Source organism: Haloarcula terrestris (assembly GCF_031624315.1).
GTDB lineage: Archaea > Halobacteriota > Halobacteria > Halobacteriales > Haloarculaceae > Haloarcula > Haloarcula terrestris.
In genome coordinates this window covers 1-42,425 of sequence record NZ_JAMQOM010000016.1, presented here as the reverse complement: position 1 = coordinate 42,425, position 42,425 = coordinate 1, and the positions used below count along the sequence as shown (strand labels likewise).

The following is a 42,425-nucleotide window of genomic DNA, read 5'->3' as shown; positions in this document are numbered from 1 at the left end:
CTGATTTAGACTTAGCGACCGTAACACGGGTGAAGAGGCGGATTTCGGATGTCAAACCAATCTGTCTCTTCGCTTTCTACCAAGATAACGCAGTCGTAGCTGTCGCGGCTAGCGAAACTACAGAGCCCTAAATTCAGTTTCTTAAAGATGTTGTTACAGTGTTTATCCGATCTAACTGGAACGTGTGCAGGTTCACTGAGCAATAGATTCAGCAACGGCTATAAAAGGTTCTATCAGTATCTGCTGTACTCAGCCTCTGCATGTTTCACCGGTCTTCTGATGAATCTCATATAGGTCGCCACTCTCGCGATACGTGTACTCTCTGTACTGCTCATTAGCGGAGCAGACCCACCGGTTTGGTGGAACTACCGTCGGCTATCCAGTCCACCCGCCGAGCTCAACCTGTTCACTGTCTGCCGGAGCATCGCCTGCTGTCTTCCCAATTGAGTCAAACGGGGGCTCGACGAGATGGGGCACCTCGTTGTCGTATGTCCGATCGGGACGTTTCACACAGTCAACCGTCACGATAGGACTACACTCACTACAAGAGTGCGTTACCCCGTCGAAGCCGTTGATACTCACCGACCAGGAGATGATGCTCGCGAGCCGATACGTGTCCGCTGCTGGACGGCGAGTACTGGCAGACTGGCTACCAACGGCTCCACAGGTATCGCAGGTAAGGAGATAGTCCCGATCTGCCTCGTGGAAGAGCGAAGCGGCCTGCTCAACGTTGTCACGGTCTTGAAGAGCACACTCCCGACAAATCGTGAACCGGAACACGCCGTCTTCTCGGTCGACCTCGTCGGGCCACCGGACATACGTGTACGCCTCGCCGGAGATATCAGCCCTATTTCCACAGAACTGACAGCACTCAGCCGTTGCCTCGAGCTGGACGTCGGTCACTGAGACCACCGTGCAAGTGTTGACTGCTCGCGAGCAGTGTCCACAGGACAGAGAAAGCGCCACTTGTATCGCTCACGAATCGGCTTGTCCTCGCGGTTGCTTGCCTGCCCTGGTTCTCGGTAGCCCGTACAGGTCCAGCCCTTGTCTTTCAGCGCCCGAACCATCGCCCCTTCGTAGTCCGAGCGTACCCACGTCAAGAGAAACCGGGTGTCACGGTCGTCAGCCTGCAAGAATCGCTCCTGTGAGCGGGCCAGCGCTGCCGAAGCGAGGTTCGGCATCCGAACGCCCATGCAGATCCGCGCGGCCTCAACGAGCGAGTCGCCAGAAACCACTTCGCTGTCAACGACCTGTGTGTCCGTCGACGGAAGCACCTGGCGGGCGGTTGCTCGAATTTCTGCTGGAAGGCTCGCGATGCTGACTGGCTCGGGACAGAGCTGGCCGTCGACGCCGTACCGGATCCGCTTCTTCGAGATCAGTGGATACCGGTAGGTGATAGCCCCGACTAGCGAGTCTTGAAAGTACAGCCCGTGGTGAGCGAGGTTGACCGACGGCAGTGACCCCATGTATGAGTGGTGGGCTTCGTAGACGGCGGCCGCAGTCTCTCTGTCGATTGGTTCGACGGCGACATGATCAGCAAACCGAATCCCGAGGGGTGCCGTGAACGGCTCGCCATCGGCGTGTATCGGACAGGAACACTCCCCCGTGTCTGCTGGCGGGCGATGCTGGAACGACTTCGACGCTGAGTGTGTGGACATCCTCTCACCCGCCAGAGGAACAGAAAATCGCTATCGAGTTACCAGGGAGCTATCACAATGCCGGCGTCTGGACCTTCGATATACACTGGTTCGCACCCTCGGTAGAAGATCGTGAACCGCTCAGGCTGGTACGCAGGATGCTTCGCAAGCGTTGCGATTGCACGGCTCACGTCGGCTGGCGGGAACTGGGGGTCGCCTGATCGGAGGGCAAGGCGACCAGACTGGAGTACGTCCCACGACTGGAACTGGTAGTCAGCTGGGGGAGTGAACGTTTCTCGGGCTGTTGCCACAAGATACTCAGCACCGTCGACAACCTGTGCGGCTATCGGATAGCGGGCAGACTCCGGACGCACGGTGATAGCCCCATCGAGCGCGGGGACCACTTCATCTTGCCAGACAAACGCCGATGGTGGCTTGACGACTGGAATTGGTTGCTCGTCGACGGGCGATTCGCTGCTGTTCGTGGCTGATCCATCACGGGCTTTGGAGGCTGGTTCTGTCATCCTCGCACCCGCCAGAGGAACAGAAAACCGCCGTCTCAGTCGAGGCCGGGGAGTCGTTCAGCAATGATGATGCCGCCCCTCGGCCCCTCCAAGTACAGTGCTGTGTGCCCACGAAAGTAGATGGTGTAGCGGTCTGGAACGTACTGATGTCCGGTCGAAAGCGTCGCGGTGGCCTTCGACAAGATCCGCGCCGAGAACAGTGGGTCGCCGCGATGATTCGCCAAGCGGCCAGATTGCAGTGGGTCCCAACTGTCGAACTCGTGGTCCGCTGGCGGTGTCAGCGTTGTCCGAGCCGTCGCAATCAGGTAGTCAGCCCCGTCGACAACTTTGCCGGCGGTGTTCGCTACATCTGGAATATATTGGACACTATCCTCGAAGCCGGTCACCGTCTCGTTTTCCCAACTCAATTCTTCTGGGTGTCCAGCGACCGGCACAGGCGGGCCTTGGAACCCCTCGCTTCGGATATGGGATTTTGCTTTGCTCTCGCAACCGAATGTCTCCCCGCAGGTACACTCGAACGATTCATCATTGCGATAGTAACCGTCGGTATCCTGTGAGCGGACGAGTTCGCCGTCGTCGTCCATGTAGATAGTGTCGACATAGCCCCACGAGTACGACACCTCGATCTCATGCTCTTGACTGGGCTTGCTGAAGTCGAACCCGGCTTGCTGGTCTGGCTGTCCATTCTGTGTCTGAGTCGGATCAGTTGTAGTCATCCTCTCACCCGCTAGAGGAACAGAAATCGTCCGACACAGCGCGTTACCCAACAGAAGCGACTGGAGCAGAGAGACCGCAGTTACACCTTCGTTTTGTTTCCGACCGGCTCTTTCAGCTCGAACTCCTGCGACTGTGCTTCTACAACCTCGATGATGGCGACCTGTAGTGAGAACACGACCCCAGCGAAGAGGACGACGAATGCGATCGTCAGCAAGGCGGCCAGCGCAAGTAGGGTGACGGTGAGCAGTCCCATCGCCAATGCTGGCGTAGGATGATGAACCAGCCAGCCGAGGCCGAAGCGGGCTGCATCAATCACGCCGTCGCCCCGGGCCAGCCTGTCAAAGGTCGGCATCAGCGCTAATGCGCTGTACGTCGCAACGTATGCGGCGATCAGTGCGATGATCTCTCCGGGGATTGACCCCCGCTGTAGGGAGGTGACACCATATGTGACCGCGACGGCTCCGAAGACGACTGGCACACCACTGAACAGGAGGCTGGCGACACCGTTGCAATGTAATATGTGCAATACATGTTCACGATTGATCTGGTTTCGATCGCTCCGCAGGTCCTGGATCGCAACATAGGCACCAAGGGTTGCCGGCCCGATCGTCACGAGCGGCAGCGATGCCAGGAACCAGGCGACGCTCACAAGGACGAGCGAGAGGCCGTTTCGGTAGACGAATCCCGGAACGCCAGCCACTGCGTGTCGAAACGCCTTCTGATCCCCGGTCATGGGTTATCCCGTTCCCGCCTGCATCTGGACGCTGGAGATGAGTTTGTCCTGGAACAGCAGGAAGACGATGAACAGCGGCAGCGACGCCAGCGCCAGTGAGGTCATAATGACGTTGGGGGCCAGCGCGTTCACGTCCCGTAGCGTTACGACCCCGATCGGAAGGGTGTACAGGGCGTCGTCGTTCAGGACGATCAGCGGCCATAGGAATTGGTTCCAACTCCAGATAAATACGAACAGACCCAGTGCCGTCAGGATCGGCGTCGACAGCGGCAGGATGATTCGTGAGTAGATTCGGAGCGTAGAGAACCCGTCGAGGCGGGCTGCTTCCTCAAGCTCCTCTGGGATGTCTCGGAAGAACTGGATGAGCAGGAATACGCCCAATGGCCCAGCAGCGAACGGGAGTATGATCGCCCAGTAGGAGTTCATCAGCCCGAGGTTGTTAACCAGCGTGTACAGCGGGATGATGTTCACATAGCCGGGGATCATGAAGCTCGCCATGATGATGCCCAGGACGGCCGACTGGCCCGGCCACTTGAGTCGCGTGAGAGAAAAAGCAATCATCGAGTCCACAACGAGCACGATGAGCGTCGTAATGGTCGCGATCATGAACGTGTTGAACGTCCACTGGTAGATGATCGGTTCCTCGAAAAGATATCGCTGCCAGACGGCAAACGTGACCTCCGGCGGGATCCAGTGAAATCCTCCCTCGGCAATGACGCTCATCGGCGTCACTGAGAGCTGGAACATTCGCCAGTACGGGACGAAAAACGCGATTGCGATCCCGTACATGACAATGTAGAGACCTATCTGATACAGTGTGTCGCGATCGAAATAGCGATTCTTCCCCGACACCGAGTTCGAGCTTGTGTTACTCATCGCTGGTCCCCACGATCTTGTAGTTGACGAGCGACACAAGCACAAGGATCACTAAGAGAGTGTATCCGACTGCAGCGCCGAAACCCAGTTCGCGGGTCTCGAAGCCGAGCTGGTACAGATACATCACGAGTGTCTCTGTGCTCCCAACCGGTCCGCCCTTGGTCATCAGGTACGGTTGCCCGAACACCTGAAACTGAAAGATGGTCGATGCAATGACGACGAACAGCAGGGCGTTTTTCATGTGTGGGAGAGTGATGTCCCGGAACATACGCCATGGACTGGCGCCATCGAGGCGCGCGGCCTGATAGAGTCTCTCTGGGACGTTCTGGCGCGCAGCTAGCAGTACTGCGAAGTAGAAGCCGGCCTGCCACCAAACGGTCGCGATGACGATAGCCGGCATTGCCCACAGCTCCGAGTTCAACGGAGACCCCTCGAACAACCAACCCAGGAACTGCGTCCCGACGCCCGCCTGTGCGAACATCCGCGACCAGACAAGCGCGATGACGGAGACCGTCAGCACGTACGGGCTGAAATAGAGGAACTGGAGGACTCGCGATCCCATCAGTTCCTTGTTCAGACCGAGTGCGAGTACGAGGCTGACGACGACGATCAGCGGAACCGTCAAAACCACGAACTCGAGCGTGTTCCACAGTGCATCCCAGAAGGCCGGATCGCTCAGAAGTCGAGCGTAGTTGTCCAGTCCTACGTACGTGGATTCCGCGGGATTCAGGAAGTTCCACTCGAAGAGGCTCATGTACAGTCCCTTCAGGAGTGGGTACAGCAGGAAGACCGTGAACAGCGCAAGGTACGGGCCCGCAAACAAGATTCCGGTGAGTAACTCTCGCGTCGACCGCTGGTGGAACCACTCTCGAATCGCTCCGATCTGCCCTCCAATCGAAGACTGTTCTACGTTGCTCATGGCTAATTACTGTCGAGGGCGCGCTGAAGCGCGGAGGCACTTTGCTCGATGGCGCTCTTGGGGTCTGTGTTGTGCTGATACAGGTCCATGAGCGGACTCCAGTACTGGTTACTGTTGAGGTTAATCGGCGTTTGTGGCTGGTAGCGAACTTGCCCCTCCTTGACCATCTCGTACATGCTGGAGATGGTGCCGTGTTCTTCCCAGAGTGGAGTGCTCTGGACCTCCTCTGAAGTTGCGACTGACTCAGCTGCTGGCAGGTGTCCTCCTGCGGATGCCCACAGTGTATTATTCTGGGTAACGTATTCGGCGAACTCGACAGCAGCCTGCTTCTCGGTCTCCGTGTGGTTCTCATTGGTCGGGAAGTATAGCGAGTTGGACTCCGCCCAGGCAACCTCCTTGCCGTCGCCTGGGAACATGAACGGCTTCTCGAAGCTAAAGTCGAGGGACTCCGGGATTTCGCCGTCCTCGTTCTCGAAATTGTTGATCGACCAGGTGCCAGCGATGAACATAGCGAGGTCCCCGCCGATGAAGTCCTCGACGCGGGCAGATTCGCTCTGGAACTGGGGCACGTCCCAGCCGAAATCACCGGTGATATCAGCCATCAGCTGTCCCGTCTCCAAGCCGATATCATCGTCGAAGGTTACCTCGTAGTTGCCCGGTTCGCCGGTCAGGAACTCACCGCCAGCCTGTGTCAGAGCGATGCTGTAGGTACGGAACGCGGCTTGGGGCGAGTCCCAGTTGAGGAAGGAAAACGCCCGAGAGTCGGTTTCCGAGACGATAGTGTCGCAAGTGTTCGAGAATCCTTCCCAGTCAGTGAAGTCGGGTTCGACGCCGGCGGACTCGAGGACGCTGTCGTTGGTATACAACGCCTTTCCGTGGACATCGATAGGAAGCGCGTATGGGCGCCCATCGACCTGCATGTTTTCCCACGCGATGTCGAAGTATTCGTTTGCGGCCCCCTCGGAGAGATAGTCGTCGATGGGATCTGTGATTGGCTTGAGGTGTCGCCCGAAGGAACCGTAGTAACTGGCGACGTGTGGAGCTTCGCCGGCGTTGACTGACGTGAACAGCTTGTTCAGGAACTCGCCAAAGGGGACGCTCTGGGTGTTGACGTGGATCCCGTTGTCTTGGCTGTTGAACTCCTCAACGAGCGTCATCATCTCTTCGTTCTCCTGTGCGCCAAAATACAGCCAGTAGTTAATTTCGACATCCCCACTGGATCCACTTCCGCTGCTGCTGTTGTCGTTACTGCTGCTGTCGCCAGCGCCACCACCGGTCAGCCCTGCACAGCCAGCGATACCGGTCGCAAAGGTGGCCCCACCCGCTCCAAGGAGGTGTCGACGGCTAATTTGCGTATTATTCGACTCGGCAGTTGTGTCGTTATCGTGTGTCATGATATTCTTGTAGTTTGTATTATATTTGTTCCGTTACTCGAAGCTATGCTGTGACAGACGAATCGTCAGTCTCCGTCGATGCGGCTTCATCGAGGACCAGATTCTCCCCCGTTTCGGCGTCGAATATGTGGAGATGGTCGGCCGGAAGTGTGAACTCGACTGACTCGCCCGGCTCGAAGCGGGTGTTGCCATCCACCCGGACAGTCCATTCTGTCTCGCTCTTCGAGAGGTAGAGGTAGTTGTCGCTTCCCTCGTGTTCGAGGACCTCAAGTGTCGCCTCTATGGTGTCCTTGCCCTCGGTATCAACACTGATGTGCTCCGGTCTAATGCCGAGCACTAGGTCGTTACTCTGGCGATTTTCTCGGACTGTGGTGGCCAGTTCTGGTGGGATTTCATACTCGAAGTCCTCGCCGTGAAGGACACCATGTTCCAGCCGCACGTCGAAGAAATTCATCGAAGGCGATCCAATGAAGTCCGCGACGAACTGGTTAGTCGGCTGTGCGTACACCTCTGCCGGTGTCCCAACCTGCTGGATGGACCCATCAGAAAGGATAACAATGCGGTCGGACATCGTCATCGCCTCCGTCTGATCGTGGGTGACGTACACTGACGTTGTCTCTAAGTCCTCCTGAATACGCTGGAGTTCGGTGCGCATGTGCAGGCGAAGTTTGGCATCTAAGTTGCTGAGTGGTTCATCGAAAAGGAACACATCCGGTTGCCGGACGATGGCACGGCCGGTGGCTACTCGCTGTTGTTGTCCGCCTGAGAGGTTATTTGGCTTCTTATCAAGTAAGTCGCCAATGCCCATCATCTCCGCCGTGTCCTCAACCCGCCGACTGATCTCTTCCTTACCGAGGTCCGTCGTTAGTTTCAGTCCATAGGACATGTTCTGACGGACGCTCATGTGCGGATACAGCGCATAATTCTGGAATACCATCGCAACCCCACGGTTCTGCGGCGCGATGTTGTTAATGATCGTGTCACCGATCTTGATTTCGCCGCCTGTGATGTCTTCCAGTCCGGCTATCATCCGCAGGAGCGTCGACTTTCCCGACCCCGACGGTCCAACGATGGTGAGGAACTCACCATCAGCAACGTTGAGACTCACATCTTCGACAGCGCATATCGTCCCAGCATCGGAGTCGTACTCCTTTCGTACATTGTTGATTGTGATACGACCCATCGATACAAACACTCGACCCCACCTATTTCAACTTTTCCCCACTAGAGTGGTTAATCTTTAATCCGACGAGAGATCCCACACATCGAGCGATTTGACGGTCACGTCACAGTCCTTGGCATACAGCGAAATTCCTGTGCTGTCCCGTCGCGTGGGATAAATTCGGGTTGTAAGTGCCTGTGCGTCGTTAGTGAACAGCTCGATGACAGAGCGATCCAGAAACAAATGGAGCGAGAACGTCCCGTCTTTCTCCAGGGCTATCGGCATGGACTCTGGACTATCGGCTACCGCGTCGCTGGTAGAGGATTGAGAGCGGTCAACGATTAAGGATCGATGACGAATTGAACAGCGGACGACGGTGCGTTCTTCGCTGTCAGGCGTCTCCCGCAGGACGAGGCCGAATTCCCCCACGTCCTCGGCATCGACTGTCATCTTTACCTCCAATGTATCACCCGCTACATCGGGGAGCGGGTTCGACCCATCCGACGAAATAGTGAAATCACGGAACGAGTGGTGAGTCTCACGCAGCGTCTCTAATTCCGTCGGGAGCGATAACTGAGGTGTCCCATCGTCGGTTAGCGAAACCACTCTCGGGAGTGACATTGCGCCGGACCAGCCAGCGTCCCACTGTGCCTCTTGGTCCCGGTCCTCTTTTAGCCATCCGAACATCACTGTGCGGCCGGCATCGTCCTCAAAGGACTGAGGCGCGTAGAACACTCCGTGGTCAAGTACGCCGTCGTCGTTCGGTCGAAGACGATGTGCTTCCTCATCATACTCGCCGGTGAAGTACGCCACCTTCGAGTAATCGGAGACATGCAACAACGCCCCTTCCTCGAACTGTAGAAGTTCAGGACATTCCCATATCGGCCCGGTTTTACGCCAATTACCGGTGAGCAGCGGATGGCAGTATTCCCACTCTACGAGGTCCGAAGACTCGAATAAGAGGGCTGCCCCGCCTTGGCCGTTCAGTCCCGAGCCGATGACCTGGTACCACTTTTCGCCCTCCTGCCAGACACAGTGGTCGCGGAACTCACCGTGCCAGTCGATACTGTGGAGGACGTCAATCTCTTCGGGAATCGACTCTAAGAGTGGATTCTCGTCCGATTTCCGCCAGTTTCGAAGCGAGTCGTCGGTCGCTCGAGCCAGACACGGGAGTTGGTTGGTGCCTGCTCCGCCTGTGTACATTACTGTCGGTGTCCCACCATCATCGACGAAACACCCGGACCAGACACCGACGGAATCGGGGCCGTCCGGATCAGGGGCGATCGCTATTGGCTCATCGGTCCAATTTACGAGGTCCTCGGAAACGGCATGGCCCCAGTGTATAGTGTCGTGGAACGGTCCAGCCGGGTTATACTGATAGAACAGGTGATACATACCATCCCACTGAACGAGGCCGTTCGGATCGTTAAGCCAGTTCGCGGGCGGCGTGAAATGGTACGCGGGGCGGTGGTTCGCGTCGGGGACAGCTTCACGGAAGGCTTCAAACTCTGCCCGTCCCTTCGGTCGGCCGACCGTCTGTGGGTCCTCACCGTTGCCAGCAGCATAGGCCAGGCAGTTATCGAGCAGCGTTTGCTGGACATCGGTTGCGATGGTATCGAGGCCATGGCCGACTCCGACGACGTGGCCGTCGTCAACAGACCAGCAGAGCACCGACTTCCGTGCTGGTTCGTCCTCGCCATCCGTGCGACAAGCCGCAAGCACATCCGCATCGTGGGGATAGTGCGACTCGTAGTGGACAGTAATGGCGTCGCCAGTGGGCGCACTCTCGGGGCGGAGCGTCTCGAAACCGTCAAACACCGGATGATCAACATACGGTCGTCGGAGGAGGAAGCCAGTTTCTTCCCCAGCAATGGTTTCAACGGCGTCTGGTTCGTGTGATTCGATACCCAGAGCGGACGCGGCTGCGACGGCCCCGTGGGAAAGGAGGAGACCACCACCATCGGCTACGTAGTCGAGTAGGGCGTCAGCAACGTCATCGAGAGTTGCTCGAGTAGATTCATCCAGCGCTGACTGTTGATGCCACCACACAACCTCATACTCTCTGAGTTTGTCAGCGTCGAGGTGCGCAAGCGGTAGTGTTTCACAGCTGGAATCGGTAATCTTCGTGTTTTCGGTCGTCAGACGCCCAACCTCAGGGCATGCGTCATTCAATACAGGGATATCTTGGCTATCCATTTTCACAACTATCGTGATGAAAATCTACAGTCTTATGTGTATCGGTCATGTTAGTATCTAACATGAAGCCAATCACGGGGTTGTTCAGCAAACGGCTTATTTCAGAAGCACAATGACCGCACAATGACCGCCGAGGACGACGCGAAACTCGCACTCCTGCGTGAGACACTCGAGGAAAACGTCGATTTTACGACCTACGAAACGGAGGTATACCTCGCACTTGTTCGAGGAGGAACGCAATCAATGACGGATATCGCCGAAACGAGTGAGGTCCCCAAACAGCGGGTCTACGATATCGTCGACGACTTGCAGAGCCGGGGGTTTGTCGAACTCATTGATGACTACCCACAGAAGGCGTACGCTGTCGACCCGTCCGAAGCACTATCTTCGATCCGGGACCGCCTCTCAGAAGCCGAAGAGTTCCTCGAAGAACTACATGACACCGTCGAGACGGTCGAAAGTGGTGTCGCATTGTTCAAAAGCGAGAGTACTATTCGTAGATACGTTCGTGATCTCCTTCAGACCGCAGAACGCGATGTCCTACTGTTGCTCCCCGTCGATAAATTTCCGTCCGTTGTCGACGATCTTAAGCAATGTGAAGACCAGCAAGTCCGAGTTGTCCTTTCGAATGTCTCGCCCGACTCAACAGATATAGAGGAGATGGATATAGCCGTACCCGACACTGTTGACGAACTCAGAGTCGTCTCGACAAAGGAAGATTTCGCACTCACTACTGATCGTCGTCGGGGACTCTACTGGGCACAGGCAGGCTACGAATTTGTCGATAGTGAGGAACACGGGTACTACGTAACAAATCCCAGCCTCGCGATGGTGCTTGATCGATTTATCTCCGAGTCAATATGGCCACTCGCAAAACAGATTATGAACGAGCCACGAAGCCCGACCCTCCCCAAAGAATACATGCGGATTCGGGATTGTCTGGCCGATCTCGCGTCGCTGACTGACAGCCAGACAGTCGACTCGTTCGATATCACGTTCCAAGGGTACGACACGGAGACGGGTAATAAGGTCACGAAAGAAGGGACGCTGACTGGCTACTACTACACCGAGTATGACATCCGCGCTTCGCTCACACTTGACATCAACGGGGAGACTGGAGGTGTCGAATCATCTCTGGTAACCATTGGTGGCGTGGGAATGCGGAATGCCGATTACGTGGCATATTATATCACACTCCGGGAGAGCGATACGATCCACTCCAATCAACTTGATGAGGAAACGAGGCGACATCTCAAGGCTTGTCATACAGAACTTCCAGCGGAGTTCGGGAACAGATCGGTCGTCACTGGGTTCGATGCATATATCGACCGTATGCGTGAAATCGTCAAACCAAAATCGGGTGGAGACTACGAACGGGTCCGGAAGTTCGAGGCGTTCCGCGAAGCACTCATCAGGTTCGAAGCTAGTGAATCTGCTCCAAGAGTACAGTGGCGACAGATCAGAACAGAGCCTGGCGGTAATGTCGCCCACACTGGGCGGGTCTTTGACGAACTTGGATACGACCTGACACTTGTCGGTCAAATGGGCGATCCAATCCGGTCAGAATTCGTCCGCGAGTTTCCTGACCAGAAATTGGTAAGTGTCGGCCAAACGACAGTCACTGACTTCGTCTGGTTTGAAGGTCGGAAGCTCCTCCTAACCGAGCCGAACCTCGAGCGGTTGGATTGGGAACGGCTCAAAGAACGAATCGAACTCTCCGTGCTAGCCGAGTACATCGACGGGACTGCCGTTCTATCTCTCGGTAGTTGGTTTACGAACTCAACTCTCCCAGACATTCTTGACGGACTTCGAACGGAACTCTGGCCTCTTCTAAATTCGCCGCCGCCACATATTCACCTCACATTAGGAGAGATCACGCAGTACTCGCAGGCAGAAATCGAGGCGGGAGTACAGTCGATATCGTCGCTCGACGATACTGTTCCAGTGACGGTGGTTATGAACCGTAGCCAAACTCGACAGCTTCGCGAAACCCTCGTCACAACCGACATCCAAAACACTGAGTCCACGATCGAATGGATCCGCGACCAAATCGGTGTTACGCGATATGTAATGCACTCCCAGTGGGGTGCGACGATGGCTACGCCTGAAGAAACTCTCTCTGCAAGAGCGCCACAGGTTGTCAATCCACGCCAGATTCGAAACGTGGACGAACACTTCACCAGTGGGATGGCACTTGCCCTCTCTGAGGGGCTGTCTGACGGTGCAGCGTTAGTGCTGGCTAATTCGGTAGCAAGCTACTTCATGCGTCACAAGAAGGCACCTGACCCCGAGGAACTTCGCTCATTTGTTACGGAGTACGGCGAGTTCTTCGCCGAGTCATAGCCTCGGTTCATCAGTAACAAAATATTTCAATTTATAACCAATAATCATACGACGATATCGAATATGGGTACTGGGCTTGTTTAAACGTCTGGTCTCACGGGATTAAATCCTCGATAGCGCGTTCGATGTTGTGGATGGAGGATTTCATGACATGCCCACAGGATTTTCCAAATTAGGTTCGTGCCCAGAGCGTATTCGACGAACCGGTACTGATGCCGACGGTGCCGATCCGCGAGAGTCGCCAGTCGACCGCTGTCGTTGCCCGAAGGTCGCTTGCTGGCGAGAAGAAAAAGTACACTCCTCGGTCGGGCCAGTCCAACCGGCCGTTGACATCCCCGAGGTAGTACGGCCCTCCGATCTGGTCACGCAAGTCAGCTAAGACACTCAGAAACTGTCCGACAAGACTGCCACCTGACGCTGCTGTGGAACGCATATTTGACTCCCCCGGCCACCAGGGGAGTCACAAAACAATCCTCTCAAGCACGTCTGGAAAGACACCGCTCCCTCTCAGCTGGCACCTTCGACGGCGTCGATCAAATCCGCTGCAGTCGAGGAGATACGGTCCAGCCGGTCCCGCAACGTCTCTGGTGCGTCGCCGTCCCACGCCGCCAAGTAGAACGCCGAGTTGTCGGGGTCCAGTCCGAAGTGACGACTGACCACGTAGGCGACTGCCTCGGCTTCGACTTCACGCTTTGAGCGCTCCGCCTCATCCTCTACATCGAAGTGAAGCTCGGCGTGTGCGAACTCATGAATCAGTGTGCTCGCCAGTGCGGCCCGATTGTCCCGGTCAACCGCTTCGACCATTGGATCCGTGGTCGTCACGCTTCGGCGCTGGCAGACGCCCCGTGCTGACCCGTGCTCCCATTCCTCCGGAGCGACGATTCTCGCGTCGACGCCGATCTCGTCGGTCGCATCCAACAGGTCCTCGACAAGTCCATCCGGGTCGCCGTGAGCTTCTGTTTCTAGCTCTGGAAGTGGCTCGCCCCCAGTCTGGGAGATATCGAACACTGACGTTGGCCGGAACCCGACCAGTCCCCGATGCCACTGCTCAGGGTCTGTCTCGTCGTACTCACAGTCCGAGTTCTCGTGATACGACGGCGAGTTGCCGCATTCGGGGCACTTCTCCGTGATGATGGGAGCCCAGATCCAGATCGCGTCCTCGCCTTTCTGGACGTAGCGGTCGAACTCATTCTGCCACGTATTGTACCCTGCAACTCGGGTTGCTTCGGGACACTGGAGCTTGATGAGCAGCGTGTTCCGGGCCGAATAGTCGTGGAACTTGCTCTGCACATCGAGCCACTGCTGGAACTGCTCGCTGGCCTGGGCCTCGTTCGTGAGGTCGGCAAGATCCTCGACCCACGCATCAAGTTGGTCGCGCATCTCCTCGCCTCGGGACTCGGAATCATCGAAGGTACAGGTGCTTTGCTGGCTAGGCTGCTCTGGAGTATCTGACTGTATCATTGACATTGGTCTATCTTCGGGACGCGCTCTCGGGCACGCCCCCGCACCTCCACTGGGGGACAGAAAATCGACTGTGTGGCTCAGGTGAGAGTGTAATGAGCTGGCTACTCCTCGCCTCTGGCCTCCCAGCCCTTGTGAAAGTACACCAGTGCCATGTCGGAACTAAAACACTGTCCGGAGGGAACGTGCTGCAAGACCTCTTGTTCTGGGATTGGCTCAACGACGCCCTCGTCAAGCAGACTGGTGACCACCTCGCGGCCCCGTGGCTCGTCTATTTCGACAGTATCGGGACGCCGTCGGTCATGGTCCTGTGCGATCTGTTCGCGCTCGAATCGCTCGTAGTCTGGAACTGTTTCTGTCGGGTCCATAGAAGAAATCCCTCACCCGACCTGGGGCACACAAAATTGGCAGCAAGGAGCGCGTCGAGAAATGTGTCAAGACTCCTCAAGCAGCGAGCGGGCCCGTTGCACGTAGCTGTTCGCATTCCAACTGCGAGCATCGCTAATCTCGTCAAGAAGTATCCGGGCATCGGCCGCTGGCAACTGCTCGGTTCGAACGAGTACTGAAAGTAGCGTCGGCGTCGTCATCAGACGAGTATCGGCGAGTGACGCATGAATCAGGCCGAGCTGGTTGAACTCGTCACAGAGAAACAGTGCAGCATCGAGGTCGTTCGCAAGGGTGACAGCGGCGTTTTCGCCGTCATCAAGCGGGAACTCGGTATCGAGATCCACCGAGCGTGTTTTGAGTGTCTCAGCTTGGTCGAGCACAGCAGTTGCGGCGCGACCATGAATATCGTCGTACGAGGCAATTTCTCGGAGTTCCTCGATGACCGCCGTTGGGGCGACGATTTCGTATTGGGTTATACAGATTGAAAGTGGATCAGGATCGTCGTCAGCAACAATCCCGAGACTCACAAGGGCGGACGTATCAACGACAAGCCGCGACATCTATACGTTGGCGACCTCGTCGATGAAGTCCTCGTCCAGTTGCTGTTTCAACACTCGAAGGTTCGACGCCTCTTCGGCACCGACGAGTGCTTTGAGCTGCTCGAAAGATATTTCGTCATCGTAGTACGCAGCCGCAATCTCTTGGGTGAGAGCATCGTCGTGAGCGGCCTCTTGGAGGTATTCGCGGAGTGCAGTCACAAGGATATCAGTCCGATCTTCCCCAAGCACGTCCGCGAGGGCATCGGTACGATCAATGAGCCGATGTGGCGCTCGGAACTGGACACGCTTCTTGTCGCTACTCATTATGTGTACATTGTGAGCCATCCTATTTAGCCCTTGTCGTGTGTACAATGTGAGTGTCTCTGAATTCGGGCAACTAGATTCCTGTTCAATGACCAGCCAGACACACAATGCGCTTCAAGAGCGCATCTCCTGTAGGTGGCTGGTCTCCCGGATTACAACGGGGCGCACTGATATCGTCGAAAGACAGTAATAAAATCCCCACCAGAATTGAGAGGTATATCGTCTCGGGTGTCTGGTGGTCCATCACTGAGATGATTCTGCTTGTGGAACCACCCTTTCAATGAAGGCAGCAAGAAGGTCATCTGGATCACGCTCAATCCCGTCTGCAGGTGGTTCCCAGAGTTCGACAGTAAACGCCGTTGCTTCTGTAGCGTGTCCGTCAGTGGCAAGAAGGACGAGAACAGCGCTTTGATAGATTACGATCGTCTTGTGGTTGTCAACATCGAGATATTCAACTCCGGTTTCGTCAAGGGTAGCTCGGAGGTTAGCCGGCTCGTGTAATGTACAGTGTTGGACCGGCTCGTCCTCACTCGTCATATCAGTAATTGCCAGTCGCCATACAAGTACCTCCGGTTCGAACTCGCCCACAGTACCACGTATCTGCGTTCGGATTCACAACGATATCTTCTGAGGACCGTTGTTCGTACCGCATTCCGTAATTCCGTGGATACGCGTGTCACATCTTTCGTCGACGACAGTCCGTCTAGATATAATCTTTCGACAAGTAGCTCATAAGTTTTTTCTTCACTGAGATATCAGAATATTCTGAAGAGTTAGATCAAGAGATAAAATAAATAAATAATAAGATATAGAGAGAATAGAAACCCTCCGACGCTCGATCAGCCAGTAAGAACACTCCAATTAGAGACATCCATGAGCAACACATCACACGGACAGACCGCATCGAATTCACGAACGACGCTACGAAATCACGCGAAACGGCGACTTGCCGAGGTATGGTGTACTCCAGCCGTAAGACAGAGTACCCAACTCCTCCTTGTACTCATACTGTTCTCTGGCACTGCGATGGGCCAGACCGACGTAGGGAGCATCTACTGTGACACTGCTGTCGAAGACGGCGTCTCTGTCGTCTTTGGAGCGCTGGCCGGTCTGGGCCTTCCTGCAACGATGGTCTTCGTCGGTCGCAGTGGTCTTTCGTATATGCGTGCGTCAGGGAACCCGAACCAGCAAAACGAGGCCCGGCGGGACCTCATCCTCTCGCTTGTCGGCCTGGGCGTCGTTGTGCTGGCAATCGTGGCCCCAGAACTCATCACGAAGTTCGGGAACAACGTTGGCTTTGGCTTCTCGGACTGCGTGACGCCATTCTAAACGCACGATGCCAACACTCCGCTCACTGCTGGTGATTGCGGCTTTCTGCTCGCTGCTCTCGACAGCCGCAGCTGCGGGGCCTACGTCTGCCACTGGCAGCGACCCGGCCCAGATAGAGCGGGGGACGGCACAAACCCTCACCGACGGGAGTCCCAGTGGCGTGGGGGTACTCCAACAAAACGCCACTGCACCGAATGGCTCCAGCGGAGAGGGATCGCAAGCGAACGACACTGAAAACAATGAGTCCAGTGCCCGAGGACCAGCAGACAACGGAACCGAGGGCAACGAGTCCGGCGATCGAGGGTCAGCAGCGAACCAGACAGCAGTGAACAGGTCCGTCGAAGTCGGAACAAGGCAGAACCTCAGCGCGAAAGTCTTGTGCTACGAGAACGCCTCGAATCCGCCGGCCAATGCCTCTGTCGGGGACAACGCGACAGCAGGCGTCGTGCCTCCGAACCGGTCCTACAACCACAACCACACGTTCTTCCGTGCGCTGTGGTCTGGCGACCCTGACCATCCGAATCTTACGCGGGCCGACCGGTCAGAGGCTGAGAACGGCACACTGGCCGTCCTGCCTTCATGCACGGGCGATATGGTCTCCCGCGAGCCATCGAACGTGACGCTGTGGAATCGGCCTGAACACGATTCATTCCGGACTGGGATCGAGAACTCCTCGCGACCAGTGAACGTCACAGACACTCGCTCTGGACTCCTGATTCGAGACGCCTACGTCGCGTTCTTCAGTGTAGAGCCATCAACAGTTGTCCATCGAGAGCCGGGGACAGAGCGCCTTGTCCGCCCGAATGGGACCGTCCGTGTGATTCACGATTACCGGATAGTCCTCTCGGAGGTCTTCGAGGATGACTATCGGCTGGTGAACACGTCGACGAAGACGACGCTGTACGCTAACGGGACGAAGATGGACAACAGCACTGCCGCCCAGCCCACACTCAACTACACCGGGATCACCGGAACCACCGAATTCCGATTGGAGACGATAATCTCGGTGAACCTCTCGAATCGTATTGGTAGCGGGATCACCGAGTATGGACTGACGGTCACGGACTCACGGACGGTCCAAGTAGAGAACCTGTCCGAACGAGAGATTACCGTCGAACCCGGCGTCGTCCCCAACGGCAGAGGGGCTACAACCGACGACTATCGGATCGGGACTGTAATCCCCGGCAGCTGGCAGCGCGTCCAGTTCGATGCCGGATACGAGGTCCAGAGCCAGTGGCGGTTCTACACTCGCTCACCGCCGGGCTGGGAGAACTGGTCGGAGAACACGACAACGCCCGTTCGACCGCTTGAAACCCACGCTGTACGGACTACAGAAGGCCCGGAAGTCACGGTCGAACGCGTGCAAAATGAGAGTTCCGGCGGCTGGCAGTTCGTGCCGTCGCTGGAAGCAACATATCCGATGAACGCGACGGGGAACGCGACCGCCAACGCGACCAACAGGACCACGCTCCCGCCAGAGATTCGGATCGACCGTTCGGAGTCATTCACGACAGCGGATCGGTTCACGATTCGGAGCGCAGAACAACTTCGGACGGAGACATTCGAGATTCGCGGGCTCGTCCGTGGGAATAGCATCAAACAGCCCACAGACTCGACGAACCCGACGCCGATCCGCGAGGTCAATATCACTTCCGAGGTCGTCAACTTGACCGACAACTCGACGGACCTGCTGGTCCGGGTCGAACCGACGGCTGGCTTCCCGATTGCGGCAGGGAACGTCACTGTCGCAACGGGCCAGTCCCGGGTCGAACGGTCACTGTCTGGCGATGATGAGATTACGGTCACCGTCGACCAGGGCGAAGTCTCCTCGGCGATCATCCAGTACAGCCCGACCCAAATCTGGTGGGAGCAAGGGCGTGCTGTCCCGGTACGAGACACCCAAGAGCGGGTCGCCTACGAAGTGAATCTCCCAGACCTTGCGGAGTTCATCGATCTCGCTGTAGTGACGCTCCTGACGTTGTTGCCGGCTGTGCTGGCGCTGTATGGCTACGACGTCTGGACGAGAGGCAAATTTGTTGGTTGGTATAATCCATGACAAAGCAAGATATACCACGAAACAGCAGTATCGACCGCAGAACAGTACTTGGACTCCTTAGCGGAGGTCTTGCCGCGCTTGCAGGATGCAGTGGCGGGCTGTTTGATAGCAGTGACAGAGGTGACGGAAGCGCCGGCCCGCCAGAAGAGCAGTCCGACTACATCGAAGAGACATCGATTGAGATTGTAGAGAACGGCCGCCAATTGGCTCTGGAAGTGGCTGTGACCAATGAGATCGAGCCGTCATCGGTCAGCATCATCACAGAGTCCGGTCGGGAGTTCTCCAGTGACTACTTCAGTGCTGGTGAAACCCGGACACGCCTCTCGCTAACAGAAGGAGAGGACTCGTACGAACCGCTGCCTCGGGGTCAGCACACGCTCTATCTCCGTGGTGACGACATCGAAACTGAACTCCCACTCGAACTGGGTACCACGTTTGAGTTTGAGGAGGTTATCCCTGGGACTGAACATCCAGACTTCGTCGATGGTAGCTTGGCGATGGTTGTGCGGAACGTGGGCCAACGCACAGACGCAGCATCACAGACGCTTCTAGATGGTGAAACGAGAAGTGAGCGCTTTGTACCAGTGGAGCCCGGTGAATCTGCTGCCGTTAAATTTGATTTTCTCCTCAAGGATGGCCCAGGAATATGTGCAAGAGCTGATGAAGCTGGTGAGATAGCTGAGATCAACCACCATCTGGCAGTTAACTTCCTCTGGAGTGATACAGTTACAGTTTCTCAGACCATCAAATATAACAATACTAATGGGTGCAAAAAGTCGCTAGTTGGTGAGCCAGAGGAAGTCACCACAACCCCGACGAAGACGGAGACGGAGACGTAGCAATGCAGTCGGGAATTGCTGGGGAAATCGTGAAGGAGGTTGTCGAGAGGGTGGTTGGAGAACTCTCGTCGGCAATTACAGCTGGTATCAGTGGCTTCCTTGATCAACTCAGAACAGACATAATTGGGTATTTTGAGGGGTTCTTTGAGTGGCTTATTGACCCGATGGTAGGCACACCTTCTCCCGAAGGACCGAATTCAGCAGCCCCTGTCGACATTGCATTTGAGTCTGCGAGTAATGCTCCGTGGAACGCGTTAATCTCGAATATATACTTCGATGCAATCGTCGGGTTAGCGCTCGGCATCCAGTTTTCTGTTCTGGCGATGATCGGGCTTAGATACGGGTCGATGAACCCGGTTATCCGGAAGAAGCTCCTTCGCCGACTCGGAGTTGCCTTCCTTTCGCTGTTCTTCTGGCTCCCAGTAGCCTCACTGGGGACGCAGTTCTTCGATGCGATTGGCCGAACAATATACAAGGGATCACACACCCCCAAGGAGGCAGCCGCACTAATCAGTTCAGCCCAGCAGATTGCGGATCTCAGCCTTGGGATCTTCGTCGTTCTGATGATCGTCGGACTGTACGTCTACCTCAAGGCGGCGTTCATCTTCATCACCCGATGGCTACTCGTCTTCCTGCTCACACTCTCGATGCCGCTGGTGGCGACGTTCTGGGCAGTGGAAGTCTGGCCAATGAACCGCTTCTCGGGACTGGCAAAGCAAATCGCCGGCGCGTATCCGGGCGTCCTCGCTGCGGGCATCCCGCCTGCGATTCTGATCCGCATGAGCTTCGAAGCGACAAACTGGGGACTGGCTTCTGAGCTGTCGCTGTTCATCAGCCTCGTGACACTGTACTTGGCGGCGAAGTCACAGAAAATCCTCATCCAGCGGAGTAGTCGCGTAGCGATTCAAGTCAGCGAGCAGGCGCTTGCTGGCGGTAAAAAGTCGGTCGCAAAACCAGCAAAGATTGGAGCGGCGGCCACTGGTGCAGCGGCGACAGCCGGAGCGGGAGTGGTCGGTGGCCCCGGCGCAGCAATGGCGACGGGTGGCACGATTCGAGCTGCCTCAAGCGCCGCAAAAGGACGCGTTGGCGGCGCTGCCACGGGTGCTCAGATGGTCCACCGCCAGATGGCAGCCAACCCTGCTGGCATGAGGAGCAGTCCCAACGGCGGAGGTAGCGGCGGAAACAGTACTAACGGCTCCGGTGGTGGCGGAAGTAGTACCAACGGCTCCGGAGGTGGCGGCAGCAGTGGTTCCGGTGGCTCAGGCGGTTCCGCCCCACCCTCCGGAAGCAGTGGTAGCAGTGGGTCCGGTGGCTCTGGTAGCTCCACACCGCCTGCCAGTGGTTCTGGCGGGTCCAGCGGCTCATCTGCTGGCAGTGTTCTCAACAGCAAGTTCACTAATTCCAGCAACGGGAGTTCTGCGTCCGGTGACTCCGCTGGAACTAGTCCATCTGACGGCGACTCAATCAGTGAGCGCCAGTCACAGATCAACTCCGGCGATACCAGAGTCTACGAGTCTGACGTCGACCCGCCGTTCTCCGACGAGGACTTCGACGAAAACGGGACCGATACCGACACCGATGGGTCCGACTCGTATGACACGCTCAAGGACGTGTTTGCAACTGATGACGATGTATTAGGGCCGGATGTGTACCGAGATGGCCTGCCAGATACATACTCAGAGGACGATAACTAATGGCTGACTCACAAGAAGACTACAACACGAACATCATCCACGAATCTCTTGGAGATACAACCAACTTCTGGGGAGACTACACGCTTGGGGAACTCATTCTGTTCCTCATCCCGCCGTTTGGCTTCCTCGTTGCCATGGGAATGCCATTCGTGCCAGCAGCGCTGTTCTTCCCAGCGTTGGGTCTAGCAGCGCTTGGCGAAGTATTCCTCTACATCCTCCACAAAGTCCGGCCGGATCACTACCGGCTGACGGAGTGGCTGCGGGTCAGACTCTTCTGGCTTGTCAAAAAGCGCCACTACACTCACGACAATGGCAATCAGGATAGTCGCCAAGTCACGCGACTTGAGCGGATCATGCCCCACGGCATCGAGCGCGTCGACGGAGCGTACGTCGGCGCGGTCGAGGTCGAACCCGCCAATATGGCGCTGCAGGACGACGAGAAGTGGGACAAAGCCGTCACATCACTCACACGCCTGTCAGAATCTCTGACTGGGCGAGCGAAACTCCACGTCACGACGACCGAGGTCGACAACGAGTCCCATATCGAATCCCACATCGACCGACTCGAAGATCCCGACGCGAAGAGTCACCCGATCTTCCGAGGGGTGTTGACAGAGTTCATCAACCGCTACACCGACGACAGCGGCACCGTCGAGACCGAGACTGAGATCCAGCGCAAGTACTACATCGTCGTCTGGGTCACCGACGATGATATTCATGACCTCCAGATGACCAATGACTCCATCGCTGATTACATGGCCGGGATGCCAGTCGTTGGTCGACTATTTGCTCGATTCGACAGCGATACGCTAACTGAGGCCGAGCAAGAGGAGTTCAAGGCCAAGAAACTCCACGACCGGCTCGGGACCGTCGATAGGGCAGTCAATAACCTGTATCGGTGTCGTAGCCGCTCGGTTAGTCCCCACGAACTGGCACACCTGACCGAGGACTACTGGGCTTGTGAAACCCGGTCGGAACGCGAGTATGAAGCGGCGGCCTCAGTCTCGCCAGTCACGTATTCCGCACGGGAACTCATTAAGCACGGCGACGGTGCTGCAGCCCACGACGCTGCGGAGGGCATGGAGACCGACGACGTTGGCGGGACCGACTACGAGGTCGATGAGACTGACTTCGTCTCCCAACTGCACAGGCCCGGAGAGAACCACCGGTCGCTGGTCGCGCCGACAGATATCGAGTGGGCAGCCGACCACGCACTCATCGATCAGGAGACGTACACGCGCTGCTTCTGGATCGAGACGTATCCCGAGCATCCGACCAATGGGATGCTTGAGCAACTATTGCTGGATACGGAGCTTGCCGTCGATGTCTCAATCCACATTGACCCATACGATTCTGATGCAGCAGTATCGGTGATGAAAGAGTGGATCTCGTCACTGAAGATGCTGCAAAACGACAAGGGAAAGCTTGAAGCGGAAGATATCGAACAGGAGGTCAACCAGGCGAAGTACATCCGGCAGATGGTCCGTCGCAACCACACGTCGCTGTTCCGTGTTGGGGTGTTCGTTCGGCTCACTGCAGAGACCGAAGAGGAACTCCGCAAGCAAACGAACCGGCTCGAAACGCTGCTGCGGGACTCACCGTCTAATTGCGGGGTCAAACGAACGACCCGCCGGCAGGAAGAAGGACTGGTGACAGTCTCACCGATCGGGGCCAACGAGCTGGGCCAGAACCGGCTCTCATCGATGACTGGGGATGCCCTCGGGTCGCTGTTCCCGTTCTCGTCGAACTACCTCCGGATGGACAACGGAATCGAGTACGGACTGCACGGGCACAACGATTCCTCGCTGTTGATCGACCCGTGGGCGCTGGAAACCGGCCACTCGGAACTAGTAACTGGGATGCCCGGCGGTGGGAAGACACATGGTACACAGGCCCGGGCGATGCGGATGCTGAAAAAGCGGTCGGACGTCAAGCAGATCTACATCGACCCGGTTGGGGATATGCACGGCAGCGCGCAGATGCTGGATGCAAAGACAATCACAATCAGCGGGGAGACGCCGCTAAATCCGTGCGAGATGCACCCGACGCCGCCGCATGTGCTCGAACAATCCCCGGATATGCAGCCCGTCTCAGCCAAGAAAGACGAAGTTTACGGCGTCATCGAGAACTTCCTGCAGTCGCGGGATGTCGATCTAGAGATGCACAGCGGGCTGATCACATTCCTGATCGACACAATCTTCTTCGAGTCCGAGATCGACCCAGCGGACCCAGCGACACATACGCCGGAGAACTCACCCAACCTGAGTGACTTCCTGGAAGTGGTTGACCGCCTCCAAGAAGAGCCGGGTATGTTCCCGGGAGCGACGACGGAATCTTCCCGGGAGAAAATTCAGCAGTACGCAAACGAGCTCTCGATTGCATTGCATCCGTTCCGCCCGGGAAGTACCTTCGGCAACCTCTCGAAAGAGTCGGACCTGCGGCTGATTGACGACAGCAGCAAGGCAGTGTATCTGGACCTTCAGCAGGTCGAAGGATCGGGCAGTGGCCTTGGCAAGCAGTCGTTCATCATGCAGTTGCTTCTGAGCACGCTGTACCAGCAGGCCAAGAATATGGAGCAGAAGGTCGAGATCATCATTGACGAAGCTCACTACTTGTTCAACGACGACGCAAATCTAGAGTCGCTGAACCAGATTGCTCGGCACCAGCGCCATGCTGGACTGCGACTGGTGATGCTGTCCCAGACGCTCTCGGAGTTCGAGGATAAGGGAGCCGCTGAGGAAATCGCGGGGATGTGCCCAATCAAGGTCCATCACCGTGAGCCAGAGCTAGGCGACGAGACAGCAACAAGCGCTGGACTGACGAGCGAACAGCAGTCCTACATCCAGCACGCTGAAGCTGGGAAAGAGTCACTGGGTGACGGCCAGGGCTACTCGCAAGCACTGGTTCGCGTCGACGAACATGGTGACTACCCGCTGACGATCAAGACGTCGTGGGAAGAGAAGCAGATTATTGACCTCGACGCTGACGCGGAAGATACGCTCGACGTTGTTGCTCACGAGGTTGACTCTCGCGCTGCTGACTTCCAAGAGTTCGTACGCTCGAAGGCAGTTGAGCAAGAGCTAACCAACCACGGACTGTCGCCTGAGCAGGCTGAACACGTCCTCAATGGACTCAGTGAAGACGAGTTGGTGGACGTGGTGTCTGTAGCACTTGACCAGGCACAGCCGGATGCAGTTATCGCTGATGGTGGTATCGAACCAGAGACTGATTTGGAGTTCGACACTACGGAGAATTCAAATGAGTAACGTCATCTCGATTCGATTGAACCCAGAACAGGGAGAACAGGTTGTAAAGCAGGCGCAGAAAGCAGATGAAAAGCCATCGGAGTACGTTCTGAAGGCTACGGAACAGCGCATTGATCGTGAGTTGAAGGAGCAACGAGCCAACGAATTGAATCTTGAGTCGGAACTTGATGATTTAGCAGATATTGTCGCAGCAGAGGTTGACGGAGCAACAGACATTGACACGGATCAGGAACTGTTCTACTCGGTCGCTCTGTGGGACTTAATTTCCTCTGAGTTCCCGGCAGACAAGCGCGCTGCTGCGATGGAAGGAGCGTCGGAGAAAGTCCAAGAAGAGGTTGAAAGCATCCGAAACAAGGAGGGTCAGGAATGACTGAGAGAGACACTCTACTCCAGATTTACACCACCGAAGCGTACAAAGAGTGGTTTGATCAGTTGGCTGACGAGGCGGGGACATCTACCTCGAAATACGGACACGAGGTTATTGAGGAACACATTGACCGGGAAACTGGGGAGAACCAGTATCGTCGGTACAACACTGACACGAGCATAGATCTACTGCTGGAAGAGGCACAGCGCGAGGTGAAAGAGCTGGTAGCGGAGTTTGAGTCTGGAACAATGGAAGAGGTGAAGACCATTCAGGAGGTCAGAACAGCATACACCATTGCGATCTGGAAACTGCTTCAAGATGACTACTCAGCTGAGCAGCGACGGCTTGCGCTGAAATTTGCTGGTGAACACGTCGGACAAGATCCGGGTCTCGAATCGAGAGCCGAAGGCGACTCTGAGTCAGATGCCTCGACTGCTGCTGAATCGGCAGGTGAGAGCGCATGATGCTGAAAACAGATTACCGAGAAGGTGGTGCAGGGAACCTCGTCGACTACATTCAGCGTGATCGCGAACAGGACGCCGGAGCGACAGTTGACCTACGGAATCCCGCTGGCCGAGAACTGTCCGATCCAGAGGTGAATCGGTTTGTCGACAAGAGCCGAGAGTTCGGATTCCAGCGGCACATGATCGTCTCCCCTGATCCCACGGGACAATATTCGCCAGAAGAAGTCCGTGCCAACACTCGGGACTTCATGAACAGTGAGTTTGCCCAGCAGCCGACGACTGACTACGTGTATGGGGTCCACCGAGACACAGAGTTTCCCCACGCACACATCGCGGCGACTGGCGAGCGCGCAGAGTTGGAGATGGATCGGGAAGATATCCGACAGTTGCGCGAACAAGCAGCGACCGCGTATGAAGAGCCCTCCCGGACGAGGGACCCAACGACTGCTGCTCGCGACGCCCCGGATGACATTGGCCGGGTCGTGGATGAAGAAGCACGGGAGCAGTACCACGAGGCAGAACTGTCGTTGAACCCCGAAGCCGAAAAAGCCCTCAAGAGGACGACTGAGAAGAGTCAGCAGAAAGACGTCGGACAGCCAACGGCTGAGAAAGCAAGCGATGAGCGGCAAACTGAGACACTCTCAGAACGGCGTGAGGAACTACGCGACGATGACGCCGAAGTTGCCCTCGAACCCGAAGCTGACCCCGAACGCAAGCGTGGGTGGTGGCAGTGAGTTCTAGTTCCTCTGCACCACCAGGACAACGCTCCGGCGAGGTTCCGAATAGTCTCAAGTACGACAACGTCGTCGGGTTCGTCTGGGCTGGGTTCATGCTGCTGTTCCCGCCGATGATCGTCGATAGTGACAAGGTCCTTCCGAAGCGGTTCTGGGCGTGGCGCTACATCTACCTCGGGTTCGGACTCATCAGCGCGGCGTTCTTCTACGACGTGCTTGTCCAGACTCCCAGCGCAGCGCTGTTGTTCCCGTTCGCGCACGTTCTGGCTGCCATCTCAGTGGGGACACTGTTCGCTGACTTCACCGTGCCCGGGCTATCGTTGCCGATGGTCTCGTACTCGATCACGGTGATCCTGTATGCCATCTCAATCGGTATCGTGTTCTCCGGGGAACTGCTACGCCGAACGTCACCGGAAATGCTCGCGATGAACCGATGGGATCACGACGACGGGGAGTCCGTCGTCCCGCTGGAAGAGATCTCTCACGAACACCAAGAGGCCGAGATGCCGTTCACGCTCGATCAAGATGTCTCCACAGCCGTCGTGGGCGAGACCGGGTCGGGGAAGACGTCGATGATGAAGCTGTTGGCTTACCAGTTCCCGTACTACAGTAACACGGCGGTCATCGCCCACGATACTGGGGAGGACTTTCAAGTGTTCTATGAGGGGCTGGGCTTCGACGTTCAGCGCATCCGCCACGAAAATAGCGACGTAGTCTGGAATCTCTTCAAGGACGCCGATTCGGAGTCGGATTTTCGTGAGGTCGCCGGCGCGATCTTCGGCGAGGCTGATGGCCACGACCCGTTCCACCGGCCCGCCAAACAGACCTTCGCGGAGATGCTGATGTACCTCCATCTCAGCGCGAAAAAGAACAATCGCCGTCACGCGCTCTGTCACGCCGATATCGTCTCGTTGCTCAATGAAGGCCACATCGCGCTGAAGGAGGCTCTTGATGAGTTCGACCGACTGGACTCGGGCCATATTGACCCTGACAAGGGCAAAGGCGCACAGAACGTCTACCAAACGATCAAGGAGAACGTCGACCCAGTCTTCACTGGCGACTTCGGAGAGTACGGAGAATTCTCCCTGCAAGAGTACATTGAGAACCCTGAAGGCAGGGTCCTCGTCATTGACTCGAACCCAACAGAACTGGAAACGCTCGGGCCGATGTACCAACTGCTCGTAGACTGGTCGATCCGCTACGCGATGAACGCTTCAAACCCGACGGTCCACATCCTCGACGAGATTGACGCGTTGCCGGCGCTTACTCAGGTGACGAACCTTACAGCCCGAGGTCGGAAGCACAAGGCTCGGGCACTGGTCGGCGTACAGACAATTGGCCAGCTCAAGGACACCTACAGTACCATCTCTGGGATTGTCGGCAACTGCCCGCAAGGAGTCTACTTCGGTCCGGGTGACAGAGAGTCGACGGACTTCATCCTGGACGAACTTGGCGAGAGTCGGCAGTATGACCGTTCCGAGATGGTCTCGATGAGTCACCAGGGGCGCGGCGCAAACCCACGGACACAAGCACGGGACACCTACCGAGAGAAGGACAAAACGCCGGTCACATCTGGCCTGCTCCGAGACTTCCAGCCCGGAGAGTGCGTTGCTGTCTCTCGGACGACGTGGGTCCACGGGCAGTCCTACGAACTGGCGGATGTTCGCGATAGCCTCCCGGCACAGGGTGCGGAGTCGCCGGGCAGTTCGGAGCCGGAACCCTCTGAGGACAACACCGACATAGAGAGTGACAGCTGGTTCTCGTTCACTCGGGCGCGACTTGACGATGTACTCCGTGGGTCAGTTGGTGAGGACGCCGACGATGAGTCCAGAGACAGGTGGCCGGATCGTGACCCCGAAGTCGAGACGACCGTCGACGCGACAGACGGGTTGGGCGACGACGATTCGAGCGACCCACTTGACCAGACAACAGCAAACACTGCCGTCACGTCCCCGGACACAGACCACCCAGACCTATCAGATTCAGAAGGTGAGTACGACGGTGTCGATCACGACCAGCAGTCTGACGACAACACTGGGGGACTCTTCTCTGAGTCGGATCCAGACCCCAGCATAGGTGGGGCGGAATCTGCCGAGCAGGAAGGCGGTGAATCACCCACTGAATCAGATGCAGAGGGAGACTCAAACGAGACTGAAGAGCGGGACGAAACTGAGTCAAGAGAGGAGGGGCGCGACGTATCTGAGTTCATGTAATCTGCCGTTGTGAACTCGTTTCTGTGTTTAGAATATCTAATACTTTTGTGCTGTTCTGCGACTGTGATTCTCTCTACTCCGCCGGTAAGAGTGGATACCAAGAACGTCCATCCTCAGTTCTATCATATTTTCACACTTCTTTTTATTGCTACTATTACATCACTGAAATCGCAAGACTGCGGCGGTTTTCGCCCGGTTTGAATTACCGGCAGTGAATTACCACCCTCGACTGAACTAACACTAAATCGCAAGACGACGTGGGTATAATTCACCGGAACCCCCGATTAGTTACACTCTTTATCTTGTCCTCCAGTGATTCAGTCGCGAGACGAATGCCGGCAACAACAATACATAAGCAATAGAACATAGGAACCGGTGGCGCATCGCGGGCCTCGGATAGAGTGAAGGCTGCCTACTCAAGCCTCGGCAATAACTATTGGAGAACAGATATGTCTTGTCTCGCTTCTTGGAGTCCGATTGGGACTGCACACGACGGGCCAGCCCCACCGAGCATCATGCGAATCCACTGTGCCACGCACGTCGCCGGCCACGGACGTCCAGGGCCACGCCGATCACGACCACACTCGAGTTGAGCCAGCGCTGGCAGATCCACGCTCGACCCTCGCTCACTTCGGCCCCTCGTGGCGCACAACCCGACAGTCACCGGCCGGCGACCACACCACTTTGTCCGGAGCTTTGTATCCGATTCCCAACAGTTACAATACGCCATGTGTTCTCATTCTTTGAGTATCGTAATTTAGTGTAGCATTCAGCCGAGAACCGGCCGATTCCCGGCGGGGATCACGCCCGCCACCGCAGGCACGATGGACCGGCGTGAGGCGCGCGACCGCGCCGAGCGCAGCGCCCCGTCGTCCTCGTGAGCAGGAGCGAACGAGGACAGGACAGACGAGCATCGCGAGTCTGTCAGTGGCGTCGCGCGCTGGGACGGGCCACCAGCCATCCAGCCTTGGTTCCTCCCGGGCCGACAGACCCACGCCTGCGATCTATCCGACACTCCATGGGACTAGTACCTCGACGTGTGCCAGCTGGAGCCACCCCGACCCGGAGCTTTTTGAGCGATGACGGCCAAGTCTGAATCGCACCGTTCTCATGTCACAGCCACACTTTTCTCCAGAGCAACAGCTATCCGACGAGCGTCAGATTCCGAGCATCGAAACGATCGGGCCGGTCGTCGACGAAGTGATCGACATCGCTCGACGAGAACTCGATGCACCGCGGTCAGTCGAGATTGAGACGTGGGAAGATCGCGAGTTTCTGGTGCGTATCATACACTGGTCAGCACCAGGCGTGAACACTCGGTATGGATACGAGACAGCAATCCAGTATCACAGTGATCGGGAAACCGTCGAAGCCTTCCTGATCGAAGAGGATACGCATACCGACGAGCGAGAGCGACTACTGAAGACGGAATTGGAGACAATCCCTGACCCAGTTGGCGAAAAAATTGCGGAGTAGAAGACCCGGCTTACTTGTCTGTCAGTTCTCGGTGACAGCCCTCACAGACTTGATCGTACTCCTCATCGCGCTCTGCGTCGTAGAATGACCCAGCGCGAAACCGTTCGGGGTTATATTTGGTCTGGAACGTCTTCTTGCAGCGTGGACAGCGAATTTCTCCCATTTGAGATATCACCTCCCAGCAGCCCTGTCTGGCCGCCACCCGCCTGCGGCCACACAAAATCGAGGAGTGTCTATCCGAGATACCGGGCCGAGAGATTACCTCCCGCCTCACCGAGAAAGGTTGGCTCGACCGGCTCTTTCCGGGCACATATCTCATTATTCCACTGACTGCCGGTGAGGAAGGCGTGTACACAACGCACGAGTACCTCATCGCTGCCCACGTCGCTGCACCGATGTACATCGGCTACGACAGTGCCCTCAGCCACCACGGGCTGACCGAACAGGTCCCTCGGACGGTCTACGTCGTCACGCCGACCCGAGCCCAAAGCCGGGAGATCCACGGCGTTCCGTACCGCGTCACGACAGTCACTGAGGGGAAGTTCTTCGGCTTTGAACCGACGTCCCTCGATGGGACGACCGTACAGGTCAGCGACTTAGAGAAAACACTGGTCGACTGTGCGGACCATCCCGAATTCTCTGGTGGCCTTCGAGAGCTCGCATCCGCGATGCGAACCGCCGACCAGCAGGGTTGTGCCTGGGACACCGTCGGCGAGTACCTCGAACGACTCGATAACGGAACAGCGACCAAGCGAATCGTCTACCTCGCCGACCAAGTCGGGATCGATCTTCCCACCCGCGAGGTCCTCGTCGAGTCGTACACGAGTGGGTACTCTCTGCTGGACCCGACGCTATCCGACACCGGATCACCCGACAGTACGTATCGCCTCCGGATCAACGTGGAGCCAGCCACGCTGGATCCGACCGAATCCTGATCATGAGTGAGTATAGCCCTCAGAGCGGGCAATAGCCTCTTGTTAGTCCCGAAGATCAGCCACAGACTGGCCAACTTCGCGGACATGCTCGCTCCGCTCAAGATTAAATTCTTCGGCGAGGTAATCGACGGCCTCCTCCAGGTCCATATGTCGTCGACTCACTCATCAAGTATAATCGTGGTGTAGCGTTAACGGTCAGTTGATTCAGCTCGCTGGTACGTATTGAGCCGACCGCTGCGGTCGACGGTGATCTGCCCCTCCTCCTCAAGCTTCCGGAGTTTGTTGTAGATCTGATGATCGGGGAAGTCCAGCTCTTCTCGGAGGTCTTCGATCGTTTTTGGGCCCTCCAGCGACACGAGCAATGCGTTCTCAAGACAGTACGAGACGAGCCGGTCCGTGATTGGCGAAACAATATTGTGCCGCTCGTCGAGGACATCGAGCGTATCGAGCACAGCAAACGAGAAGAATTGGCCAGTGCGATTTTCCTGGGTCTTGATCTCTTGGAAGATGCTCTTCCAGTCGAGGTCGGCCTGTCTGGCGATCAGTGCGACGTCTTCGAGATCTCCTTCGCGTTCCGTGATCGATTTGAACACGAAGATGTCGGTCAGCGAGAGCAGATGTACGTGGAGATTGCCGTACTCGAATGATTGGTCGCACCGCTCAATCATCGCCGGCGTCAACTGGAGCTGGCCGGCGACCGCCTCCACGAAAATATCCCAGCGCGGAAACCCTTCCTTCTCCAGCACAATACTGGGATCGAGCTGGTTGTACGCCGCTTCCAAGTCACTACGCTCCTCGTATCCCAGGTCCTGGAGCGATTCGGCGATTACAAAGAACGTCTGTCCGTCCGCAACGACGAGGTCGACGTCTTTCGTCGAATCTTTTAACCCACGCAGAATGAGGTTGCCACCCCCGAGCAGATACACGTCGACAGGCGTCTCCAGGTGGTCTCCAAGCTCTCCGAGCCCCCGTCGAAGGCTATCTTCCGGATGTTGGCCGCGTGGGTAGACCCCATAGTCGTTCGCGAGATCGATGAATTCCGCCCACGGGAGAAAGAGCTCATCGTGTTGGACCTCCCGCTGATCGATGTATGCAAAGAGGTCAGCCCATTTCTCGACGCACTGCCACCTGTTTGCGAGCCGCCACAGGTCGCTGGCGTCGAGGGTCGCGCGGTGCGTCAGATAGAATACGCCAGCCATGGCCATCTGTTTCTTGGTCTCAGCGACGGTCACCGCATGGATCAGAACCTCTTCAAGTCCCAGCGAGCGATCACCTGGATAGACGTAGGTCTTCGCTGGGTGATAGTCAACACCGTAGCGAGTGAACGCCGAGAACGCAGTCGGCATCCCATCGACAGTGTCCTTGCTCGTCGCGACGATTCGGTCACCGTTCGCGCGGTATTCGGTTTCGAACGGTGTCGTTCGGGTTCTGGCTTTGAGAAACGACCGGAGCGTGTCATCGGTGATGGCATACCCGTCGTCCGTGTGTGCGATCGCGCCGGTCTCCTGGATCTCGTTCAAGTGCTTGTAGAGCGTAGATTTGGCGAAGCCCTGCCTTTGTAACTCCGAAATCGTCTTTGGGCTGCTAAGCAGCGCACTCAAAATGTCCTCTTTCGTCCCTGTCAGCACTTTCTCGAGTGCGTAGCGGTCGAGGAGCTCAGCAAGCAGTGACGCTTCGTACGTGGTGGCCAATTGGACTCCATCCGTTCGGTCCACAAGATGGGCGTTTTCGAGGTCGCCAACGACCTCCGAGGTCCAGCTCTGACTTTTGTCGATCGCATCGGCCAACTCGCCAACCGAGTAGGACTGATCCCGCAAACAGTCGATAACCCGTAGCTCCGCTTCCCTCATAGATTCCAATTCCACCGATTTATTAATAAGTATATCGGTGAGAATGGAATACAGACTCTTGGAGCTCAGATCGGGCCGTCAAATAGTTTCTGTACGCTCTCCTGAAAACACTCCGCGATGTATCACCCGTTGAGTCGAGAAACAGCACAAGTGGGCGGTGGTCCGTCGTTCAACAATCTGAGTTCGGCATTCGGTTGTCTATACTGTGAGCGTTGGTAACACACCCCGACTAATTTTAATACGATTGCCACGATATTCTGGACTGACTTCCGAGATACCCCTCAAACTGGAAGAGTTCAACACGATGATCATCACTCGCCTCACCCCGCGGCGTGTTCGTTCTCGCTTAGCCGTGGGTCCCGTGTTCGGCGAGTGCCTACAAGATCAGCGTGCGAAGAGACCGGGCGCAAACTGCCGGATCCACGTCGGCTTCGAATACGAGAGTTCGACGCAATCCGGCGACAGCCGGACACTCTCACCCGCATAACTCGGCCCCCATACGGACTACCCGTCAGGGGTCGGGGAACACGGGATTGCCGCCTGCCTTTGCCCAGTACTCGCTCAGTACACAGTGGGAAGCGAGTGCGGGGTGCCAGGCTCGCGGCCGACTGGTTTCTGTTCGTTCCGATACAGGGGCGAACCGGCTCCGTCCGCGCTAAGCGTACGGAAGTCGCTAGTCAACAGCTCCACAGCCATGACATCCTCCGCGCCGTAAACGGCGCGGTTTCCTCCGTGGGAGTCTCAACCGGTCTAAGAGTCCCCGGAAGCAACATTCCCGTCACGGTGGACGGTACTCGGGTCTGTGCGCTGTTCTTTGGGACTTTCCCTCGCGAGGGAGTGTGGTGACTCCGACCATTCGTGGTCGTCCCACTCGAACCGCACGGGCCGTGCCATCGGCCTGACTGCTTTTTCTGTGTGCCGCTTCAGGAACGTCTCTGACGCCGTGAGGTCGGCGTGCCCCTCGAACCCACACGGACAGGTGAGCGTGTCCTGGTGCCGTGTCGTTCGGTCTGTCGAACCGCACTGTGGACACTCTTGGCTGGTCCACGCTTCCGACCGCACTTCCACCGAGATACCGTATTCTCCAGCGGTACACGCCAGTCGCTCGGTGAATTGTTTGAACGCCCAAAAGCTGTGCGTCTTGGCGTTGGTCTCGACTGACCAGTGTGTTTCGAGTACGTCGGTCAACCCACCGATATACACCGTGTCCACGCCCTCGACGTACAGTCGTTCCAGCAGGTCACGACAGAGTGCTTCTTGGGCGTGGTCGCGGCGACGGGTCCGTTTGCGGTACAGTCGCCGGATGCGCTTGCTACTGTATCGCCCCTCCCGTAGCTTGGACTGCAATCTGGCGATTTCTCGCGTCGTCTCACGGAATCGCCCGAACAACTCACTGCCTTCGTACAGATATTGCTCGCCGGTCGTCGTGGTACAGGCGACCAGATTGTTTGCACCGATGTCTAGAGCGGCCGTCTCTGCGGCCAGTGGAGTCACCCGTGTATCAGTAATCGTCACGGGTTGCGAAGCTCGGAAAGTGCTATCAGTCTCGTCGTACCACAGTTCAAGGCGGCTTTGGTCCTCATAGTCAGGCCAGTTCGGGTCGCCCACGATTTCTAACCGTAGGCGGCTTTTCGGGCTGTTGTGCCTGTCTCGGAGTTGTTCTCCGACAACTATCTCAAGGCGAGACCGGTCGCCCCATTCGACGGTGTATGCGTCCTTTCGGACGACGCCTTTGAGAACACGTCCGTCGTCCCCGTTGCCACGGAAGCCCGGCGGTTCCGGGTGTTCCGTTACCGACGTGTTCGACTCGTCGTGGTACGCCTTCTTGTTCTCGAAGAACGACCGCCACGCTTCACTGTTTGCTCGGCGCACGGTCTGGGCGGTGGAGGCGCCGAGAACGCCTTTGTACTTGCCTTCGAGTTTTCCGGTGTCGGCGTCCCACACGTCGCCCTCGAAACCGTCCTCGTCGTTGTAGCGCATGAGGCGCTGGTAATTGATTTCGTTCCAGAGAGCGGCGGAAGCGTCCAACAGGCCCCGTAGCACCTGCTCTCCATCGTCAGAGAGTGGGCGCACGGCGAACGTGTTGGTGCGCTTCATCAGCCGTTCCAGCAGACGTTCGCTCGGGACTTGAATGTCAGCCAACCACAGTGAAAGTAGAACTTGATCACCCCCGTTGGAGACTCACAACCGGCAGTAACGCGGCGGTTTCTCACCAGACCTTACGCGATTCACTCCCGCCCTGCTCAGTCCTCGGTTCCGGCTGAGCGTCGGAACACTCGTCCTTCGCGGGAAGGACGGGATTCTCTCGCTGAATTAAGGTAGTGAGGTGGAGATCAGAGACAGATTTGCTGATGTTTCGGGCTTTGAGTCGATCATACAGATTCGAGAGGAGAAAGACGTAGCTTAGTCAAATGGATCCTTCAGATTTTGCGAACGGACCGGGGTGGATATCCTTCAGCAAACGGGCAGTATCTTCGCCGTGAACACGACAGCGTCCCATGCCCGTAGCAAACGCTTATGGTTTCTAGTTTCGTAACACTATACAAAATGAGCTACGATACAGAACACGTTCGAAACACGGGAGATACCCCGGGGATGATCACCGGGATTCCGACGTTCACAGAATTGCTCGAGAACCCGTCCCTTGCTGCCCTCTATACATCGATTAAACGCTCAGAGAGCACAACAGGCCCCGAACTCGTCGAAGCAATGAATGTCTCGAAAAAGACGGTGTACGACTACCTGCATAAACTGGAACAGGCAGGCCTTGTCAGCAAGGTTGCTGAGGATACTGGTACCGCTGTGTACACTGCTGAAGAATTCGAACTGACGTTAACGGTCCGCGAGACCGAGGTCTCTATCACCCCGGAACTTATCGAAGTGATCGCACACAAAGACGAATATCCAGCAATCGAGCGAGTTCTTGAAGACCACGGTATTGTCACATTCGCGCTAGCACACGATCTTGTGAAGGAGCACAGTGAGGGCGATGTCACAATCCGTCAAATCGCGAGTCTCACGGATCTTTCGCCTGGAATCGCGTATGACCTTGTTGAAGCTCTCTATTCGATTCTTGACCTCGGTGACAGCGAATCGGCTCCGACGACGTACACACCGGGTGATTTCGATGAGGACGACAGCGATCTCCTCGAAGAACTGACCGACACGTAGACCGAATGACGAGGAGATACACGGCGAACATTGCGGACACGGTGATGTTTCGGAATTTAGGAAAGCATCCCAGTCCGCGACTACAATCGCTCAAGAGTGCTGTTGAAGAAGCTGGAACCGAAATCTGGGTGCCAGCAGCAGTCTACCACGAGTTGGCGGATACTGGGAGTGGGGATTCACCGACGAATCCGTACCTCGATACGGCTATCGAAGAGGGGTGGCTTCGGGTAGCTACCCCGCTGCCAGGTGACCGAACAGAAGACTTTGATAGTACCGCTGGGGCGGTTGAGAAAGCCCGGTTCGTTGCAGATGCCTTTCTCAACCAGCAAAGCAAATATCCGGAGACGAACAACTGGCGGGATGCGGCGTTGGTCGCGTTGGCAGTTCGCTTATTCGACCAGAATGCCCGAATTCGTGTAATAACCCATACAGCGGATGAAAACCTGGCAACGGCGTGTGCCCGTATCCCTCCTGAATTCGGCTACTATGATGTCCAGTCCAGATATTATAACCCACCACAGACAGCGAAAGCTGAGTTCCCAACTGTTGACCGGCTTACATGGGATGGGCCAGAGTAGGTAACGAGATGTGAGCGAAATCAGCTAACAGGTCTGTTAGGTTTGTATGCTTGGTAGGGATCGCGCCCGCCACTGCAGGCACGATGGACCGGCGTGAGGCGCGCGACCGCGCCGAGCGCAGCGTCCCGTCGTCCTCGTGAGCACCAGCGACCGAGGACACGACAGACGAGTATCGCGAGTCTGTCCGTGGCGTCGCGCGCTGGGACGGTCCACCAGTCACCCAGCCCGGTTTCTCTCGGGCCGGCTGGCCCACATCAACACACACCAGGACTCCAGCGCTCTCAATACCCAACCAGACTAACCCGCGGATTCTGCTGATGCAAAGCCATTGCGTGAGCATGGTTTTCTCGTCACTCAGTTGCCGGTAGGAGCGAGTGAGGTCGCGTGCACGAGGTGGCTCCAGCACAGATCGGGTGAAGGGCCCGGTGGGACTTCCTAACTAGCAGTCAGTTGGCTGTCGTGTGGGCTATCCAATACCGGGCTTTGACAGGCACACCAAACCGAGTCCCTAGATAGTGGTTACTCACCGCTTGTTCGCCACTTCAGCCAAGGTGGTCTATCGACCTCTGAGTGTCGCCCTCGTCACTTCTGTTGCCGCTTGAGAAAATGGAGTAGTGTCTCGATATCCTCGGCTGATGCGGACCAGTGGCCAAACATACTCTTGAAGCGATGATCAAGGCCACCGTCTTCGATGAACGCTACGAAGCTCGGCTGCATCGTCCGCGAGGCCGACCGTGACGAGATACTCTAGGAACTCATCTTTGGGTCGGAACGGGCGGGCCGTCCCGCACCCCTTGCGCGACGGAAAAACACCAACCGCGGCTGGAGTGCTTGCTTACCGAAGTCGAATCGTATCCCCGTCGTGCTTGAGAACCTGCTTTGCAACGAGTCGCTCAATCGCGTCGTCGACGGGGTCCTCCTGGTCGTCCGACAGTGCTCGCACATTCGCAAGGACTCGCTCCCGGATGGCGTCGACGGTGTCGATACCGTCGTCGACCGCTCCCAGAACAGTGTATTCCACCTCGAACTCCGTAGCAAATTCCGTGATCTGGGAGGTGAATGTGTTTGGCAGTCCCGAAAGCGAGTTTACCGCCATTTCGACCGTGAACAGCGGATGTGAACGGTCACGGATCTGTTGTGCTTCCGTGGATCCGGTGTTAAATGGCCGCTGTTCGTCGATCTCGGCCAGAATCGATTCGTAGTCCAGGCCACGCTGGGCGTATTTCCGCATATCATCGATGTCGCGTCGACGGCCACTCGCGAGGTCCCCGCCGGAGACTGCTTTCAGCAGGAACATATCCTCATCTGAGAGGATGAACGCGGTTACACAATGCCCGGTCCAGAACTCTTCGGCCCGGTCATGCATCCGATCGGTGATCCAGACTTTCCCGACGATCTGCCGTTCGAAGAGATCGATCCGAAACCCGCGATCTTCGTGATGTAGTTCGACGGTTTTTCCGACGCCCTCGAACGACTCCGTAGGTTCATCGACAACCGTGAATCCTTCAGATGTGAGCGTCTGGTGGACGTGCTCGAACTCGGACACCACACCCACTGCGAGATCGATATCTTCGGTCTGGTCTTTCAACCCACGAACTGTCATCGCAGATCCGCCGAGGAGATACACCGTCACGGACTCCGACAGCCAACTGTCGAACTCCTCGAGGAACTCTTTGATGGCCTCACCACCCTTGAATACAGTCATGCGACTCCGTACTGCTCTTTGAGCGCCATAAATTCTGATTCACTTGGAAGGACGACAGGGAGCTCGTCCGAGTCCTCAACCCCTACCTGCAGTGCCCGGTACATCGCAGCGATCGTGGATTCCAGATCGTACCACGTTGCAGTGACTGTGAGCGTCTCTTGGTCGATGTCCAACTTTTCGATCAACAGCATTGCATAGCTAACGCGGCGGGAGCCGCTATCGAGGACGAGGGTGTGACACACTACGTCGGCGGGCGTGAGTTCCTCGTCGGGTGCATACCAGAACGCGGGTTCCCCCGCGAGGAAGAACTGTAGCCCGTACTCCTCGAATCGACCGATTCCAGTGACCTGCCAATCAGGTCTGTCTAGGAGCGTGTCCGTATCCTCGGTGGTCTGCACGCGGACGAGTGCGTGTTTCGGATCGCACCACTCGACAGTCGCACTCGGCGCGAGCTCCCGTGCTCGTGATCTGTGCTCATGGATCACGACGGCCTGAGCGAACGTCAGCAGCGGTTCGAGGTCCTCACTCACCGCATACTCGGGGCCGGACGGGGACAGCATCGCCCGATGTTTGAGCGGCGACAGCGCCTTATGAACGCCTTGTCGAGTAATCTCGAGTCGCTCTGCAATCTCGGATACTCGGCGGGGCTCGTCGAGAAACCAGCATACTTGGAGGGTAGCAGGTGAGAGGAGGTCGGCCCATTCAACGTGGCTGAGTTCCGACTGCAACGTCCGGTATGCTTCAATGACCGGGTGGTCCGCGACACGGACTTGCCGCTGGTTATTGGGCCCACGGCATTCGACCAAGAACCCCGCGTCTAGCAAGTCATCGAGCACCTCGTAGATGTGTGCCTGTGAATACCCGGTTTCCGTTGCGAGGTCTACTGGTATCGCCTCGCGACCGGTACTCAGCGCGTCAATCACGGCGAGTCCGGCCTTTGAAATCATTTGTGTATACCTTAACACTCACTCGTATAAATACGTTTTTGGATTTAGGTTGATGAACGGACTATCCAGTAACCAGGTTTGTGAGTGCCTTCTCAAGCGGGCCGTGGGACTGCCAGCTTGCTCGCTCGGAGGCTTCCTCGGTCGGGCCATCCCAGCGCGGGAACGCGGAGTGTCCACTCACCTTGACGGTCAACTTGGCCGGCTCATCAAACGGGTTCCGCGTCGGGAGTTCGACGATGTAGAGGTACTCCTCGTCGCCGTGGATCCCGTCAGCCGGGTTTTCGACACCGTGTCCCAGCAGGAACAGCGGCTGGTCAAGATGCTCCATATTGTCCGGCTCGAGGAAATCCAAGAGTTGGTCAGCGTGGATGCTCCGATCACGACCTTCATCCACGTAGAGAGTCATCGTCGAGAGCGTTTCGAGGAACAGGAACTGGGCAGCGGCGTACGCAGGCCCGCGCTCTGTTCGTGTCTCGTCTAATAACTCCTTCAGCTGGACAAGGTCACGGAGGACGCTGTCGGGATAGCCGTCCGAGTGTCGGTAGATTTGTGCGATGCGGTCGGTATCGGACTGTTCGCCTGCGGTCTCGCTCCGTTGGATGAATCGGAGTTGACTTCGTGTCGACATCGATCACCGCCGACGCGTGTGCGCCGGCACCCATCGCCGGCGCTCGAAAAAACTCTCCTCGTGACGGCGGATTCTCAGGCCTCGTCCGCTTGTTCGACAGTGATGGTGAGGGCGCCCGATTCGTAGTCGGCCTCGAAGTCGACGACGAATGCGTCCGCCTCGTAGGCGGCGTGGTAGGCGCGGTGGCGTTCGAGCGAGCCAGTTGCCTTGAAGTGGAAGAATGCGGCCGCCGTGTAGGGCTTGCTCTGTGTTTCGACCTGCGACTCGACGGATGCGGGGAGCGCGATCTGGGGCGTCTCTGTGTCGATACTCGCAGCGAACTCTTTCGCTTCTTCGACGGTTGCTTGCGAATGTGCCGGTGTTTCGCCGGTGATCACGTTCACCGAGGTTTCCGTCTCGTCGGTGAACAGGACGTCTTCGAAGGTGTGTGTCCCGAGAATCGTCTCAGGATCCAACTCGCAGTTGTGGAACGGGTCGTCGTCTGAGGTCATCGAATCACGAGCCTATGGCGGGGCTCACCCATTCCGGCCCCTGAAAAACAGCAGCTGCCACGAAGCAGATCGAACTAGGAGTGGTTCAGGCTCGCCTTCTCGAAGGGTGATTCCCCGGTCGGAATGAGCAGCGCCTGTCGGTCTCCGACTCGCTCGGCCAGCTTCCGTTTCAGGTACTGTCTCGCCGTCGACGGCGTGAAGACGCTCTTGTCGAGCATATCGCCGATGACGTCTTTGAGGGCCGCGAACTGTCCCTGCAGGTGGCCGTCGCCGACCGGCTCGCCGCCGTACCAGCGAACTGTTTCAGCGGAACACGTCGCGATACTTCTTGACTTCGGAGCTGATCTCTCGGCTTTCTAAGAGTGCAAAGCCGGCGATAATGATCCCGAATCCAGTGAGCGTCAGCGGATCGATACGCTCGCCCAAGAGGACCCACCCGATTATCAGGGCAACGATAGGGGTGAGATAGGTTGTTAGGTTCGCTTTCAAGGCACCTATCTCGCCCATCAACACGAGATACAGCACGAGTCCGAGGGCCCCGATGAAGACGCTGAGATAGATTACCAAAGCCACTGCAAGCGGCGTCAGTTGGATGTTCGAAATCGACTCGCCGACTGCGAGTGCGATGACCACGTGGACGGTTCCACCGAGCAGCATCGCCCACCCGGTTAGCGCCGGGATTGGCATTGACGGACGGCTCCGCCGAATTAGGACAGCGCCAAGTTCGACGACGATCAAGGCAGCAAAGAACAGCAGTTTACCGAGAAGTTCGGGATCAAGGAGGCTCGCCGGGTCGGGACGGATGACGACGGCGATGCCAACGAAGCCCACGACGACGCCAGCATAGTCCCGGCCCGATAGGCGCTCTGCGGGGAGAAGCGGCCAAGCGAGGACCGCGGTGATAATCGGAGCGAGACTGAAGATGATTGCCGCAACGCCGGCGGTGATGAACTGCTGGGCGACGAAACCGATACCCGTCCCCCCGACCAGAAATAGCCCCCCAGCCAGTACCGCCGTCACGTCTTGTCGTGAACGAGGATGCCAGTACTCAGTCGTTATGCCGACATATACCAATAGAAGCGTAGCGGCTAGGTAGCTCCGAGTCGCTGCGAATAGCAGTGGCGGGATGAACGACAAGCCCGTCTTCACTGCAGGAAACCCTGACCCGAATAGGAGTGTAACGAGAAGGAACAAGCCGACTATCCGGTTGCGAGACAAGGTGAAAGTGTGTTTATTATCGGCTGATAAAGTAAGAAAGTCTCATATACACGTAAGCAGCCCTTATCGATCAACCACGACGTGCCACATACCTGCTCTGCATATAGCACTTCGTTCCTACCATTCTATAGAGACATAGACGATCCGACCGATAGTTATGTCCCTCTACTCACCGGCTGTTTCAGCCTCTATTGTGGATAAAAAAACCGTATCGGTAACTACTTCTACTCGTCGATCGGGTCGGGGAACCTAAGGTTCGCGTGGAGGACTTCGCCGTCACGAACGACGTACCGCTTGGCCAGGACTGGGAAGCGGCACTGTTGAGTTCTGTTATTAAGCCTTACTTCATTACGCAATTTGTGACTTGTGTTAGATAGATTACTAGATATTGTCACAGTTGCGCAGTTAATTCCGAGCTGTGGGCAGAAGTAAGTCTGATTTTTAATAGTCGAGATGACCGCAAAGTCTCCTTTTGGCATTCTATCCACCACAAAAACCATCTCGTTGTCCGTATTGTCTCCAACTATGGCTGATATTGGAGCTATGAGTCTCGATTGGCTTGGAAATAATCGCGTTCGGCTGTCCGTCACTAGTGGGAATGCATCATCTGGTCTCTTTCTTTCCAATGTTAGTGCGAAAAACTCTCAGGCCATTCTGAAGATGGATCGAGGTCGGTTTGAATATGAATCTACAAAAATACAAAATACGGGTGAAATATCACTAGAAATGCAGATCAAAGAAAACCAGTACTATCGGAAAATAGACGATCTTCTATTTCAGTATAATGAAGACATACACGGACAAGTTGAGGATGGTATTAAAAATGCGAACTACATTTTCAGAACGGGTGTTCAAGGAATCAGGGTTGGTGACAAACGAAACCCTCGAACTACAATCGGTGTCTCGCAACCAGATAGTGACAAGTATCTGAATTTTCTCATACTATTTTTGGATGATGCCTTCTACGCTGTCGCAGGAGATGAGATCTGGAGATTCGGGTATGGCGATATCTCAGATGCAGAATACTCGTTTGGGTTCACTAAAAAACGGATTTCATTTGTCTACGACAATGATGAGTGCCATATGTGGGTATATTCGGCGGACAAAGACGATGTAAAATCAGCTGGCCGTGGTGAATCGCCAGACGTAGCTTGATTTCACTGTTTCAGAGATTGCTTGATGTTGTGAACTGCACACATCAGGACAAGTTCACGAAATTCACCGTACCAACTTCGCGCACGCACGGCGTCGC

37 protein-coding genes and 3 pseudogenes are annotated in these 42,425 nt (G+C 56.6%); 15 read left to right on the top strand and 25 right to left on the bottom strand.

The features are described from left to right. Window positions 1-375: 375 nt before the first annotated feature. The 10 genes from NDI54_RS19565 to NDI54_RS19520 all read right to left on the bottom strand — a co-directional run bounded on the left by NDI54_RS19565 (window position 376) and on the right by NDI54_RS19520 (window position 10,011). Complete coding sequence (locus NDI54_RS19565; protein WP_310898051.1) at window positions 376-903, bottom strand: hypothetical protein; 528 nt, start codon at window positions 901-903, stop codon at window positions 376-378. Further along, window positions 900-1,658: a hypothetical protein gene (locus tag NDI54_RS19560; RefSeq protein ID WP_310898050.1), complete on the bottom strand. Its 759-nt coding sequence runs from the start codon at window positions 1,656-1,658 to the stop codon at window positions 900-902. The genes NDI54_RS19565 and NDI54_RS19560 overlap by 4 nt, the downstream gene beginning before the upstream one ends. A 38-nt stretch (window positions 1,659-1,696) precedes the next feature. Continuing rightward, window positions 1,697-2,161, bottom strand: coding sequence for a hypothetical protein (locus tag NDI54_RS19555; protein WP_310898049.1), 465 nt, complete (start codon window positions 2,159-2,161; stop codon window positions 1,697-1,699). 35 nt (window positions 2,162-2,196) lie between these two features. Beyond that, window positions 2,197-2,877 carry a hypothetical protein gene (locus NDI54_RS19550; protein WP_310898048.1) on the bottom strand — a complete coding sequence of 227 codons (681 nt, stop codon included), beginning with the start codon at window positions 2,875-2,877 and terminating at the stop codon, window positions 2,197-2,199. A gap of 80 nt (window positions 2,878-2,957) precedes the next feature. Next, window positions 2,958-3,611 (bottom strand): hypothetical protein, encoded by a 654-nt coding sequence (locus NDI54_RS19545; RefSeq protein WP_310898047.1) that lies wholly within the window; start codon window positions 3,609-3,611, stop codon window positions 2,958-2,960. 3 nt (window positions 3,612-3,614) lie between these two features. Continuing rightward, window positions 3,615-4,487, bottom strand: a complete 873-nt coding sequence (locus tag NDI54_RS19540) for a carbohydrate ABC transporter permease (protein ID WP_406600209.1) — start codon at window positions 4,485-4,487, stop codon at window positions 3,615-3,617. Continuing rightward, entirely contained in the window at window positions 4,480-5,406 is a 927-nt protein-coding gene (locus NDI54_RS19535) for a carbohydrate ABC transporter permease (protein ID WP_310898045.1), read from the bottom strand. The genes NDI54_RS19540 and NDI54_RS19535 overlap by 8 nt, the downstream gene beginning before the upstream one ends. A 2-nt stretch (window positions 5,407-5,408) precedes the next feature. Next, a complete protein-coding gene (locus NDI54_RS19530) occupies window positions 5,409-6,800 on the bottom strand; it encodes an extracellular solute-binding protein (RefSeq protein WP_310898044.1) in 1,392 nt (463 codons plus the stop codon). Window positions 6,801-6,843: 43 nt separating this feature from the next. Beyond that, window positions 6,844-7,983 (bottom strand): ABC transporter ATP-binding protein, encoded by a 1,140-nt coding sequence (locus NDI54_RS19525; protein ID WP_310898043.1) that lies wholly within the window; start codon window positions 7,981-7,983, stop codon window positions 6,844-6,846. A gap of 57 nt (window positions 7,984-8,040) precedes the next feature. After that, entirely contained in the window at window positions 8,041-10,011 is a 1,971-nt protein-coding gene (locus NDI54_RS19520) for a glycoside hydrolase family 32 protein (RefSeq protein WP_310898042.1), read from the bottom strand. A 270-nt stretch (window positions 10,012-10,281) separates the two neighbouring features. On the opposite strand from NDI54_RS19520, the gene NDI54_RS19515 reads away from it, so the two are divergent. Continuing rightward, window positions 10,282-12,501, top strand: a complete 2,220-nt coding sequence (locus tag NDI54_RS19515) for a TrmB family transcriptional regulator (protein WP_310898041.1) — start codon at window positions 10,282-10,284, stop codon at window positions 12,499-12,501. A 172-nt stretch (window positions 12,502-12,673) separates the two neighbouring features. On the opposite strand, the gene NDI54_RS19510 is transcribed toward NDI54_RS19515, so the two are convergent. The 6 genes from NDI54_RS19510 to NDI54_RS19485 form a co-directional block, all read right to left on the bottom strand. Beyond that, window positions 12,674-12,934, bottom strand: a complete 261-nt coding sequence (locus NDI54_RS19510; RefSeq protein WP_310898040.1) for a hypothetical protein — start codon at window positions 12,932-12,934, stop codon at window positions 12,674-12,676. Window positions 12,935-13,008: 74 nt separating this feature from the next. Beyond that, the gene (locus tag NDI54_RS19505) at window positions 13,009-13,968 is read right to left on the bottom strand and encodes an ArdC-like ssDNA-binding domain-containing protein (RefSeq protein ID WP_310898039.1); all 960 of its coding nucleotides are present in this window, start codon (window positions 13,966-13,968) and stop codon (window positions 13,009-13,011) included. Window positions 13,969-14,066: 98 nt separating this feature from the next. Continuing rightward, the gene (locus NDI54_RS19500) at window positions 14,067-14,330 is read right to left on the bottom strand and encodes a hypothetical protein (RefSeq protein ID WP_310898038.1); all 264 of its coding nucleotides are present in this window, start codon (window positions 14,328-14,330) and stop codon (window positions 14,067-14,069) included. Between the two features lie 66 nt (window positions 14,331-14,396). Then, window positions 14,397-14,909, bottom strand: a complete 513-nt coding sequence (locus tag NDI54_RS19495) for a PIN domain-containing protein (RefSeq protein ID WP_310898037.1) — start codon at window positions 14,907-14,909, stop codon at window positions 14,397-14,399. Further along, the gene (locus NDI54_RS19490) at window positions 14,910-15,212 is read right to left on the bottom strand and encodes a hypothetical protein (protein ID WP_310898036.1); all 303 of its coding nucleotides are present in this window, start codon (window positions 15,210-15,212) and stop codon (window positions 14,910-14,912) included. Window positions 15,213-15,455: 243 nt separating this feature from the next. Next, window positions 15,456-15,800, bottom strand: coding sequence for a hypothetical protein (locus NDI54_RS19485; protein ID WP_310898035.1), 345 nt, complete (start codon window positions 15,798-15,800; stop codon window positions 15,456-15,458). 438 nt (window positions 15,801-16,238) lie between these two features. On the opposite strand from NDI54_RS19485, the gene NDI54_RS19480 reads away from it, so the two are divergent. The 11 genes and pseudogenes from NDI54_RS19480 to NDI54_RS19430 all read left to right on the top strand — a co-directional run. After that, window positions 16,239-16,541 (top strand): hypothetical protein, encoded by a 303-nt coding sequence (locus tag NDI54_RS19480; RefSeq protein ID WP_310898034.1) that lies wholly within the window; start codon window positions 16,239-16,241, stop codon window positions 16,539-16,541. 7 nt (window positions 16,542-16,548) lie between these two features. Further along, complete coding sequence (locus tag NDI54_RS19475; protein WP_310898033.1) at window positions 16,549-18,597, top strand: hypothetical protein; 2,049 nt, start codon at window positions 16,549-16,551, stop codon at window positions 18,595-18,597. Next, window positions 18,594-19,436 (top strand): hypothetical protein, encoded by an 843-nt coding sequence (locus tag NDI54_RS19470; RefSeq protein ID WP_310898032.1) that lies wholly within the window; start codon window positions 18,594-18,596, stop codon window positions 19,434-19,436. The genes NDI54_RS19475 and NDI54_RS19470 overlap by 4 nt, the downstream gene beginning before the upstream one ends. Before the next feature lie 2 nt (window positions 19,437-19,438). Further along, the gene (locus tag NDI54_RS19465) at window positions 19,439-21,130 is read left to right on the top strand and encodes a hypothetical protein (protein ID WP_310898031.1); all 1,692 of its coding nucleotides are present in this window, start codon (window positions 19,439-19,441) and stop codon (window positions 21,128-21,130) included. Beyond that, a complete protein-coding gene (locus tag NDI54_RS19460; RefSeq protein WP_310898030.1) occupies window positions 21,130-24,396 on the top strand; it encodes a VirB4 family type IV secretion system protein in 3,267 nt (1,088 codons plus the stop codon). The genes NDI54_RS19465 and NDI54_RS19460 overlap by 1 nt, the downstream gene beginning before the upstream one ends. Continuing rightward, complete coding sequence (locus tag NDI54_RS19455; protein ID WP_310898029.1) at window positions 24,389-24,766, top strand: hypothetical protein; 378 nt, start codon at window positions 24,389-24,391, stop codon at window positions 24,764-24,766. The genes NDI54_RS19460 and NDI54_RS19455 overlap by 8 nt, the downstream gene beginning before the upstream one ends. Continuing rightward, window positions 24,763-25,227, top strand: coding sequence for a hypothetical protein (locus NDI54_RS19450; protein ID WP_310898028.1), 465 nt, complete (start codon window positions 24,763-24,765; stop codon window positions 25,225-25,227). Before NDI54_RS19455 ends, NDI54_RS19450 begins: the two co-directional genes overlap by 4 nt. After that, on the top strand, window positions 25,224-25,961 hold the full coding sequence (locus tag NDI54_RS19445; RefSeq protein ID WP_310898027.1) for a relaxase/mobilization nuclease domain-containing protein: 738 nt from the start codon (window positions 25,224-25,226) through the stop codon (window positions 25,959-25,961). The genes NDI54_RS19450 and NDI54_RS19445 overlap by 4 nt, the downstream gene beginning before the upstream one ends. Then, window positions 25,958-28,174 (top strand): type IV secretory system conjugative DNA transfer family protein, encoded by a 2,217-nt coding sequence (locus NDI54_RS19440; protein ID WP_310898026.1) that lies wholly within the window; start codon window positions 25,958-25,960, stop codon window positions 28,172-28,174. The genes NDI54_RS19445 and NDI54_RS19440 overlap by 4 nt, the downstream gene beginning before the upstream one ends. 1,110 nt (window positions 28,175-29,284) lie before the next feature. Further along, on the top strand, window positions 29,285-29,650 hold the full coding sequence (locus tag NDI54_RS19435) for a hypothetical protein (protein WP_310898025.1): 366 nt from the start codon (window positions 29,285-29,287) through the stop codon (window positions 29,648-29,650). A 248-nt stretch (window positions 29,651-29,898) separates the two neighbouring features. After that, a pseudogene (locus NDI54_RS19430) lies at window positions 29,899-30,585 on the top strand (type IV toxin-antitoxin system AbiEi family antitoxin domain-containing protein); the annotation flags it as partial. Between the two features lie 188 nt (window positions 30,586-30,773). On the opposite strand, the gene NDI54_RS19425 reads toward NDI54_RS19430, so the two are convergent. After that, window positions 30,774-32,435 (bottom strand): transcriptional regulator, encoded by a 1,662-nt coding sequence (locus NDI54_RS19425; RefSeq protein ID WP_310898023.1) that lies wholly within the window; start codon window positions 32,433-32,435, stop codon window positions 30,774-30,776. Between the two features lie 750 nt (window positions 32,436-33,185). Continuing rightward, complete coding sequence (locus NDI54_RS19420; RefSeq protein WP_310898022.1) at window positions 33,186-34,532, bottom strand: RNA-guided endonuclease InsQ/TnpB family protein; 1,347 nt, start codon at window positions 34,530-34,532, stop codon at window positions 33,186-33,188. A gap of 450 nt (window positions 34,533-34,982) precedes the next feature. On the opposite strand from NDI54_RS19420, the gene NDI54_RS19415 reads away from it, so the two are divergent. After that, a complete protein-coding gene (locus NDI54_RS19415) occupies window positions 34,983-35,606 on the top strand; it encodes a helix-turn-helix domain-containing protein (protein ID WP_310898021.1) in 624 nt (207 codons plus the stop codon). A 5-nt stretch (window positions 35,607-35,611) separates the two neighbouring features. After that, window positions 35,612-36,184 carry a hypothetical protein gene (locus NDI54_RS19410; RefSeq protein ID WP_310898020.1) on the top strand — a complete coding sequence of 191 codons (573 nt, stop codon included), beginning with the start codon at window positions 35,612-35,614 and terminating at the stop codon, window positions 36,182-36,184. An 835-nt stretch (window positions 36,185-37,019) separates the two neighbouring features. Here NDI54_RS19410 and NDI54_RS19405 read toward each other — a convergent pair. The 6 genes and pseudogenes from NDI54_RS19405 to NDI54_RS19380 form a co-directional block, all read right to left on the bottom strand. After that, on the bottom strand, window positions 37,020-37,889 hold the full coding sequence (locus NDI54_RS19405; protein ID WP_310898019.1) for a hypothetical protein: 870 nt from the start codon (window positions 37,887-37,889) through the stop codon (window positions 37,020-37,022). After that, on the bottom strand, window positions 37,886-38,836 hold the full coding sequence (locus NDI54_RS19400) for a MarR family winged helix-turn-helix transcriptional regulator (RefSeq protein WP_310898018.1): 951 nt from the start codon (window positions 38,834-38,836) through the stop codon (window positions 37,886-37,888). The genes NDI54_RS19405 and NDI54_RS19400 overlap by 4 nt, the downstream gene beginning before the upstream one ends. Before the next feature lie 61 nt (window positions 38,837-38,897). Continuing rightward, complete coding sequence (locus NDI54_RS19395) at window positions 38,898-39,464, bottom strand: hypothetical protein (protein ID WP_310898017.1); 567 nt, start codon at window positions 39,462-39,464, stop codon at window positions 38,898-38,900. A 74-nt stretch (window positions 39,465-39,538) separates the two neighbouring features. Continuing rightward, a complete protein-coding gene (locus NDI54_RS19390) occupies window positions 39,539-39,955 on the bottom strand; it encodes a hypothetical protein (protein WP_310898016.1) in 417 nt (138 codons plus the stop codon). Between the two features lie 74 nt (window positions 39,956-40,029). Continuing rightward, window positions 40,030-40,260: pseudogene (locus NDI54_RS19385) on the bottom strand (DUF6735 family protein); the annotation flags it as partial. After that, a complete protein-coding gene (locus NDI54_RS19380) occupies window positions 40,259-41,149 on the bottom strand; it encodes a DMT family transporter (RefSeq protein ID WP_310898015.1) in 891 nt (296 codons plus the stop codon). The gene NDI54_RS19380 and the pseudogene NDI54_RS19385, both read right to left, overlap by 2 nt. 549 nt (window positions 41,150-41,698) lie before the next feature. Here NDI54_RS19380 and NDI54_RS19375 point away from each other — a divergent pair. After that, a complete protein-coding gene (locus NDI54_RS19375) occupies window positions 41,699-42,328 on the top strand; it encodes a hypothetical protein (RefSeq protein WP_310898014.1) in 630 nt (209 codons plus the stop codon). 2 nt (window positions 42,329-42,330) lie between these two features. Here NDI54_RS19375 and NDI54_RS19370 read toward each other — a convergent pair. Beyond that, window positions 42,331-42,425, bottom strand: a pseudogene (locus NDI54_RS19370) (IS5/IS1182 family transposase); the annotation flags it as partial.

Coding starts and splice junctions, on each gene's coding strand:
- NDI54_RS19455 (WP_310898029.1), top strand. CDS start 24,389: ATGAGTAACGTCATCTCGATTCGATTGAACCCAGAACAGGGAGAACAG.
- NDI54_RS19530 (WP_310898044.1), bottom strand. CDS start 6,800: ATGACACACGATAACGACACAACTGCCGAGTCGAATAATACGCAAATT.
- NDI54_RS19400 (WP_310898018.1), bottom strand. CDS start 38,836: ATGATTTCAAAGGCCGGACTCGCCGTGATTGACGCGCTGAGTACCGGT.
- NDI54_RS19395 (WP_310898017.1), bottom strand. CDS start 39,464: ATGTCGACACGAAGTCAACTCCGATTCATCCAACGGAGCGAGACCGCA.
- NDI54_RS19510 (WP_310898040.1), bottom strand. CDS start 12,934: ATGCGTTCCACAGCAGCGTCAGGTGGCAGTCTTGTCGGACAGTTTCTG.
- NDI54_RS19390 (WP_310898016.1), bottom strand. CDS start 39,955: ATGACCTCAGACGACGACCCGTTCCACAACTGCGAGTTGGATCCTGAG.
- NDI54_RS19480 (WP_310898034.1), top strand. CDS start 16,239: ATGGGCCAGACCGACGTAGGGAGCATCTACTGTGACACTGCTGTCGAA.
- NDI54_RS19450 (WP_310898028.1), top strand. CDS start 24,763: ATGACTGAGAGAGACACTCTACTCCAGATTTACACCACCGAAGCGTAC.
- NDI54_RS19505 (WP_310898039.1), bottom strand. CDS start 13,968: ATGTCAATGATACAGTCAGATACTCCAGAGCAGCCTAGCCAGCAAAGC.
- NDI54_RS19425 (WP_310898023.1), bottom strand. CDS start 32,435: ATGAGGGAAGCGGAGCTACGGGTTATCGACTGTTTGCGGGATCAGTCC.
- NDI54_RS19500 (WP_310898038.1), bottom strand. CDS start 14,330: ATGGACCCGACAGAAACAGTTCCAGACTACGAGCGATTCGAGCGCGAA.
- NDI54_RS19545 (WP_310898047.1), bottom strand. CDS start 3,611: ATGACCGGGGATCAGAAGGCGTTTCGACACGCAGTGGCTGGCGTTCCG.
- NDI54_RS19535 (WP_310898045.1), bottom strand. CDS start 5,406: ATGAGCAACGTAGAACAGTCTTCGATTGGAGGGCAGATCGGAGCGATT.
- NDI54_RS19515 (WP_310898041.1), top strand. CDS start 10,282: ATGACCGCCGAGGACGACGCGAAACTCGCACTCCTGCGTGAGACACTC.
- NDI54_RS19460 (WP_310898030.1), top strand. CDS start 21,130: ATGGCTGACTCACAAGAAGACTACAACACGAACATCATCCACGAATCT.
- NDI54_RS19490 (WP_310898036.1), bottom strand. CDS start 15,212: ATGAGTAGCGACAAGAAGCGTGTCCAGTTCCGAGCGCCACATCGGCTC.
- NDI54_RS19410 (WP_310898020.1), top strand. CDS start 35,612: ATGACGAGGAGATACACGGCGAACATTGCGGACACGGTGATGTTTCGG.
- NDI54_RS19435 (WP_310898025.1), top strand. CDS start 29,285: ATGTCACAGCCACACTTTTCTCCAGAGCAACAGCTATCCGACGAGCGT.
- NDI54_RS19465 (WP_310898031.1), top strand. CDS start 19,439: ATGCAGTCGGGAATTGCTGGGGAAATCGTGAAGGAGGTTGTCGAGAGG.
- NDI54_RS19405 (WP_310898019.1), bottom strand. CDS start 37,889: ATGACTGTATTCAAGGGTGGTGAGGCCATCAAAGAGTTCCTCGAGGAG.
- NDI54_RS19470 (WP_310898032.1), top strand. CDS start 18,594: ATGACAAAGCAAGATATACCACGAAACAGCAGTATCGACCGCAGAACA.
- NDI54_RS19560 (WP_310898050.1), bottom strand. CDS start 1,658: ATGTCCACACACTCAGCGTCGAAGTCGTTCCAGCATCGCCCGCCAGCA.
- NDI54_RS19415 (WP_310898021.1), top strand. CDS start 34,983: ATGAGCTACGATACAGAACACGTTCGAAACACGGGAGATACCCCGGGG.
- NDI54_RS19540 (WP_406600209.1), bottom strand. CDS start 4,487: ATGAGTAACACAAGCTCGAACTCGGTGTCGGGGAAGAATCGCTATTTC.
- NDI54_RS19550 (WP_310898048.1), bottom strand. CDS start 2,877: ATGACTACAACTGATCCGACTCAGACACAGAATGGACAGCCAGACCAG.
- NDI54_RS19445 (WP_310898027.1), top strand. CDS start 25,224: ATGATGCTGAAAACAGATTACCGAGAAGGTGGTGCAGGGAACCTCGTC.
- NDI54_RS19375 (WP_310898014.1), top strand. CDS start 41,699: ATGGCTGATATTGGAGCTATGAGTCTCGATTGGCTTGGAAATAATCGC.
- NDI54_RS19555 (WP_310898049.1), bottom strand. CDS start 2,161: ATGACAGAACCAGCCTCCAAAGCCCGTGATGGATCAGCCACGAACAGC.
- NDI54_RS19495 (WP_310898037.1), bottom strand. CDS start 14,909: ATGTCGCGGCTTGTCGTTGATACGTCCGCCCTTGTGAGTCTCGGGATT.
- NDI54_RS19420 (WP_310898022.1), bottom strand. CDS start 34,532: ATGAAGCGCACCAACACGTTCGCCGTGCGCCCACTCTCTGACGATGGA.
- NDI54_RS19525 (WP_310898043.1), bottom strand. CDS start 7,983: ATGGGTCGTATCACAATCAACAATGTACGAAAGGAGTACGACTCCGAT.
- NDI54_RS19475 (WP_310898033.1), top strand. CDS start 16,549: ATGCCAACACTCCGCTCACTGCTGGTGATTGCGGCTTTCTGCTCGCTG.